General features: G+C 54.6%; 57 protein-coding genes and 1 tRNA gene (1 of these 58 only partly in view). 36 read left to right on the top strand and 22 right to left on the bottom strand.

Translation table 11 applies throughout. The features are described 5' to 3' along the window. Window positions 1-102 precede the first annotated feature (102 nt). Window positions 103-837 carry a class I SAM-dependent methyltransferase gene (locus tag AC222A_RS01350; protein ID WP_372749986.1) on the top strand — a complete coding sequence of 245 codons (735 nt, stop codon included), beginning with the start codon at window positions 103-105 and terminating at the stop codon, window positions 835-837. Here the strand turns inward: AC222A_RS01350 and AC222A_RS01345 are convergent. Next, a complete protein-coding gene (locus AC222A_RS01345) occupies window positions 809-1834 on the bottom strand; it encodes an AraC family transcriptional regulator (RefSeq protein ID WP_372749987.1) in 1026 nt (341 codons plus the stop codon). The two genes, AC222A_RS01350 and AC222A_RS01345, sit on opposite strands and share 29 nt — an antisense overlap. Window positions 1835-2044: 210 nt before the next feature. Between AC222A_RS01345 and AC222A_RS01340 the strand changes: the two genes are divergently transcribed. From AC222A_RS01340 to AC222A_RS01325, 4 genes are all read left to right on the top strand, one after another. Further along, window positions 2045-2818: an SDR family NAD(P)-dependent oxidoreductase gene (locus tag AC222A_RS01340; RefSeq protein ID WP_372748559.1), complete on the top strand. Its 774-nt coding sequence runs from the start codon at window positions 2045-2047 to the stop codon at window positions 2816-2818. 197 nt (window positions 2819-3015) lie between these two features. After that, on the top strand, window positions 3016-3495 hold the full coding sequence (locus tag AC222A_RS01335) for a (2Fe-2S)-binding protein (RefSeq protein WP_372748558.1): 480 nt from the start codon (window positions 3016-3018) through the stop codon (window positions 3493-3495). Next, window positions 3492-5762, top strand: coding sequence for a xanthine dehydrogenase family protein molybdopterin-binding subunit (locus AC222A_RS01330; RefSeq protein ID WP_372748557.1), 2271 nt, complete (start codon window positions 3492-3494; stop codon window positions 5760-5762). The genes AC222A_RS01335 and AC222A_RS01330 overlap by 4 nt, the downstream gene beginning before the upstream one ends. 10 nt (window positions 5763-5772) lie before the next feature. Further along, window positions 5773-6318, top strand: a complete 546-nt coding sequence (locus AC222A_RS01325; RefSeq protein WP_372748556.1) for a hypothetical protein — start codon at window positions 5773-5775, stop codon at window positions 6316-6318. 27 nt (window positions 6319-6345) lie between these two features. Here the strand turns inward: AC222A_RS01325 and AC222A_RS01320 are convergent, their stop codons facing one another. From AC222A_RS01320 to dusA, 4 genes are all read right to left on the bottom strand, one after another. Then, window positions 6346-7521: a diguanylate cyclase domain-containing protein gene (locus AC222A_RS01320; protein ID WP_372748555.1), complete on the bottom strand. Its 1176-nt coding sequence runs from the start codon at window positions 7519-7521 to the stop codon at window positions 6346-6348. 177 nt (window positions 7522-7698) lie between these two features. Continuing rightward, entirely contained in the window at window positions 7699-8151 is a 453-nt protein-coding gene (locus tag AC222A_RS01315; protein ID WP_372748554.1) for a tellurite resistance TerB family protein, read from the bottom strand. Beyond that, window positions 8151-9098, bottom strand: coding sequence for a transaldolase (gene tal / locus AC222A_RS01310; protein WP_372748553.1), 948 nt, complete (start codon window positions 9096-9098; stop codon window positions 8151-8153). The genes AC222A_RS01315 and tal overlap by 1 nt, the downstream gene beginning before the upstream one ends. A gap of 24 nt (window positions 9099-9122) precedes the next feature. Then, the gene (dusA, locus tag AC222A_RS01305) at window positions 9123-10127 is read right to left on the bottom strand and encodes a tRNA dihydrouridine(20/20a) synthase DusA (protein ID WP_372758136.1); all 1005 of its coding nucleotides are present in this window, start codon (window positions 10125-10127) and stop codon (window positions 9123-9125) included. Between the two features lie 80 nt (window positions 10128-10207). On the opposite strand from dusA, the gene gltX reads away from it, so the two are divergent. Together gltX and AC222A_RS01295 are read left to right on the top strand one after the other, a co-directional pair. Then, window positions 10208-11698: a glutamate--tRNA ligase gene (gene gltX, locus AC222A_RS01300; RefSeq protein WP_372758137.1), complete on the top strand. Its 1491-nt coding sequence runs from the start codon at window positions 10208-10210 to the stop codon at window positions 11696-11698. Between the two features lie 76 nt (window positions 11699-11774). Continuing rightward, window positions 11775-11850, top strand: a tRNA-Ala gene (locus tag AC222A_RS01295). 88 nt (window positions 11851-11938) lie between these two features. Here AC222A_RS01295 and AC222A_RS01290 read toward each other — a convergent pair. The 5 genes from AC222A_RS01290 to AC222A_RS01270 form a co-directional block, all read right to left on the bottom strand. Beyond that, on the bottom strand, window positions 11939-12703 hold the full coding sequence (locus AC222A_RS01290) for a pyridoxine 5'-phosphate synthase (protein ID WP_372758138.1): 765 nt from the start codon (window positions 12701-12703) through the stop codon (window positions 11939-11941). After that, window positions 12700-13263, bottom strand: coding sequence for a peptidylprolyl isomerase (locus AC222A_RS01285; protein ID WP_372758139.1), 564 nt, complete (start codon window positions 13261-13263; stop codon window positions 12700-12702). The genes AC222A_RS01290 and AC222A_RS01285 overlap by 4 nt, the downstream gene beginning before the upstream one ends. Next, window positions 13263-13952 (bottom strand): TIGR04211 family SH3 domain-containing protein, encoded by a 690-nt coding sequence (locus AC222A_RS01280; protein ID WP_372758140.1) that lies wholly within the window; start codon window positions 13950-13952, stop codon window positions 13263-13265. Before AC222A_RS01280 ends, AC222A_RS01285 begins: the two co-directional genes overlap by 1 nt. Window positions 13953-14022: 70 nt before the next feature. Beyond that, window positions 14023-14322: a YciI family protein gene (locus tag AC222A_RS01275; RefSeq protein WP_372758141.1), complete on the bottom strand. Its 300-nt coding sequence runs from the start codon at window positions 14320-14322 to the stop codon at window positions 14023-14025. Between the two features lie 31 nt (window positions 14323-14353). Then, window positions 14354-15061 (bottom strand): VC0807 family protein, encoded by a 708-nt coding sequence (locus AC222A_RS01270; protein ID WP_372758142.1) that lies wholly within the window; start codon window positions 15059-15061, stop codon window positions 14354-14356. 108 nt (window positions 15062-15169) lie between these two features. On the opposite strand from AC222A_RS01270, the gene AC222A_RS01265 reads away from it, so the two are divergent. The 5 genes from AC222A_RS01265 (at window position 15170) to rluB (ending at window position 19333) form a co-directional block, all read left to right on the top strand. After that, a complete protein-coding gene (locus tag AC222A_RS01265) occupies window positions 15170-15991 on the top strand; it encodes a PHP domain-containing protein (RefSeq protein ID WP_372797130.1) in 822 nt (273 codons plus the stop codon). A gap of 41 nt (window positions 15992-16032) precedes the next feature. Then, window positions 16033-16659, top strand: a complete 627-nt coding sequence (locus AC222A_RS01260; protein ID WP_372758144.1) for an L-threonylcarbamoyladenylate synthase — start codon at window positions 16033-16035, stop codon at window positions 16657-16659. Between the two features lie 195 nt (window positions 16660-16854). Then, on the top strand, window positions 16855-17676 hold the full coding sequence (locus tag AC222A_RS01255) for a segregation and condensation protein A (RefSeq protein ID WP_372748782.1): 822 nt from the start codon (window positions 16855-16857) through the stop codon (window positions 17674-17676). Window positions 17677-17678: 2 nt separating this feature from the next. Next, entirely contained in the window at window positions 17679-18503 is an 825-nt protein-coding gene (gene scpB, locus AC222A_RS01250) for an SMC-Scp complex subunit ScpB (RefSeq protein ID WP_372748781.1), read from the top strand. Further along, window positions 18500-19333, top strand: coding sequence for a 23S rRNA pseudouridine(2605) synthase RluB (gene rluB, locus AC222A_RS01245; RefSeq protein WP_372781628.1), 834 nt, complete (start codon window positions 18500-18502; stop codon window positions 19331-19333). Before scpB ends, rluB begins: the two co-directional genes overlap by 4 nt. Before the next feature lie 75 nt (window positions 19334-19408). On the opposite strand, the gene rmf is transcribed toward rluB, so the two are convergent. Next, window positions 19409-19612: a ribosome modulation factor gene (gene rmf / locus AC222A_RS01240; protein ID WP_372748779.1), complete on the bottom strand. Its 204-nt coding sequence runs from the start codon at window positions 19610-19612 to the stop codon at window positions 19409-19411. 287 nt (window positions 19613-19899) lie between these two features. On the opposite strand from rmf, the gene rlmKL reads away from it, so the two are divergent. Next, window positions 19900-22068: a bifunctional 23S rRNA (guanine(2069)-N(7))-methyltransferase RlmK/23S rRNA (guanine(2445)-N(2))-methyltransferase RlmL gene (rlmKL, locus tag AC222A_RS01235; RefSeq protein WP_486774573.1), complete on the top strand. Its 2169-nt coding sequence runs from the start codon at window positions 19900-19902 to the stop codon at window positions 22066-22068. A gap of 154 nt (window positions 22069-22222) precedes the next feature. On the opposite strand, the gene AC222A_RS01230 is transcribed toward rlmKL, so the two are convergent. Beyond that, a complete protein-coding gene (locus AC222A_RS01230) occupies window positions 22223-22429 on the bottom strand; it encodes a cold-shock protein (protein WP_372748777.1) in 207 nt (68 codons plus the stop codon). Window positions 22430-22629: 200 nt separating this feature from the next. Further along, window positions 22630-24759 carry a YgiQ family radical SAM protein gene (locus AC222A_RS01225; protein WP_372764169.1) on the bottom strand — a complete coding sequence of 710 codons (2130 nt, stop codon included), beginning with the start codon at window positions 24757-24759 and terminating at the stop codon, window positions 22630-22632. 135 nt (window positions 24760-24894) lie between these two features. Here AC222A_RS01225 and AC222A_RS01220 point away from each other — a divergent pair, with 135 nt between their 5' ends. The 9 genes from AC222A_RS01220 to phoU all read left to right on the top strand — a co-directional run bounded on the left by AC222A_RS01220 (window position 24895) and on the right by phoU (window position 35117). After that, window positions 24895-25353, top strand: coding sequence for an NfeD family protein (locus AC222A_RS01220; RefSeq protein WP_372749903.1), 459 nt, complete (start codon window positions 24895-24897; stop codon window positions 25351-25353). Between the two features lie 21 nt (window positions 25354-25374). Beyond that, window positions 25375-26220: an SPFH domain-containing protein gene (locus tag AC222A_RS01215; RefSeq protein ID WP_372749904.1), complete on the top strand. Its 846-nt coding sequence runs from the start codon at window positions 25375-25377 to the stop codon at window positions 26218-26220. Window positions 26221-26364: 144 nt separating this feature from the next. Further along, complete coding sequence (phoB, locus tag AC222A_RS01210; RefSeq protein ID WP_372749905.1) at window positions 26365-27069, top strand: phosphate regulon transcriptional regulator PhoB; 705 nt, start codon at window positions 26365-26367, stop codon at window positions 27067-27069. Window positions 27070-27071: 2 nt separating this feature from the next. Beyond that, window positions 27072-28373 carry a phosphate regulon sensor histidine kinase PhoR gene (gene phoR, locus AC222A_RS01205; protein ID WP_372797126.1) on the top strand — a complete coding sequence of 434 codons (1302 nt, stop codon included), beginning with the start codon at window positions 27072-27074 and terminating at the stop codon, window positions 28371-28373. A 102-nt stretch (window positions 28374-28475) separates the two neighbouring features. Beyond that, the gene (locus AC222A_RS01200; protein ID WP_372750047.1) at window positions 28476-29447 is read left to right on the top strand and encodes a PstS family phosphate ABC transporter substrate-binding protein; all 972 of its coding nucleotides are present in this window, start codon (window positions 28476-28478) and stop codon (window positions 29445-29447) included. 140 nt (window positions 29448-29587) lie between these two features. After that, window positions 29588-31813: an ABC transporter permease subunit gene (locus AC222A_RS01195; RefSeq protein WP_372763590.1), complete on the top strand. Its 2226-nt coding sequence runs from the start codon at window positions 29588-29590 to the stop codon at window positions 31811-31813. A gap of 11 nt (window positions 31814-31824) precedes the next feature. Next, window positions 31825-33519, top strand: coding sequence for a phosphate ABC transporter permease PstA (gene pstA, locus AC222A_RS01190; protein ID WP_372759438.1), 1695 nt, complete (start codon window positions 31825-31827; stop codon window positions 33517-33519). A gap of 26 nt (window positions 33520-33545) precedes the next feature. Beyond that, window positions 33546-34388 carry a phosphate ABC transporter ATP-binding protein PstB gene (pstB, locus tag AC222A_RS01185; RefSeq protein ID WP_372748123.1) on the top strand — a complete coding sequence of 281 codons (843 nt, stop codon included), beginning with the start codon at window positions 33546-33548 and terminating at the stop codon, window positions 34386-34388. Between the two features lie 12 nt (window positions 34389-34400). After that, window positions 34401-35117, top strand: coding sequence for a phosphate signaling complex protein PhoU (phoU, locus tag AC222A_RS01180; RefSeq protein WP_372748122.1), 717 nt, complete (start codon window positions 34401-34403; stop codon window positions 35115-35117). Between the two features lie 64 nt (window positions 35118-35181). Here the strand turns inward: phoU and AC222A_RS01175 are convergent, their stop codons facing one another. After that, the gene (locus AC222A_RS01175) at window positions 35182-36687 is read right to left on the bottom strand and encodes an AbgT family transporter (protein WP_372760205.1); all 1506 of its coding nucleotides are present in this window, start codon (window positions 36685-36687) and stop codon (window positions 35182-35184) included. A 143-nt stretch (window positions 36688-36830) separates the two neighbouring features. On the opposite strand from AC222A_RS01175, the gene AC222A_RS01170 reads away from it, so the two are divergent. The 6 genes from AC222A_RS01170 to AC222A_RS01145 all read left to right on the top strand — a co-directional run bounded on the left by AC222A_RS01170 (window position 36831) and on the right by AC222A_RS01145 (window position 42144). Continuing rightward, window positions 36831-38096, top strand: a complete 1266-nt coding sequence (locus AC222A_RS01170) for an MFS transporter (RefSeq protein WP_372763591.1) — start codon at window positions 36831-36833, stop codon at window positions 38094-38096. 292 nt (window positions 38097-38388) lie between these two features. Beyond that, window positions 38389-39087: a pseudouridine synthase gene (locus tag AC222A_RS01165; RefSeq protein WP_372748119.1), complete on the top strand. Its 699-nt coding sequence runs from the start codon at window positions 38389-38391 to the stop codon at window positions 39085-39087. Further along, a complete protein-coding gene (locus tag AC222A_RS01160) occupies window positions 39084-39389 on the top strand; it encodes a DUF2288 domain-containing protein (protein WP_372748118.1) in 306 nt (101 codons plus the stop codon). The genes AC222A_RS01165 and AC222A_RS01160 overlap by 4 nt, the downstream gene beginning before the upstream one ends. Window positions 39390-39394: 5 nt before the next feature. Continuing rightward, a complete protein-coding gene (locus tag AC222A_RS01155) occupies window positions 39395-39682 on the top strand; it encodes a hypothetical protein (RefSeq protein WP_372748117.1) in 288 nt (95 codons plus the stop codon). Beyond that, the gene (locus tag AC222A_RS01150) at window positions 39676-41733 is read left to right on the top strand and encodes a tRNA(Met) cytidine acetyltransferase TmcA (RefSeq protein ID WP_486774561.1); all 2058 of its coding nucleotides are present in this window, start codon (window positions 39676-39678) and stop codon (window positions 41731-41733) included. Before AC222A_RS01155 ends, AC222A_RS01150 begins: the two co-directional genes overlap by 7 nt. Window positions 41734-41739: 6 nt before the next feature. Continuing rightward, window positions 41740-42144 (top strand): HIT family protein, encoded by a 405-nt coding sequence (locus tag AC222A_RS01145; protein WP_372748115.1) that lies wholly within the window; start codon window positions 41740-41742, stop codon window positions 42142-42144. A gap of 15 nt (window positions 42145-42159) precedes the next feature. On the opposite strand, the gene AC222A_RS01140 is transcribed toward AC222A_RS01145, so the two are convergent. After that, window positions 42160-44010, bottom strand: coding sequence for a B12-binding domain-containing radical SAM protein (locus AC222A_RS01140; RefSeq protein ID WP_372758267.1), 1851 nt, complete (start codon window positions 44008-44010; stop codon window positions 42160-42162). A gap of 200 nt (window positions 44011-44210) precedes the next feature. Here AC222A_RS01140 and AC222A_RS01135 point away from each other — a divergent pair, with 200 nt between their 5' ends. After that, complete coding sequence (locus AC222A_RS01135; RefSeq protein WP_372797806.1) at window positions 44211-44636, top strand: SRPBCC family protein; 426 nt, start codon at window positions 44211-44213, stop codon at window positions 44634-44636. Here the strand turns inward: AC222A_RS01135 and AC222A_RS01130 are convergent. Next, window positions 44624-45904 (bottom strand): CinA family nicotinamide mononucleotide deamidase-related protein, encoded by a 1281-nt coding sequence (locus tag AC222A_RS01130; protein ID WP_372748654.1) that lies wholly within the window; start codon window positions 45902-45904, stop codon window positions 44624-44626. The two genes, AC222A_RS01135 and AC222A_RS01130, sit on opposite strands and share 13 nt — an antisense overlap. 107 nt (window positions 45905-46011) lie before the next feature. Here AC222A_RS01130 and AC222A_RS01125 point away from each other — a divergent pair, with 107 nt between their 5' ends. Then, entirely contained in the window at window positions 46012-46353 is a 342-nt protein-coding gene (locus AC222A_RS01125) for an FtsB family cell division protein (protein ID WP_372758269.1), read from the top strand. A gap of 15 nt (window positions 46354-46368) precedes the next feature. Continuing rightward, the gene (locus AC222A_RS01120) at window positions 46369-46575 is read left to right on the top strand and encodes a type II citrate synthase (protein WP_372748652.1); all 207 of its coding nucleotides are present in this window, start codon (window positions 46369-46371) and stop codon (window positions 46573-46575) included. 71 nt (window positions 46576-46646) lie between these two features. On the opposite strand, the gene AC222A_RS01115 is transcribed toward AC222A_RS01120, so the two are convergent. Then, on the bottom strand, window positions 46647-47420 hold the full coding sequence (locus AC222A_RS01115) for a glucose 1-dehydrogenase (protein WP_372748651.1): 774 nt from the start codon (window positions 47418-47420) through the stop codon (window positions 46647-46649). A gap of 154 nt (window positions 47421-47574) precedes the next feature. Between AC222A_RS01115 and AC222A_RS01110 the strand changes: the two genes are divergently transcribed. Next, on the top strand, window positions 47575-48042 hold the full coding sequence (locus AC222A_RS01110) for a hypothetical protein (RefSeq protein WP_372748650.1): 468 nt from the start codon (window positions 47575-47577) through the stop codon (window positions 48040-48042). Here AC222A_RS01110 and AC222A_RS01105 read toward each other — a convergent pair. Continuing rightward, window positions 48035-49012, bottom strand: a complete 978-nt coding sequence (locus tag AC222A_RS01105; RefSeq protein WP_372748649.1) for a D-2-hydroxyacid dehydrogenase — start codon at window positions 49010-49012, stop codon at window positions 48035-48037. The two genes, AC222A_RS01110 and AC222A_RS01105, sit on opposite strands and share 8 nt — an antisense overlap. Before the next feature lie 464 nt (window positions 49013-49476). On the opposite strand from AC222A_RS01105, the gene AC222A_RS01100 reads away from it, so the two are divergent. The 3 genes from AC222A_RS01100 to AC222A_RS01090 all read left to right on the top strand — a co-directional run bounded on the left by AC222A_RS01100 (window position 49477) and on the right by AC222A_RS01090 (window position 52843). Further along, complete coding sequence (locus AC222A_RS01100) at window positions 49477-50064, top strand: hypothetical protein (protein WP_486774560.1); 588 nt, start codon at window positions 49477-49479, stop codon at window positions 50062-50064. A gap of 327 nt (window positions 50065-50391) precedes the next feature. Next, complete coding sequence (locus AC222A_RS01095) at window positions 50392-51138, top strand: OmpA family protein (protein ID WP_372748647.1); 747 nt, start codon at window positions 50392-50394, stop codon at window positions 51136-51138. 52 nt (window positions 51139-51190) lie between these two features. Then, window positions 51191-52843 carry a ShlB/FhaC/HecB family hemolysin secretion/activation protein gene (locus AC222A_RS01090; RefSeq protein WP_486774559.1) on the top strand — a complete coding sequence of 551 codons (1653 nt, stop codon included), beginning with the start codon at window positions 51191-51193 and terminating at the stop codon, window positions 52841-52843. Window positions 52844-52852: 9 nt separating this feature from the next. On the opposite strand, the gene AC222A_RS01085 is transcribed toward AC222A_RS01090, so the two are convergent. From AC222A_RS01085 to AC222A_RS01070, 4 genes are read right to left on the bottom strand one after another with little or no spacing between them, the layout of a single operon-like run. After that, a complete protein-coding gene (locus AC222A_RS01085; protein ID WP_372747814.1) occupies window positions 52853-54205 on the bottom strand; it encodes an ATP-binding protein in 1353 nt (450 codons plus the stop codon). Then, window positions 54202-54885, bottom strand: coding sequence for a response regulator transcription factor (locus tag AC222A_RS01080; protein ID WP_372747813.1), 684 nt, complete (start codon window positions 54883-54885; stop codon window positions 54202-54204). The genes AC222A_RS01085 and AC222A_RS01080 overlap by 4 nt, the downstream gene beginning before the upstream one ends. Before the next feature lie 27 nt (window positions 54886-54912). Beyond that, entirely contained in the window at window positions 54913-55227 is a 315-nt protein-coding gene (locus AC222A_RS01075) for a PepSY domain-containing protein (protein ID WP_372747812.1), read from the bottom strand. A gap of 3 nt (window positions 55228-55230) precedes the next feature. Beyond that, the gene (locus AC222A_RS01070; protein ID WP_372747811.1) at window positions 55231-55737 is read right to left on the bottom strand and encodes a glycine zipper 2TM domain-containing protein; all 507 of its coding nucleotides are present in this window, start codon (window positions 55735-55737) and stop codon (window positions 55231-55233) included. 185 nt (window positions 55738-55922) lie between these two features. On the opposite strand from AC222A_RS01070, the gene AC222A_RS01065 reads away from it, so the two are divergent. Then, window positions 55923-56069: the start of a glutathione S-transferase family protein gene (locus AC222A_RS01065; protein WP_372747810.1), read on the top strand. 480 nt of this gene lie beyond the right edge of the window; 147 of the gene's 627 nt are visible here — the first part of the coding sequence; the start codon lies at window positions 55923-55925; its stop codon lies off the right edge, out of view.

The raw sequence follows: 56069 nt of genomic DNA, 5'->3' as shown, positions 1-56069 counted from the left end.
CGGAGGGCCTTTTTTGTGCCGGTGAATAGGTGCTATAAGCACAGTGGATAGCGGTGGCGGCCGTTCCTGAGTAGGCTCTATGTGAGCTCTAGGAGGTATCGCATGAAAGACCGTTTCTCCCTCGCGTCAGACAAGTATCAGCAATATCGGCCGGTATACCCAGCGGCGCTATTTACCAAGTTGGCCAGTTTGGCGCCCGGTGCAGACCTGCTGTGGGATTGTGGTTGTGGTACCGGGCAGGCATCGGTGCTGGCGGCCGAGCATTTTCGTCAAGTGATTGCCACCGATCTCAGCCTGCCGCAAGTGGCTCAGGCTCGCCCTTGCGCGAATGTCCAGTATCTGGCCGGCAGAGCGGAAGCAGCGCCGCTGCACTCGGCCAGCTGTGATGTGGTTCTGGTTGCCCAGGCGCTACACTGGTTCAACTTCGATCCCTTTTTTTCGGAGATTGAACGAGTGTTAAAGCCTGGCGGGCTGTTTGTCGCGCTCACCTATAACCTGTTGTCGATTGCGCCGGATATCGATGAGCTGATCCGGGACTTCTACTCAGAGGCGGTAGGGAAATTCTGGGACACAGAGCGTCGCCACGTTGAAAATGCCTATGTGGATATCCCCATTCCGTGGCAGGGGCCAGTGCTAGATGATTTTGCGATGCGTGCCCGTTGGACGCCGCAACACTTGTTAGGTTACTTGCGTACCTGGTCGGCGGTTAAGAATTGTCAGCGTGTTGAAGGCTATGACCCGGTTGCGTTGATCGAGGGCGATGTTATGCGCTTGTGGCCTGAAGGGGAGCGCGACGTGCGTTGGCCGCTCACGGTGATTGTACGCTATCGGCCTTGAATTGGGCGGCTTCCTGGCGTCGGTAGTGGTTGGGCGGCACGCCGGTCCAGTTTCGAAATGAGCGAATAAAGGCGCTGGGCTCGGAAAAGCCCAGCTGATAAGAAATTTCCTGCACGCTGGCGTCGCTTTGCTGCAACAAGTCAATGGCCATATCGCGCAGCAATTCATTGCGAATCTGTCGAAAATCGCAGCCTTCATCGCGCAGTCGGCGGCGCAGGGTTTGCGGTGTCAGCCCCAACGATTCCGAGATCTGCTCGTAGCTTGGGCTGTTAGGCAGGGATTTGCGGATATATCGGCGAATCTGGTCGGTATAGTTCTTCTGGTGGCTGGGCATAAACAACAGGTTGTAGGGCATCTGACGCACCAGTGCTTCGAGATCGTCGTGGGATTTTACAACCGGCAAATCCAGTAACCGCGATTCAAACACCAATTCGCTCTGCGCTTGTTCAAAACGCATCGGGCTGAAAAATAGAAAGTGGTATTCGTCGCGATGGGGTGGCGCAGGATAATGGCATCCCACATAGCTAAGGGGGATGGGGGTGCCCACCAGCCAGCTCATAAAGCGGTGGGTGAGCATCAGGTGCTGCTCCACCACCCAGGGACTAACCGTGCAGCCGGCCTCGGGTTGTATTTGATAATGCGCGTTGCGGCCCGCTTCCTTGAAGTGTGGTTGATAGCCGGTTTCGAGGATGTCGATAAACTGAATATTGCGAGCTATGGCAGAACGAAGGTCTTTTGCCTCCGACACAAACTGGGCCAATAAGCGGTAGGTGCCCAGCTTGAGCTTGCCCGGATAGTGGCCGCAGGCTTCATCACCACTAACTTTCATAGCCGAGCGGCTGAGCTGGGCAAACTGGGCGGGCGATATTCGCGCTTTGTCCTGCTGAATAATATCAGGCGCAAGACCAGCCCGACGAAACAGTTCCGCACGCTGATGCTCCGGGCAATGTGACAGCATTGATCGGACAAAACAGATGGAGATGGTACGGCTGTTCACAGTGGGCAGCGCTCCGAGCCTGATGATTTCACTAAAGTACAGCATCGCCACTTGTAAGAAAATGTCAATATGATGTCAGGGTCTATCATTGTTTGTTTTTGCTGTCAGAGCGACGCTAAGGCCGCAATTTAGAGGCGGCGCCGTGCGCTCGACGGGCGGCTGACCAAGCCTCACTCTATTGTCAAAACTAACTGATTTCAGGAGATATTTATGGATATTCAAGGCAAGGTGGCAATTGTTACCGGGGGCGCATCTGGGCTAGGCGAGGCAACCGTTCGGGCCTATGTGGCGAAAGGGGCCAAGGTGGCAATCTTCGATCTGAATGAAGACCGCGGCCAGTCCATTATTGCTGAATTGGGGAGCGAAAACGTCAGTTTCTACAAGGTCAATGTATCGGATGAGGACTCTGTGCAGGCCGCGATAGACGGTGTAATGAGCACCTATGGCGCGCTTCATATATGTAACAACTACGCCGGTATCGGCAATGCCATCAAAACCCTCAGTAAAAAAGGAGCTTTTCCGCTGGATGCCTACAAGCAGGTGATTGATGTGAATCTGGTGGGTACCTTCAATGTGGCGCGCCTAGCAGCCGAACAGATGGCAAAAAATGACCCATACGATGATGCCAATGCGCGCGGCGTGATTATCAATACCGCCTCGGTGGCAGCCTACGAGGGCCAGATAGGGCAGGTGGCTTACAGTGCTTCCAAGGGCGGTGTGGTGGGTATGACCGTACCGATGGCGCGTGATTTGGCGTCCTACGGCATTCGGGTAAATACCATTGTGCCGGGGCTGATTCACACGCCATTGTTTGAAATGTTGCCGGAAGAAGCTTATAAATCGCTGGAGGCGGCGGTGGTCAATCCCAAGCGACTGGGGCGCCCTGAGGAGATCGCCCATCTGTCGGTCATGATCGCCGAAAATGAATATATGAATGCCGAATGCATCCGTCTTGACGGCGGTATCCGAATGCAGCCTCGCTAACGCAACTAGTTGTTTAAAAATAAAAAAACCGGCGCTAATCAGTGCCGGTTTTTTTTCATCTAACGAGCAGATTTTTCCGTAGAGTGAGATGTGTTTACTGGCAACATGCTATGTGAACCGCTAGCATATGGCGCAGTTTTAATGTGGCTAACCGGGGCGCAGCACCGGGTCATAGTGAAAGCAGGTGTGGAGTGGGCATGGCCGAACAAAAGAAAACGATCGCCTTGACGGTGAATGGGCGGGCCGAGCAGCCGGTCGTCGAACCCGATAAGCCCCTTTTGTGGGTGTTGCGTGACGAGCTGGACCTTACTGGCTCCAAATACGGTTGTGGCAGGGCGCTGTGTGGTGCCTGTACCGTGCATGTAGATGGCCAGCCTACGCGCGCCTGCGTCACCCCGGTAGAGGCCGTCGCCGGAAAATCCGTGACCACCATTGAAGCGCTTGACGAAACCGCTCTGGGTGTCCGCGTGCAGCGTGCCTGGAAAAGCCTGAATGTACCGCAGTGTGGTTACTGTCAATCGGGGCAGATTATGGCAGTGGTGGCCTTGCTCAAGGCGATACCCCGGCCGAGCGATCAGGATATCGACGAGGCCTTGTCCGGGAATATCTGCCGTTGCGGAATGTATCCGCGTATTCGCAAGGCAGTGCACGAACTGGCGGCGGGAGGGTTCGCATGAAACAGAGCAGACTGCCGCGACGCGATTTTCTTCGAGCGACAGCGATAGCTGGTGGTGGCTTGCTGGTAGCCTGCAAATGGGATTCTGGGAGCAGCCGGTCGCGTGATTCGGGCAACAATCCGGGGCGCGGTGGTGGTTCGGAACGCGAACCCGAGCCTCAGCCGGACCCCAATGCTGAGCGTTGGACACCAAACGCCTTTATTCGTATCAGCGCCGACAACTTTGTCACGATCATTGTCGGTGCAGCCGAGATCGGACAGGGCACGATGACGGCCGTCCCGATGATAGTTGCTGAAGAACTGGATGCAGACTGGACTCGGGTGAGTTGGGAGCAATCGCCAGCCTCCGCTATTACCTACGGCAATCCCTTTTGGCAGGCTGAAGGTGGCTTGGGGGACCTGGATCAGGCTGGTTTGCAGATCACTGCGGCCAGCACCACGGTACGCGGTTACTACGATTCGCAGCGGCGCGCAGGCGCGGCCGTTCGGGCGATGCTGATGGAGGCCGCTGCGGATCAACTGAATGTGCCTGTCAGTAGTCTGCGCACCGAAGACAGCTTTGTTATTCACGACGCCTCGGGGCGGCGTTTGAGTTACGGCGAACTGGCGGCAGCAGCTGCCGACAAAACACCGCCGTCGTCTCCCGTGCTGAAAGATCCTGCGTCTTTCAAAATCATCGGCCAATCCAAGGAGCGTCTTGACGCAAAGCAGAAGTCAGACGGTTCTCTGGATTACGGATTCGATTTCAAAATTCCCGGCATGGTTACCGTGATGGTGATGCGCTCGCCTGTGTTTGGTGCGCCGTTGCTTGATTGGGACGATAGCGCTGCTTACAGCGTTAGTGGCTTTATCGGCAGCCACCGGGTGCCGTCAGGTATCGCTGTGGTCGCCGAAAATTTCTGGGCGGCAGAGCAGGCGCGCAAGGTTATTACAGCCAATTGGCTGACCAGTGCCGGCGAAACCCTGTCGACCGATGACCTGGTTGCTGAGTTTGACAACCGCAATAGCCTGCCCGGCTTACCCGTGCGCAATGATCAGTTGGGAGAACTCGGGCACTTGGGCGCAGCCCAGACACTGGAAGCGGATTTTCACTTTCCCTACCTGACGCATGCGCCGATGGAACCGCTGAATGTGACCATTGATTATCGGGGCGATAGTTGTGAAATCTGGTGTGGTAGCCAATGGCCCGATATGGATCAATTGGTTGCTGCAACCATACTTGGTTTGACGCCAGATCGAGTGCAGTTTAACAACCTGCTGTCCGGTGGTGGTTTTGGGCGCCGCGCTTGCCTCAACTTTGACTATATCCAGGAAGCGGCCCATGTTGCAAAAGCCGTAAACAGGCCGCTGAAAGTGGTTTGGACCAGGGAAGATGATATTCGTGGTGGTTATTATCGTCCTTACACAGCCTGCAAGCTGAAGGCGTCACTGGACGCGCAGGGGAATGTGCAGGCCTGGTCGCACCGGGTAGCGAGCCAGACCTTGTTGATAAGCCCTCTGGTAGAGGCGGTAACTGGTCTGGTGACCGAGGAGGTTCAGACCAGTCAGGGGGCGACGGAAATGCCCTACGACATTCCAAATGTCTATGTCGATACCCATGCGGTGCTTAACCGGGTGCCAGTGTTGTGGGTGCGCTCGGTCGCAAACGCAACCAATGTGTACGCTGTGGAAACATTTTTTGACCATGCGATGCGTGCTGCCGGCAAGGACCCGCTAGCGCAGCGCCGCAGCATGTTGCAGAGCAAGCCACGCCATTTGGCGGTGCTCAATGCCGTTGCAGACATGGCGGGCTGGGAGAGTGCTCCTGCCGCGAATGTTCACCGCGGCATTGCCGTCTTTGCTTCTTATGCCAGTGTGATAGCGCAGGTTGTTGAGGTAGAGGTTGTCACCGAGGCGCAGCGCGACCGGGTAACCTTGAAACGTATTTTCAGTGCCGTGGATTGTGGCACGGCGGTCAATCCGGATCTTGTGGAAGCGCAGATTGAATCCGGTATTGTGTTCGCGCTTTCTACAGCTCTGTTTGGTGAAATAACGCTTGATAATGGTGAAGTGAAACAGAGTAACTTTCACGATTATCAGGTTTTGCGCATGTACCAGACACCGCAAATAGAAACTCGTATTCTGCCGTCAACTGAGCACCCCGGTGGTGTCGGAGAGTTGGGTGTGCCCTGTGTGGCGCCGGCTCTGGCCAATGCGATTTCCAGCGCCACCGGAGAGCTTTATCCGGTGTTACCTCTGTCGCGCCATGCGCGGTTGGCATTTGATTAAGGAGGTCGTAGTGCGAAATCTGTTTTCTGCTGCTGTACTGAGCGCTCTGTATTTCACCATCGTGCCCGGCTCTGTGTTGGCTCAGGGGGCGTCTACGCACGCATTTGGACCGATAGCCGAGGTTTTGCGGCATCCGCGCTGTATGAATTGTCACACGGTTACCAACTTTCCCCGGCAGACCGACCAGCGTTTGCGTCATGCCCAGCTCGTGGTTAGGGGTAAGGATGGGCACGGCGCGCCAACACTACAATGCAACGCCTGTCACCAAGATCGCAATGTAGCGGACGGCAAGGTGCCTGGCGCACCGCACTGGCATCTGGCACCGCTGAGTATGGGGTGGGAAAATCTTGATGATACTCAGCTGTGTGAAGCGTTGTTGGATCGCAGTAAAAACGGCAATCGCAGTGTCTCGGATTTGGTGCATCACATGACAGTGGATGCTTTGGTGTTATGGGGCTGGTCACCGGGCGGTGACCGCACGCTACCACCATACCCGCATGCGGAATTTGTGTCCTACCTCGAGGACTGGGCCGATGCCGGGGCGCCCTGCCCATGAGCGAAGTATTTCACCTGAGTGGCTAAGTCAAGCTTGTGCCGGCACAGCGATCTCATCGTAAAAGCAGTAGGTGTTGTTTTTCTTTTTGGCTCGATATAACGCGATATCAGCGTTGCGGCACAATTCATCGACACTATCGCCGTCGCCCGGAAACAGGGCGACGCCGATACTCGCTGTCACGCGGTGCGTTTGTTCATCCGCTACGATGGGCTTGGCCAAAACCTCATTGATACGTTTCAGCACGGTATCGCCCGCCGAGCGGTCGGTAATGTCCGGGAGCAGCAGTGTAAATTCGTCACCACCAAAACGGGCGACCATATCCTCACCCCGAATAACATCGTTCAGACGCTGGGCGATGGTTTCCAGAATAACGTCACCAGTGTGGTGTCCAAAGTTGTCATTGATGGGTTTGAAGCCATCGAGATCGATATAGCCCAACGCAAAACTCTGTTTATGGCGGCGGGCGCGAGCCAGGGTGCGTTCAAAATATTCAAAGAACTGAAAGCGGTTGGGCAGGCCGGTGAGCATGTCGTGGCTGGCCTGATAGACGTAGCTGTCGCGTTCTTCCTTTAGTTTGTTTTGTAAGTCGCGGTACATCCATTCGTAGAACACCAGGCCCGTGGTCCCCATAAAGATCAGCACAAAAAAACAGATGATCTCCAGTGTCTGCCGTGTCTGCTGCTCAGGGATGAATTGGTACGAGAGCAAGCCATAGTGGCTGAGCACAAGAGAGATCAGGCACAGCAAAACGGTAATGGCCAGCCAGACAATACCGCGCTTCATGCCAAATAGCACAAAGGCAAATATGGGGGTGAAAAGTGTGAGTTGCGGCACCGGTGATTCTATAAACCCTCCGCTGAGCTGAGTGGCGAGCATGTTTACCGCCAGTAGCACGCCAAAGGTAATGTGTGCTGAAAGTGCGAAATTCCCTCGCTTTATTAATATATATAGGGCCAGCAAGTAGCCTGCCAGGCAGATAATGTCTACTGCCATCGCGATGGGAAGCAGCACGCTGTTAAAGCCGATCAGTATCAGGTAGACCGGGATCGTCAAAAAACAAAAGGTTATATTCAGCAACAGCAGTGCGAGTAGTAGATGGCCCCTGAGGTAGTACTCGCCACTGCGACTGATGGATGGCGGCAACAGGCGCTCGGCTATGCTTGATAGGCGCTGTGCCATGGGTGATGTAGACGGTACTTCCAAGTCAGGATCCTTCCCAGCATATTATTGTCGTCGCGTATTATTTGTGCAGTTTACCCTAAAGTGTGATGTTTGAAATCTAACGGTTGGTTTTGTTGTCGACATCGTGTCGCTAATTTTTGGTAACGTCGTTAAAACTGTGGTTAGTGTGACACTTTTGTTGCAGAGGTCGGAGATGTATTACGTTGATTTTTCGGTGATTTTAAGTTTTGTTTGGATAAAGTCCCGGTGCGGAACATAAATCAGATCGGCAATCTTGCGGATGAGGTGATCCTCGTATTTTGATACTTCGCCATCCGCCATGGCCACTTGCCAGAGGGTTTCCAGCAGCTGGCATTTCTGTTCGGGGCTATAGTGCTCGTTAATGAGCGCTGTATAGGGGTGGTAGGCATTATCTTCCTGGAACTGCTGCTCGGCGAGCTGCATCAGCTCGTCGATCTCCTGCTCGCTGATATCGTGCTCGCGACGCAGCAGGGCACGAATGGCCTCGAGTTCTTCCGGATTTTGCTCAAAATCGGCCTTTGATAACTCGATAAGCAGTGCCGCGCTGGTCAGACGAAGGCGGTGGTCGCGGTCGTCACCTGACGTAGGGCTAAGCTTGTCTCGGAAAAAGTCACTGAGCTGCTTGAGCATCAGGACATCTCCATGAGCAGCTTCTGCAGTTTGCGCTGATCAGCCGCAAACAGGCGAATACCTTCTGCCAGCTTCTCGGTGGCCATGGCATCGTCGTTGAGGCGGAAGCGAAATGCAACTTCGTCTACCGCGCAGCGCTCATCGTCGCTTTTCGCATTGTCGGCGAACAATCGCTGATAGAGCGGGTTTTCGTTCAAGCTGAGTTCTTCCAGTAGGGCAGGGCTGATGGTCAGCCGGTCACAGCCCGCAAGTGCTTCAATCTGTCCGGTATTACGAAAGCTCGCGCCCATCACAATCGTTTTATAGTTGTAGGCTTTGAAGTAATTGAAGATACGTTTGACCGACTGTACGCCGCGGTCTTCATCGGGATTGGTTTGGGCTTCGCCGCGCGCCTTATACCAATCATAGATACGGCCAACAAAGGGTGATATCAAGGTGGCGCCGGCGTCGGCACAGGCGCGCGCCTGATCAAAGCTGAACAGCAGCGTCAGATTGCAGTTGATTCCCTGCTTTTCAAGGTGCTCCGCAGCCTTGATGCCTTCCCAAGTGGATGCAATTTTGATCAGCACTTTTTCCCTGCCGATGCCGCGTTCGGCGTAGAGATTCATAATCTCATTGGCCTGGGCAATGGTCGCTTGTGTGTCGAAGGACAGGTGGGCGTCAATCTCGGTGGATACGCGGCCCGGCACAATGGCGGCTATTTCACTGCCTATTGCCACGGCCAGACGGTTTACAGTGCTGCGCATATCCTCGGTGGAACTGCCGGGTTGTAGCGCTGCTGCATGCTCGCGAATCAGTGGCTGGTAGTCGTCCAGTGAAGCGGCCTTGAGCAACAGTGAGGGGTTGGTAGTCGCATCGAGGGGTTCGAATCGCTTGATGGCAACGATATCCCCCGTGTCGGCAACTACATCGCTGAATTGTCGTAATTGATCGAGCTTGTTACTCATAATCTTCCATTATTTATCAGGCGGTTACCCCGAGTGTACCCGCAAATGTGGTGGTTTGTTGAGACAATTGACGGCATCTTTTAACACCTCAAGACCTGCGCCGGGCTTGTGTGCATTCTGCGACAGGTGGCGTCGGAACTGGCGTGCTCCGGGCTGACCGTTAAACAGCCCAAGCACGTGTCGCGTCATATGGTTGAGGCGAGTGCCATTAGCCAATTGTGCTGCCACGTAGGGATAAAACGCGTCGATAGCCTGTTCTGGGCTCGGCTGCTGCGCTGTGCAGCCATAAAATTCTCGGTCTACTGAGCATAGCACGGCGGGGTTTTGGTAGGCGGCTCGCCCCATCATTACGCCGTCGACATGGTTGAGGTGTTGTTTTGCCTCTTCGGTTGTGTGGATGCCGCCATTGATAATGATTTCCAGTGCCGGGAAATCTTGTTTGAGCTGATAGACCTTGTCGTATTCCAGTGGGGGTATTTCCCGGTTCTGTTTGGGGCTCAGGCCGCTGAGCCAGGCTTTGCGCGCGTGCACAATAAAGACCGAACAGCCGGCGTCGGCCACTGTGCCCACAAAGTCGCAGAGAAAGGCATAGGAATCGAGATCATCAATACCGGTGCGGTGTTTTACGGTAACGGGAATATCGCAGTTGTCGCGCATGGCTTTTACCCCTTCAGCGACGGTATTGGCCTCGCCCATCAAACAGGCGCCAAAGCTGCCGTTTTGTACGCGGTCAGAAGGGCAGCCGCAATTGAGGTTAACTTCGTCGTAGCCCCATTGTTGAGCCATTTGTGCACATTTCCCGAGTGCGCTTGGGTCGCTGCCTCCCAATTGTAGTGCCACCGGGTGCTCGCAATCGTCGTAGTCCAGAAACCGTGCTGGCTCCGCGTGAAGCAGGGCACCGGTGGTGACCATTTCGGTATACAGGACAGCCTGCTCGGTCAGCTGGCGCCAGAACACCCGACAATGACGGTCGGACCAGTCCATCATGGGGGCTACGCAGAAACGACGATCTATTTCAGGGGATGACACAAGCAGTTACCGGATGAGTTGCGAGAGGTGAACACGTATAATCGCCGCCTATTGTATGTAATTCGGCAACAGGAATCATTATGACCGCAGTACGCACCCGAGTAGCGCCATCTCCCACAGGCGATCCGCACGTCGGAACCGCTTATATCGCTCTGTTTAACTACTGTTTCGCCAAGGCGCATGGCGGTGAATTTCTGTTGCGGGTGGAAGACACAGATCAGCAGCGCTCAACTCCGGAGTCCGAGCAGGCGATTCTGGATTCCCTGCGTTGGCTAGGCTTGGATTGGGATGAGGGCCCGGATGTGGGGGGCGAGGCAGGGCCTTATCGTCAGAGTGAGCGCAGCGACATCTACCAGCAACATGTGAATGAATTGCTGGCAAAGGGTCATGCCTTCAAATGCTATCGAACTGCTGAGGAACTTGATGCCCTGCGTGAGTCCCGCCGCGAGGCCGGCCAGCACAGTGCGTTGAAGCCCAGCGACCTAAAGTTGCCCGAGGACGAGGTTGCACGACGCGAGGCTAACGGCGATCCCTATGTCGTTCGTATGGTTGTGCCAGAGGAGGAGGGGCGTTGCGTTATCAATGATATGTTGCGCGGTGACGTGGAGCTGGACTGGGGACAGGTAGATGCCCAGGTGCTGCTGAAATCTGATGGGCTGCCCACCTATCATCTGGCTAATGTGGTGGACGATCACCTGATGGGGATTACCCATGTGATCCGTGGCGAAGAGTGGATTAACTCCGCGCCAAAGCACAAGTTACTCTACCAGTATTTTGAGTGGGATATGCCCCAACTCTGCCACTTGCCGCTGCTGCGTAATCCGGACAAAAGCAAGTTGAGCAAGCGTAAGAATCCGACCAGTATCCTTTACTACCAGAAGATGGGTTTTCTGCCTGAAGCCCTGCTGAACTACCTTGGGCGGATGGGCTGGTCGATGCCCGATGAGCGTGAAAAATTCACCCTCAGCGATATGATTGCCGCGTTCGATATTCAGCGCGTGAGCCTTGGCGGTCCCATCTTTGATGTGGAGAAACTGTCCTGGCTAAACGGCCTGTGGATTCGCGAAGAGTTGAGTCTTGAGCAGTTGGCTGACCGGCTTCACGACTGGGCGTTTAATCGCGATAGGCTGCTGGAGATTTTGCCTCACGCGCAAGCGAGAATGGAAACGTTTAGTGATCTCGCGCCACTAGCCGCTTTTTTCTTTTCGGGAAAGCTGCCGCTATCCGCTGCCAGCTTTGACGGTTTAGCGGTGAAAGAGGATCAGTTGCTGGAGCTGCTACAGTTTTGCGTATGGCAACTGGACAATCTTCGCCAATGGAATCGCGATGAGATCTTTGCTTCATTGAAAACGGTGGCTGATGCGATGGAGCTTAAGATGAAAGATTTTGTCGCGCCGTTGTTTATTGCGGTGGCCGGTACCACGGCGTCGATCTCTGTGTTCGATTCGATGGTGGTTCTGGGGCCGGATATGAGCCGTGCACGCTTGCGCAACGCGCTGGATCTGTTAGGCGGTGTAGGTAAGAAAAAGCTGAAAAAGCTGGAAAAACGCTACGAGGAAATCAGTCGCTGAAAAAATTGCGGGTGAGGGGCGTATTCGAGTTGACAGGCAAAGGCAGTCTGCTTATGATGCGCACCTTCTCGCGTGGGGGGCTATAGCTCAGCTGGGAGAGCGCTTGCATGGCATGCAAGAGGTCGGCGGTTCGATCCCGCCTAGCTCCACCAAATCTTCTGATTGTATCTGAAGTTTTTCTCTGCACGTTCCGTGCAAGTCTGAAATAATGCAGTTACCCACTGGCCCGCATTCGTTAGCTTATTTACCCAAGCATTGCTGATAAGCCGCAATACAATTCTTTAGCCCCAGCTCAATCGCATCCACGGTAAAGGCATGCCCAATCGAAACTTCCTGTAGATCCGGCAGAGCTTGTCGAAAGACGCTTAGGTTTTTCAGGTTGAGATCGTGGCCAGCATTGACCCCAAGACCAATAGAAGCCGCGAACGACGAGGCTTGCGCAAATTGCTGTAGGCTTGCGCTGTGGTCACCCTGCTCGTGGGCGTGCGCATAGGGGCCGGTGTAGAGCTCTATGCGGTCGGCCCCAACTTCTTTGGCTAGCGCTATCTGCGCTGTGTCTGGATCCATGAACAGGCTTACCCGGCACCCCAGTGCTTTTAATTCGGCAATGATGGGTCGCAGCTCATCGGAAGAACGCACCAAATCAAATCCATGGTCCGAGGTGAGCTGACTGTTGCTGTCGGGTACTAGGGTGCATTGGGCGGGTCGAGTGCGGCGAACGATTTCCAGAAAGCCGGGGTAGTCGCTGACGCCTGCGCGATCCGATTTCATGGGTGCGGCGAATGGGTTGCCTTCTATATTGAACTCAACGCTGAGCATGTTGGCGAGTTCGTAGCAATCGTCGGCGCGGATATGGCGCTGGTCGGGTCGCGGATGCACTGTGATGCCGTCAGCGCCAGCATCGATACACATCTGGGCGTGTTGGGTAACGCTGGGATATTCGGTGTCTCGCGAGTTTCGGATCAGGGCAATCTTATTGAGGTTGATACTCAGAGCAACACTCATGATGTCGGCCCGGCCTCGCTGACAGTAACGCGTTCGACCACAACCCTTTCTTTGGGTACGTCGCGCATGAAGCCCACGGTGTGGGTCGGCAGGTTGTTGATTTCCCGCACGACTTCGCGTCCCTCGGTAACTTTGCCGAAGACGGCATAGCCATCCTTGCCGCCACGACGATCCAGGCTCAGGTTAAGGCCAGTATTAATGAAAAACTGCGAGGTTGCACTGTCCGGGTCGCTGGTGCGGGCCATGGAGACTGTCCAGCGATCATTAGTCAGACCGTTGTCGGCTTCGTTTTTGATGGGGTCGCGGGTTGGCTTTTCTTCGAGGTCTTTGGTGAAGCCGCCGCCCTGGATGACGAACCGGCGGATGCTGCGGTGAAAGATTGTGCCGTCAAAAAAGCCACTTTTGGCGTAACTCAGAAAATTGTCGACGGTGATGGGCGCTTTATCCGGATAAAGCTCAATCACGATGTCACCTTTGGTGGTGTGCAGGGTGACCAATGGGTTCTGTGCGTTGGCAATCGCAGAGACAAACAACAAAACAGCAAAAAGGGCAGTGCGCATCAGATCCACTCCGAACGTCTTTTGGGCTTCAGGCGGGGAATGATTATGGCGGCAAGTATGCCCAGAATCACTGCGAAGGCACCATTGAGAAAGGCCTCGTTTTCGTGATTTTCCCGCAGGCGGCTGTTTTCGGTTTCGAGAACGTCGACTTTATCTCTCAGCATCTGTTTGGCTTCAGACAGCTGCTGGTACTCGCGATCCAGTTTGATGGCGTTGGCGGAAACCCGTTTGATTTCCTCCAGCTCCTTTTGCAACTCGAGGTTTTGCTGCTCCAGCTCCGCAACGATTTCTTTGGCTTCTTTAGAATTGCCGGCGGCGTTGGTGAACGCCCTTTTTAGTTTGCTGTTTTCTTCTTCCAGCGCTTTCAGGCGTGCGGTGGCTTCAGCCAGCTTGAGTTCTGCAACCGGTTCTCTGTCGAGATAACGCGACAGCATCCAGCCCTCCAGCCCGCGACGGGTGCGGATCAGGCTGTAGCCGGCTTCGTCGTCGGTTTCCAGCACGCTAACTTCGGTGCCGCTGGGCAAGCCCTTGTGCAAGATGCGGTGGCTCTGGCTTTTGCCGCTGCGCAACGGAACATAGAGTCGGTCGGTAACGTAGCGGACCTCTTCCTGTGCCGTGGCGGTCAGTGGTACTGAGAGCCCGGCGCAGAGTAGGGCGATGGACAATAAGGGTGCTGCAAACTTGTTCACTCGATGTTCCAGTTATCAGTTTGTTTAGGGTGGGCTAAATCTACCGCAATGGGTCAAGAGATTAAACCGCTCAGGGGAGCACCTGTTTGAACGGCTTCACAGTTACCTGCGCGTAAACCCCGGCTTCGATGTAGGGGTCCTGGTCTGCCCACGCTTGGGCGTCCGCCAGAGAGTCAAAATCGGCAACGACCAGGCTGCCGGTAAAGCCAGCTTCACCGGGGTCGTTGCTTTCAACTGCAGGATAGGGGCCGGCCAACACCAGTCGCCCTTCCTGCTTTAAGGCTTCGAGCCTGGCCAGATGTGACGGGCGCGCTTGTTTGCGCAGTGCCAGGCTGTTTGGAACGTCCTGACTGTTGATGGCAAATAACACTGAAACCTCCTGTAGTATCCGCGTTGAGCGTTTAATGCTGCTGGAGAATGTCTTCCAGCGTCAGCTCGGTGAATTTTTCAATACCCTTAAAAAGGTAAATCATGGAAATAGTCATGACGATCATGCTGGGTACGGCAATCACCGGAAAGCTCAACGCAGTCATCTTGCCCAGCTCTTCGGTATAGGCGGTGGTGCCCGGCGGGCTGACCAGCACCCATTTGGCGAGTAGGTAGTTCAGCACCGACGACAGGAAGAAGGAACAGGCTACTAGCACGGTGGCCATTTTCAGGCGCTGTTCCAATAGGGCTTCGGTGCCCTTTTGACGGGCGGCCTGGGTGATTTTCTCCACCTGCATGATCTGCTCGTTAAAAAGAAAGGTTCGCACCAGAGGGAAGCGCGTATACTGCGATATCAGTGTGGCCAGTCCGAGAGCCCCGGGAATGGCGGCTTCCTTGATGGCGATATACTTTGGGTCGAGCTGCAGCAGGCTAATGCCACCGGTTAGGGCGATGCTGACTACCCCGATAATAGAAAAGATGTTGGCCTCGCGGGTTTTGCTGAAATCGCGCAGTCCGTAAGCTATTGGAAATGCCAGTGCCACGACAATAGCCCAGCTTGGCCCCAAATACTCTTCCTTGCCCAGCTTGGTCAGGATCAGTGTGGGGATGATAAGATTGAACAGCAGGTTGGCGAGAAGGCCTCCATGTTGCTGTTTTGCGGGTTTGGCAGTTTGCGACATCTAGCTGGAATCTGACCGGAATTTTGAGAGCCGTCACTATACTGGCTTTAGCCGGGCGGGCCAACTCAGGCGCGTTTGTTGGTGAATTTTACGAAAGGATAGAGTTACTTGCGGGTCGATTTTCATACGCACACCACCTTGTCTGACGGTAGTCTTAGTCCTGCCGAATTAATCGCGCGTGCGGTAGAGCAGGGGGTGGAGGTGCTGTCATTGACAGATCACGATACGCTTGCCGCCTATCAGCATCTGCCTGAGGATATTCCGCTTACCCTGATTCCCGGCATTGAGCTGTCGTGTGTCTGGTCTGGCGTGACCGTGCATGTACTGGGTTTGAATGTTGATCTGGCAAGTGTTGATCTACAGTGCGCCGTTGCTGGGCAGGATCAGGCGCGAGAATTGCGCGCTCAAAAAATAGGCGAGCGCTTGGCAAAGCAGGGCGTGCCAGGTGTATATGAAACAGCGCGTGCAGCGGTGGGCGAAGGTCGTGCCCTGGGGCGACCGGATTTTGCCCGCGTGTTGATCGAGCGCGGTGCAGTCAGCAGTTTCAATCAGGCCTTTGACCGCTTTCTCGGCGCTGGCAAAGTGGGTGACGTTAAAATGCATTGGCCCGAGCTGGGCACCGTGATTCAGTGGATCGTCGCCAGTGGTGGCGTCGCGGTGTTGGCCCATCCGCTGCATTACAAACTTACCCGAACCAAGTTGCGCCGTCTGCTGGTGGACTTCATGGAGGCCGGCGGACGCGGTATCGAAGTGGCGAATGGCCGGCAGTGGAGCGATGCGGATATTGATTTTTTGCGTAGTCTTTGCAAAAGCTTTGGTCTGATGGCCTCTGTTGGCAGCGATTTTCATGCGCAAACCCCCTGGAGTGAAGTGGGCTGCGATGCCAGTCTGGTTAGTAATTGTGTGCCGGTATGGTCAGCCTGGCAGTGAGTCTTGGTGCCAGTACCCACAACCATCGTAAGGAGTTTTGTTTGAGTCAATTTTTTCAGGTTCACCCGGAAACGCCGCAAAAGCGCTTGATCGGCCAGGCGGTGGATATTATTCGCCGCGGAGGCGTGGTGGCTTATCCTACCGATTCAGGTTACGCCTTGGGATGCCATCTCGGCGACAAGTCGGCCATGGAGAGGGTGCGGCGGATTCGGCGGCTTGATGCCAGCCACAATTTTACGCTGGTATGCCGGGATCTTTCGGAGCTGGGTACCTATGCGCGGGTCGACAACAGTGCTTTCCGGCTGTTGAAACTGCACACGCCCGGTCCATACACGTTTATTCTGCAGGCCACGGGCGAGGTGCCGCGTCGACTGCTTCAGGCCAAGCGCAAGACCATTGGCCTGCGCGTGCCCGCCAATGCGGTGGCGCTGGCGTTGTTGGAGGAATTGCGGGAACCGCTGATGAGTGTGTCGCTGATTCTGCCGGGAGAAGACATGCCCATGACCGACCCCTATGACATTCGCGATACCCTGCAACACGAGCTGGATCTCGTGATCGATGGCGGTTTTTGTGGCATGGAGCCGACGACAGTGATTGATCTGGTTGATGAGGTGCCGGTGCTGGTGCGCAAGGGGCAAGGTGACTGGTCGGCATTTGCGTCCGAATAAAGGGCTAGTCATAGTACCCGTGCCGGCATCTGCGTATAATGCGCCGATTACCTTGCCGCTGACGGCAACACACCCCCCGGGAATTACGCTTTGGTGGAAGACGATACAATAATTGCGGAAAACGACGCGACTGGAGCTCAGGAGGGCGTTGCCAGGCTGGAGCCTGCAAGCCCGAATCAGACCGGCGGTGCACCACTGACGCTGGAGGCCTTGCGCCGCAGTGCTCCTGACTCTCCCCAGCAAGGGGAGATGCCTTTCGCGGTCGTGCTGGGCAAGGCCGTCACCGAGCTGCCCAAAGACCTTTATATTCCGCCAGATGCTCTGGAAGTCTTTCTGGAGGCCTTTGAAGGCCCGCTCGACCTGCTGCTCTATCTGATCAAGCGTCAGAACCTCGATATTTTGGAGATCGATGTCTCCAAGATTACCGACCAGTACATGCAATACGTCAACATGATGAACGCAATGCAGTTTGAGCTGGCGGCAGAATACCTGCTGATGGCGGCCATGCTTGCGGAGATCAAGTCGCGTATGCTGTTGCCGCGCTCCTCCGAGGCCGAAGAGGAAGAGGACGATCCGCGCGCCCAGCTTATACGGCGTCTGCAGGAGTATGAGCGCTTTAAAAAGGCGGCGGAAGAGATCAATGAAATTCCGCGCATGGGGCGTGACCTATACCAGGCTACTGCAGAACCACCGGCGCGTGACAAAGCTCGCCCGGAGCCTGATGTAGAGATGCGTGAATTGATGCTGGCTCTCAGTGAAGTGCTGCGTCGCGCAGACCTGTTTGAAAGCCATCAGATTCAACGCGAAAAGCTGTCCACACGAGAGCGAATGTCTGAGGTGCTGGCGCGGCTGTCTACTGAGCGTTTTACGCCTTTCGTTACCCTCTTTGCCCCGGAAGAAGGGCGGGTTGGGATCGTGGTGACATTCCTGGCAGTCATGGAGCTGATCAAGGAATCGCTGATCGAGATTGTACAAACCGAAGCCTTCGGGCCCATTCACGTTAAAGCCAAGTCCTGAGCATGGAAACAGAACAGCTGATTCGTATTATAGAGGGCGCTTTGCTTGCTGCTGGTAAGCCCTTGACCATCCAACAATTGGGTGACCTATTTGAAGAGGGCGAGCGCCCTGAGAACGAGCAGCTTCGTGAAGCCTTGCAAACCCTTACCGCGCAGTGCGAGGGGCGGGGTTTTGAGTTGAAACAGGTGGCCAGCGGCTACCGGTTTCAAGTGCGCGAAGCTGTGGCTCCCTGGGTCGGAAGACTTTGGGAAGAAAAGCCACAACGCTATTCTCGGGCCCTGCTGGAAACCCTGGCACTGATTGCTTATCGGCAGCCCATCACGCGCGGCGATATTGAAGATATTCGCGGTGTGGCGGTGAGCTCCCAGATTATCAAAACCCTGCTGGAGCGTGAGTGGGTACGAGTGGTTGGACACAAAGATGTTCCCGGCCGACCGGCAATGTACGCTACAACCCGCAAGTTTCTGGACTATTTCAATCTGCGCAACCTGGATGACCTGCCAGCGCTGGCCGATATCAAGGATCTCGACAACCTCTCAGGTGAGTTGAGCTTTGACGAGGCCGACGGTAATGGCGGTGAATCTGGTGAGGAAGCCGGCGATGGAGCAGAGACGTCGGCAAATGGAGTAACCCACGATGAAACGCCGGATGCGTCAACACCTGATGATATCGGCAGTGGGCTGGAGAGTGATGAGAGAGCTGAAGACGACCTGGAACAAAACTATACCGGTGACCAACAACTGGCCCTGGAGTCGTCAGACGATGAGCCCGAGCCCGACGATGCCGGGGATTCGGATGCGGAATCAGAATCGGAATTCCGCGCATGAGTGATGAAAAGCTACAAAAAGTGCTCGCCAGAGCGGGACTTGGGTCGCGTCGCGAAATGGAGCGGGCCATTGCTGATGGTCGGATTACCGTCAATGGCAAGCCCGCCAGCCTGGGCGACAGGGTGGATAGCGACGCCCGGATTACACTAGATGGCAGGCCGATCAAGCTCACGACGCCCGATAGCGTGCGTGGCCGTGTTCTGATCTACAACAAACCGGACAACGAAATCTGCAGTCGCAAGGATCCGGAAGGCCGGCGCTCAGTGTTCGACAGCCTGCCGCGTACCCGTGGCGAGCGGTGGATTTCGGTTGGGCGGCTGGATTTTACTACCAGCGGGTTGTTGCTGTTTACCACAGATGGCGAGCTGGCCAACAAGCTGATGCACCCATCGTCAGTCATTGAGCGCGAGTACCTGTGTCGGGTGATGGGCCAGATCACCGAAGATCGGCTGCAGGCGATGATAGACGGTGTAATGCTGGACGATGGGGTTGCCCGCTTTACCGACATTGTTGACGGTGGTGGCGAGGGCATCAATCACTGGTTTTATGTGGTGATCATGGAAGGGCGTAACCGCGAAGTACGCCGCCTGTGGGAATCGCAGGGCCTGCAGGTGAACCGCCTAAAGCGCGTGCGCTATGGCAATACTTTTTTGCCACCCAAGCTCAAGGCCGGGCAGTGGATGGAGTTACCTGTAGATGAGGTGACAAAGGTTTATGAAATGGCTGGCATGGCGGCACCCGGCAAGAACAAATCCGTGCCCAGACCCGATGGCAAGGTGCATGGCAAACCGGCGCGCAATCGGGGCCGGCGCAACACACGCAAGGCCTGAACATACTGTTGGGCATAAAAAAACCCGCCTGAGGCGGGTTAAACAGCTTCTGCTGGTACGTGGAGACTGATTGCGCTAATGAGCGTAGTTTTTTTGCAGAGCTTCGACTTGAGAATAGCCCTCCCAAGCGTCTTGGCGGCCTTCGCGCCAGCCGGTTAACCAGTTGTGTCTCAATGCTTCCTGCTGGTGGGGGCAAAGATCCTTGTGTTTGCCGGTAAAGCCAGCCTGATAGCCTTTGTGGAAGGCACGGTCTGACATATCGCGTTTCTGTCTTCTCATAGAGGTCGGATCTCCCTGATCTTGCATTCAGTTTGGACTGAGGAAGTGCTGCAGGAGGCGTGTATCACAGCTTCCCTGACTGTATGGACACTCAATGGGAGTGCTAAAATTGCGCCCTGCAGACCTTTGATATAAGCAGATTTCAGCTGTGCTTTCGAAGATCGATTACTTATATGCTTGGTGCTGTTTAGGCGCTAAGTTTATAAGCCCCGGCTGGCGGGTGTTTCAGCCATTTTTCTAATTCCTAAACGGCGGATACTGTGTCACAAACAGCGCAACAAACTTCGATGCTGGGTTTTCGGGCCACTTGCCCCAAATCTCTGGAAAACCTCCTCGCCGATGAATTGAGGGCGCTGGGCGCGGTCTCGGTACGCGAGAGTGTGGGGTCGGTGACCTTCGAGGGCGACCTGGAGCTCGGCTATCGGGCCTGCCTTTGGTCGCGGCTGGCGAACCGCATTTTGTTGGTACTGAGTGAATTTGAGGCCCCGGATGGCGACAGCCTTTACGCTGGCGTCAAAGCGATCGACTGGGGCGAGCATCTTGCGGCCAGTGGGACCTTGGCGATTGATTTTGGTGGCAAGGCCGGCTGGCTGAAAAACAGTCAGTTCGGGGTATATCGCTGCAAGGACGCCATTGTTGACTATTTTCAGGAGCGCGGCGACGTGCGTCCCTCGATAGAGAAGCGTCAACCGGACCTGAGGATCAGTGCGCGACTGAAGAAAGGGCAGGCACAAATCGCGCTGGATCTCTCTGGCGACAGCCTGCACCGGCGTGGCTACCGACTCAAAGGGGGATTGGCTCCACTGAAGGAAAACCTAGCAGCGGCGATTCTGTTGCGCGCCGATTGGCCGGGTATGGCCTCGCGAGGTGGCGCGCTGCTCGACCCCATGTGTGGTTCCGGAACCTTGTTAATTGAAGGCGCCTGGATGGCGATGGATATTGCGCCGGGACTGATGCGGCGACACTGGGGCTTTGATGGCTGGCAGGGGCATGTGCCGGCGTTGTGGCAGCGCCTACGCGAAGACGCGTTGGCGCGTCGGCGCAAGGGGTTTGATCGTCAGTGGCCGGAAATTCGAGGCTACGATGCCAGTGGCGCAGCCATTGCGTCAGCGGAAGAAAATATTGAACGCGCGGGTCTCAAGGGGCGGGTGCGTGTGGTGCGCAAGGAGCTGGCTGACTTTGTGAAGCCAACCCACGTTGCGTTGGATACTGGTTTAATTATTACCAATCCCCCCTATGGTGAGCGGCTGGGTGATGAAAATTCGTTGGTTCACCTCTATCGCTATCTGGGCGAAGCCTTTAGGCGGGAGTTTACCGGTTGGCAGGCCGGGGTGTTTACGGGCAACCCCAATTTGGGCAAGGCGATGGCCTGGCATAGCCACCAGCAATACCGTTTTCTGAATGGTTCCATTGAGTCCCGTCTGCTGTTATTCGAACTGCAGCCGGAGCGACAGATTGCCTCCAGGCAACAGCACAATCCGGATGGGCCGGTATCGGGTGGCTTGCCGCTGTCGGAAGGCGCGAAGATGTTCCGTAACCGGCTGCTGAAAAACAGCAAACGATTGGAGCGTTGGCTCAAGCGCGAAGGGTATACCTGCTACCGTCTATATGACGCAGATATGCCGGAATATGCGGTAGCTATCGACCGTTACGAAGATTGGCTGGTGGTAGCTGAATACGCGCCGCCGGCGACGGTACCGGAAGAAAAGGCGGAGGCACGTTTGCGTGAAATCCTCGCAGCGTTGCCATCGGCTACCGGCATTCCTCCCGAGCGCACTGTACTCAAGCAGCGACGCCGACAGCGCGGCAATGATCAGTACCGACGAGAACGTCAGCGCAATGAGCGGTTGACTGTGCAGGAAGGTCAGGCCCGGTTGTTGGTCAACCTCCACGACTATCTTGATACCGGGCTATTTGTCGATCATCGGCGAGTGCGTCTGGATATTGCGGCGCGGGCCCGTGGCGCCTCGTTTCTCAATCTGTTCTGCTATACCGGTTCGGCTACGGTGCACGCAGCCGTCGCCGGCGCTAAATGGACGACCAGTGTTGATCTCTCGCCCAAGTACCTGCAATGGACGCGGGAGAACCTCTCGATAAACGGGTTGAGCGAGGCACGGCACCATACAGAGCAGGCCGATTGTATGCAGTGGTTGCGCGACAACACCAAGACATTTGATATGGTGCTGTTGGATCCGCCAACCTTTTCCAACTCGAAGCGCACCGAAACGGTGTTGGATACCCAGCGAGATCACGTTGAAATGATTGATCTAGCGGTGCGCGCGCTGAACCATGATGGGCTGCTGATTTTCTCAACCAATCGGCGCGATTTTCGTTTGGATCCGCAAGTCAGTGAAAAGTATCAGGTAGAAGATAGAACCGAGTGGTCGCTCGATCCGGATGTGAAACGCTCAGGAAAGCCGATCCACTATTGTTGGTACATTTCGCGCCGCAACTAATTCGTAGCTTGGCATAATGAATCATCGCTATGGCCAATGGCCGTATAGGAAACTCAGTACGTCGGTTTGCGATTTCGTTACCATGGATGCTAATGAGACAGGCACAAAAAAGGCCCTTCAATAAGGGCCTTTCGTCAGGCTTGCTATCGGTCGTCTAGACCGGTGTAACGTTCGCCGCCTGCAGGCCTTTTTGGCCCTGTTGTACTTCAAACTGTACATCCTGACCTTCGGCCAGTGTTTTAAATCCGTCAGATTGAATTGCCGAAAAGTGAACAAACACGTCCGGCCCCTGTTCCTGTTGAATAAAGCCAAACCCTTTGGTTTCGTTAAACCATTTTACTTTGCCAGTGGTTGTTGACATCACACACCTCGAGTCTATTTTGTTGAATTGTTATTGCTGAGCCGGGCAGGGGAGTTATGACAAACAGAACGAGGTAGTACCGCAACTTCGTATTGACTTGTTACATAAAACCTTGGCTGCTTAAATTGCCAGCATTTTCAATATACACACAGGATATGTAAGTTTAAAGTCGATTTTATTAAGCAATTGATCCAGATCAACTACCGCTGTTTTCGCGGCGGCAGCCCGGTGTGTTGGGTAAGTAGCTTCTTTTTACCTGCAGCAGGACGCCAGCCGGCGGGTTGGCGAGGCGGCACCAGATGCTTTTTGCTGAACCCAATCAGATCATTGCGGCCCATTTTTTTGAGTGTTTCGCGAAGCAGTGGCCAGTTTTCGGGGTCGTGATAGCGTAAAAAAGCCTTGTGTAGGCGGCGCTGTTTCAAGCCTTTGGCAGTGGTAACTACTTCACTTTGGCGCGAAACCTTCTTCAGGGGATTGCGTTCCGAGTGATACATGGCAGTCGCGTTGGCCATGGGTGAGGGATAAAAAGCCTGTACCTGGTCGGCGCGAAAGCCGTTGCTTTTCAGCCACAGGGCCAGGTTCATCATGTCCTTATCAGTCGTGCCGGGATGTGCAGCGATGAAATACGGAATCAGAAACTGTTCTTTGCCTGCTTCCTTGGAGTATTTCTCGAACATCTTTTTGAACGCGTCGTAGGTGCCTACGCCGGGTTTCATCATTTTCGACAGTGGGCCGTCTTCGGTGTGCTCGGGCGCAATTTTCAGGTAGCCGCCCACGTGGTGGGTGACCAGTTCCTTAACGTATTCGGGGGTTTCCACCGCCAGGTCGTAGCGCAGGCCGGATGCAATCAGCACTTTCTTGACGCCGTCCACAGAGCGAACATCCCGGTACAGGTCGACCAGCGGCATCTGGTCGGTGTCCAGGCTCTTGCAGATTCCCGGGTATATGCAGGATAAACGACGACAGTTCTGTTCTATTTCCTTGCTCTTGCAATTCAATCGCCACATATTTGCCGTGGGGCCGCCAAGATCGGAAATAACACCGGTAAAACCCGGTGTTTTGTCTCGAATGTCTTCCACTTCTCGAACAATCGAGTCGTGCGAGCGGCTTTGGATAATGCGCCCCTCGTGCTCGGTAATGGAGCAGAAAGTGCAGCCTCCAAAACATCCACGCATGATGTTTACCGAGAACCGGATCATCTCGTAGGCTGGAATCCGCGCACTGCCGTAGGTGGGGTGTGGTTTGCGCTGGTAAGGCAGCTCAAAAACCGTATCGAGTTCTTCCGTCGTCAACGGAATCGGCGGTGGATTCAGCCAAACCTCGCGGTCGCCGTGACGCTGAATCAGCGCCTTGGCATTGCCGGGGTTGGTTTCTAAGTGTAGTACCCGCGCTGCGTGAGCGTACATCACCGGGTCGCTTTTAACCGTTTCATAGTCCGGCAAACGGATGACGCAGTAATCCGGATCGAGTTTTTCCTTTCGTGCCGTCAGGGGGTCGATAACCCGCACCGTCTGCACCATTTCCTGGGCGGATTCATCCGGCGCTTGCTGTTTGGTCTTGCAATCGCTGGTTTCTGTTGTGTCCTGATAGGGATCAATCGGCGGGTCTATGGGCCCGGGCGTATCGATACTGGAAGAGTCAACCACAGTCCAGCCGTCGGGCACACGCTTACGGACAAACGCGGTGCCACGAATGTCTTTCATCTCGTTGATGGCTTCGCCGTTGGCACAGCGGTGTGCAATATCGACTATGGCGCGCTCGGCATTGCCATAAACCAGCAGATCAGCGCGTGAATCTAGCAAAATAGAGCGACGGATTTTATCGCTCCAGTAATCGTAGTGGGCGATACGACGCAGGCTGGCTTCTATGGAGCCGATCACGATGGGCGTGTTTTTGTAGGCTTCCCGGCAGCGCTGAGAATAAACGATGACGGCCCGATCTGGCCGTTTGCCACCCTCGTTGTTCGGGCTGTAGGCGTCGTCGTGACGCAGGCGCCGGTCGGCGGTATAGCGGTTGATCATGGAATCCATGTTGCCGGCGGCCACCCCGAAAAAGAGATTGGGTTCTCCCAGCGTTTTGAAACCTTCAGCGGATTGCCAGTCTGGTTGGGCGATGATGCCGACTCGAAAACCCTGAGCTTCCAGCACGCGGCCAACGACGGCCATACCAAAACTGGGGTGGTCTACGTAGGCATCGCCGGTGACCAGAATGATGTCGCAACTGTCCCACCCCAGCGCATCCATCTCGTCGCGAGACATGGGCAGGTAGGGGGCGGGGCCAAAGCATTCGGCCCAGTATTTGCGATAACTGAAGAGGTGTTTCGGGGCCATATAAGGGTGCTGCTGGGTGTGGTTGTGGCGAAAGCGCGCAGTATACGTGAATCGACGCCAAAAATCCTTGCTTGCGCGGGTGCTCCACGGCTAAATAGAACGCTTATAACAAAATCCACACTGGGGAAGGCTGTTATGGAGTGGCTGGATTCGACGATAGCCTACTGGCACTGGCTGGTGTTGGGGCTGATTCTGATTGCGCTGGAAATTTTTACGGCGGGTTTTGTGCTGCTCTGGCTGGGGATCAGTGCACTTGTGGTCGGTGTTCTAGCCTATTTCCTCAACCTGAGTGTGTCGACGGAATTGTTGATCTGGACGGCGCTGTCGGTAGCTGAGCTGTTTATCTGGTTTCGTTTCATTCAGCCGCGCTTTCGGGACAAGACCCTGTCGGGGATGTCCAAAGAAGCGGTGGTTGGGCAGGTTGGGCTGGTGATTCAGGCCAATGTCGGCGAGCGTGGCCGCCTGCGATTTTCCATGCCTTTGCTCGGTAGCGATGAGTGGCCCTTTATCTGCACTGAAACCTTGAGTGTGGGCGACCGGGTGAGTGTTACCGATGTGTCGGGCAACACCTTGGTGGTAGCCCGCCAAGGCTGAGTTTATAACAGGAGACGTTCTATGGAAGGTTTGACGGTAGTAGTCACTCTGGCGATTGTCGCGGTGGTGGTGCTGAGCAAAACAGTCAAAATTGTGCCACAGGGTTCCAAGCACATTGTGCAGCGGCTGGGTAAATACCATGCCACCCTGAACCCCGGTCTTAACTGGGTGGTGCCGTTCATCGACAACGTTGCGTTCAAGGTGACAACCAAGGATATCGTGCTGGACATTCCCTCTCAGGAGGTAATCACTCAGGACAACGCTGTGATCATTGCCAATGCGGTGGCGTATATCAATATTGTATCGCCCGAAAAAGCCGTTTACGGCGTTGAGAATTACACCATTGCTATTCAGAATTTGGTGCAAACTGCGTTGCGCTCCATTGTGGGTGAGATGGCGCTTGATGATGCACTTTCTTCTCGAGACCAGATCAAAGCCAAGTTGAAAAGCGGTATTTCGGATGATATTGCCGACTGGGGTATCACCATGAAAACGGTGGAAATCCAGGATATCAACCCATCGCCTACCATGCAGCAGGCCATGGAAGAGCAGGCTGCGGCAGAGCGCCAGCGCCGCGCCGTGGTTACCCGGGCAGAAGGGGAGAAACAGGCTGCCATTCTAGAGGCCGATGGCCGACTTGAGGCTTCGCGCCGGGATGCACAGGCCGAAGTCGTACTGGCCAAGGCCAGCGCTGCGGCAATCGAAGTGGTCACGGGTGCCATCAAGGACGAAGAGCTGCCAGTGATCTATCTGCTGGGTGAAAAGTATATTCAGTCGCTGCAGAATCTTTCGTCTTCTGCAAATGCAAAAACTGTGGTGTTTCCAGCAGACCTTCCGGAAGCTATTCGCGGCATTCTCAACCGTTAAGCGATAATAGGTGGAAATGGGCGGCAATAGCCGCCGACGTTTATAGCCAAACTGTCATCGTGATGGTGAACTGTTGTAACATTCCTGTCACAAAAAAGTCTTTTAATGCGTAGCTGTGATTAATAAACGATGACCGGACTAACAATGGCAAATCGCAGCATACTGATTGTTGATGATGAGAGTGCAATCAGGGAAATGATACGCATCGGCCTGGAAATGGCCGGGTTCACCTGCATGGAAGCCGCTGATGCGCAGGAAGCTTATGGCAAAATACTGGATCAGCGGCCGGATCTGATTCTCCTGGATTGGATGATGCCGAATACCTCAGGGTTGGAGCTTCTGCGCCGCCTGCGGCGCGACGAGGTCAGTCGCAGTATTCCGGTGATCATGTTGACCGCCAAGGATGATGAAGACAATCGCATTCAGGGGCTGGATGTGGGGGCAGATGACTATGTCACTAAACCCTTCTCATCCCGTGAACTTCTGGCTCGGATCAAGGCCGTGCTGCGGCGTAGCGTTGACCCGGAAGAAGGTGATTCCGTTGAGGTTAATGGTCTGGTGCTTGACCCGTTGAGCCATCGGGTGTTCGCCGATGAAAAACCGGTGGATATGGGCCCCACGGAGTACAAGTTGCTGAAATTTTTCATGACCCACCAGGAGCGCGCCTATAGCCGCGGTCAGCTGCTAGACCAAGTGTGGGGCAGCAATGTGTATGTCGAAGAGCGCACGGTTGATGTACATATCCGTCGCTTGCGCAAAGCCCTGCTCACGGATTCTCGGGATTTTGGCAGCTTGATCCAGACGGTTCGCGGCACGGGCTATCGCTTCTCTGCGGCGGGACTGGAGTAGGAATGCCGCTGCAAGGCTGGAAGACTGAGCTTGCGCGGTTCGGGTTGTTATTGGGCATCGCCGCCTTCTTTGGGCTTATCCTCGATTTTCTACTTTGGTTTCTGTTTGGCACTGCACTTGCCTATGCTCTGTGGTCTTTAAACCAACTGCGCCAACTCAATCGCTGGCTGTATCGGGGGGCAGGGCGAGACGAACCGCCTGAGGCGGCCGGCCTGTGGGGACAGGTGTTCGATACGCTGTCGCAAATCCAGCGTGAAACCCAGAAGGTCAATGCCCGCTTGCAGGCAGATATTGAACATCTTCGGGCGTCTTTCGCTTCAATGGCCGATGCTGTGGTGATGTTAAGCCCCGATGGTTCCATCGAGTGGGCTAATCGCGCCGCGCATACGCTGCTCGGTTTGCGTCACCCCGATGACAATGGGCGCTTGCTCGTCAATCTTCTGCGAGCTCCCGACTTTATTGCCTACTTTGAATCCTGGGATTACGGCGAACGCTTTCAGATGGCGTCGCCGGTGAATGGTCAGGTGCGCCTGAGTGTATCGGTCTCTGTTTTTGGGCGGGATAATCGTCTGTTATTTGCCCGCGATATCACCCGCACGGTTCAGCTGGAACAGATGCGTAAGGATTTTGTTGCCAACGTATCGCATGAGCTGCGGACACCGCTAACGGTGATAAACGGGTATGTGGAAATGTTGGCTGACCAAGCGGAGGCTGACACGCCGGCGGCTCGGGCATTTGAACAGATGACCTCCCAGAGCCGGCGGATGCAAAATCTCATTAACGACCTGATGACCCTGTCGCGGTTGGAATCGCTACCTTCGGGCAGGCAGGACGACCTCGTAGCGGTTAATGGGTTAATGGAAGGTCTACGTGAGGAGATTGCTGCGGCGGCAACTGGCGAGCGCACGGTCGAGGTACATTGCGATGAAACGCTTCGCCTGATGGGTGATAGTAAGGAGATCCAGAGCGCCTTTTCCAATCTGGCGGTCAATGCCGCCCGCTATACGCGCGATGGAGATACGATTACGCTGCGCTGGTATGCGGATCGAGATCATGCCTATTTTGAGGTGGAGGACACCGGTATCGGTATCGAACCGCAGCATCTGCCACGCCTCACCGAGCGTTTTTACCGGGTAGATCAGAGCCGCGCCACAACCACCGGCGGTACCGGCTTGGGGTTGGCCATCGTCAAACATATTCTTATTCGTCATCACGGTGAGTTGCGAATACGCAGTAATCCGGGCAAAGGTAGCCGCTTCACCTGTATTTTCCCCATTTCAGCGACTCAGCGCCGGGATGTGTGAAAGAAATATTGCGGTAAATGCGGTTTGTCATTTTAGTGTCACAAATCTGTATTAATGTGGTCGGGTGACCAAAAAGCCACGACCGACGATCAGGAGACGGTAATGAAATTGAAGACATGGTTAGGCAAGGCTGCAATTGCCGGCGCCGCACTGACAATCAACCTGGTATCTGCCAGCACGGTTGATCAGGATCTGGCGACCTATGAAAAAGCGTCCGGTGTATCGGGCAACCTGTCTAGCGTGGGCTCTGATACGCTGGCCAACCTAATGACGCTCTGGGGCGAAGAGTTCAAGCGTCTTTACCCCAATGTGAACATCCAGATTCAGGCAGCGGGCTCGTCCACTGCGCCTCCGGCTCTGACCGAAGGCACCTCCAACATGGGGCCTATGAGCCGCAAGATGAAGGATAAAGAGATTGAAGCCTTCGAAAGCAAGTTTGGCTACAAGCCTACCGCCGTGCCGGTTGCAATTGATGCCCTGGCTGTTTTCGTGCATAAAGATAACCCGATCCAAGGGCTGACAATCAAGCAGGTAGATGCCATATTCTCCAGTACTCGCAAGTGTGGTGCCCCCAGTAGCATTGACACCTGGGGCGGCATTGGCATGACCGGTGCCTGGAGTAACCGCGATGTGCAGCTGTTTGGCCGCAACTCGGTGTCCGGTACTTATGGTTATTTTAAAGAGAAAGCCCTGTGTAAAGGCGACTTCAAAAATACCGTAAACGAGCAGCCTGGCTCAGCCTCCGTAGTGCAGTCTGTTGCTACTTCCATTAATGGCGTTGGCTACTCGGGCATTGGTTATAAAACATCCAGCGTTCGGGCAGTGCCGATCAGCAAGTCAGGCAAAGAATTCGTTGCTGCAACCAAAGACAACGCGGTCGCTGGCAGCTATCCATTGGCGCGCTTCCTCTATGTTTACATCAATAAGGCGCCCAACAAGCCGCTGAGCCCGCTGGAGCGTGAGTTCATTAAGATGGTGATGTCAAAACAGGGGCAGGAAGTTGTGGTAAAAGACGGCTATATACCGCTGCCTTCAAAGGTCACTGAGAAGACCTTAAAAGCCCTCGGCATATAATATGCCCGACGGCCGAGCGGCCACGCCGACAGGCGTGGCCGTTTTGCTTTAGAGGCGATGACGCATTGAGTCGCCTTTGTAACAATACTGTAACAAAATAGACATATCATGAGCCGCGACATGGACCTGTGGAGCCAGCAGTGAGCGAATCAGTATTCTCGGGAGACAACACCCGCTTTGCGCGCTGGCGCAAATTCAAAGACAAGGCTGCGGCTGTCGGGATCAGCGTTGGAGGCTCCAGTGTGCTGGTCGCCATTTTGCTGATCTTCTTTTATCTGCTGTATGAAATCCTGCCACTGTTTCAACCTGCCAGTATGCAGCAGGAACACCAGTTTGCCCGGGTAGGCAGTGCTGCCCCTACGCTCCATCTGGCGATAGAGGAACAGGCCGAGGTGGCTTTCCGTCTGGCTGAAGATGGCCAGTACAGTTTCTTCAGGCTCGCTGATGGCAGCGTGGTCAACGATGGTTTTCTGCCCCTGCCGGAAGGCACCAGTGTGACCAGCTTTGCCGTTGAATCGGAAACCAGTCGGGTGTTCAGCGTTGGTTTGTCGGACGGTAGTGTGCTGATCGCTAAACACCACTACAAAATCAGCTACCCGAACGACCAGCGGTTGATAACGCCGGTCATGCGCTACCCCTTCGGTGAAGCTCCGATTCGGCTGGCGGATCAGCCACTGCTCAAACTGGCCGTGAGAGACAACGACGAAGCTCTGGTGGCAATTGCCTACACCGCAGGCGGCAAGCTGGAGGGACGACGCTGGGTCAAGGAAGAGGATTTCCTGACCGAGGAAGTCACCCTGGTTGAAGAGCAGCTGTCACTGCCGGATCTGGATATCAAACCCCAGGCCATTCTACTGGGGCCCAGTCAGGACTGGCTCTATGCCCTGTCGCCGAAAGGGCAGTATCGGCTTATTGACGTAAGTGCTGAAGAAATCGTTGATGCCGGTGTACTGTTTGATAACGCGATGTTAACTGACGCGCGCTTTCTTCTCGGCGGCGTTTCGCTATTGATCTCCAACAGCAACGGTGAGACGACGCAGTGGTTCAACGTCAATAGCGACGGTGTAGTTCACTTGCATAAGATTCGCCGCTTCGCCGATAGTAAAAAGGGTATTGTGACAGTTAGCCCGGAGCATCGGCGCAAGGGATTTGTCGCGATCAATACTGCAGGTGAAGCGAATCTTTACTACAGCACCTCGCAGCGCCACCTAGCAAGCAAATCGCTTGGCGCTTCGATCGTGCAAAGCGCGATCTCGCCACGGGCTGAAACCCTGCTAGCAGAGACCAGCGATGGGCAATTCCTGGTGTGGGCGGTTGAGAACGAGCATCCGGAAGTGTCCTGGTCGGTTCTGTGGGAAGAAGTCTGGTATGAGAGTTACCCCGAGCCTGACTATATCTGGCAGTCTTCAGCGTCCAATAATGATTTCGAGCCCAAATACAGTTTTGCTCCGCTCGCATTTGGCACCCTGAAAGCAGCATTTTACGCGATGGTCATAGCGGCACCGCTGGCTATCTGCGGCGCGATCTATACTGCCTACTTTATGGCGCCGGCGATGCGGCGCAAGGTCAAGCCGCTGATCGAACTGATGGAAGCCTTGCCGACTGTAATTCTGGGTTTTCTTGCGGGTTTGTGGCTAGCCCCTTTTATAGAAAAGCATCTGCCGGCGGTATTCAGTATTTTCATTTTCCTGCCGGTGGGCGTGCTCGCTTTTGCCTGGTTTTGGAATTACATTCCGATGCGTTGGCGCAAGCACGTGCCCGATGGTTGGCATCCGGTATTACTGCTGCCAGTGATCATAGGTGTGGTCGCGCTGTGTGTCTGGATGAGCGCGCCGGTGGAACGCTGGTTTTTTGACGGCGATATGCGCGCCTGGCTTACTGCTGACCTGGGTATTTCCTTTGATCAGCGCAACTCGCTGGTGGTGGGTGTAGCCATGGGGTTTGCGGTCATTCCCACAATATTCTCCATCGCCGAAGACGCTATTTTTTCTGTACCCAAGCATCTCAGCTATGGTTCGTTGGCACTGGGCGCAACGCCTTGGCAGACCTTGGTAGGCGTGGTAATGCCAACGGCCAGCCCCGGCATATTCTCGGCTCTGATGATCGGTATGGGACGTGCCGTGGGCGAAACCATGATTGTGCTTATGGCCACCGGCAATACCCCGGTGATGGACATGAACATCTTTGAGGGTATGCGCACCCTGGCGGCGAATATCGCTGTGGAAATCGGTGAGACGGAAGTGGACAGCAGTCACTACCGTGTCCTTTTTCTCGCGGCTTTCGTGCTGTTCCTTTTCACCTTTGTGGTTAACACGATGGCAGAAATTGTCCGCCAGCGATTGCGTAACCGCTACGGCAACCTGTAGGAAGTATTTCAATGCCTCTGGAAAGTAAAAAACGTCATTCTTTCTACGAGTGGTGTCGGCGTGGTGAGCCACTGATCTGGATAAATGCGGCCGCCGTCAGCCTCAGTGCCATTGCGGTTGTCGGCCTGCTGGTATTGCTGATGGTGCGCGGTTTCGGCCACTTCTGGCCCGCAGACGTCATGCAGGCGCAGTATCAGCCCCATGGCGACAGCGCGACGCGTCTGATCGGAGAACAAGTACAAGTAGAATCTGTGCCAATAGAGCAATTGCGCAGTGCGGGATTCACGATCGACACGAACGAGGTGTTCCTCGATCGCCAGTTAATCAAAAAGGGTAACCGCGATGTGACCGGTGCGGATTTTGGCTGGGTGCTTAGCCTTTATCTGTCGGATATCAGCTACCCCGACGATATTATGGTGCTGGAACGTCGTGAGTGGGGCAATTTCTACGGCTTTCTGCGAGAGGTGAAGGAAGCGGGTAGCGTTGTTGCCAGCGGCGACTCAGCGTGGGCGGAGTTCGAGTCCCGCCTTGAACGGGCGCAGTTACTGTTCGAGCAGATTGAGAAAATTGAAAAGAAAGATATTGGCGCGATTAACTACAAGATAGAGAAGTTGCGTCTTCGTGAGCGCGGCCTCGAACTTGATGAGGATATGAGTCCGGCCAGACGTGCCGAAAAAGAGGCAGTAATTGCCGCCGAGCGAGCGGAGCTGGACAACGAATACAGGGCATACCAACAGCAGCTGATCGAGCTCTACGGGCAGATAAATCGCGACAGTATTGTCGCTGAAGTGGCCTCAGGCCAGCAGGTTGAGCTGCCGCTGGCGAAGATTGTGCATGCCTATAAGCCCAATGCGATGGGGATAGGCGGCAAGATCCTGTTTTATATCGCCAAGTTTTGGGAATTTCTCAGCGATGAGCCGCGCGAAGCCAATACCGAGGGGGGCATTTTCCCAGCCATCTTCGGCACCGTGGTGATGGTTATCATCATGTCCATCATTGTTACCCCGTTCGGCGTCGTTGCGGCGGTGTATTTGCGTGAGTATGCGCGCCAAGGCCTCATGACCCGAATCATCCGTATCGCTGTAAACAATCTGGCTGGCGTGCCGTCGATTGTTTACGGCGTGTTCGGGCTGGGCTTTTTTATCTATTTCCTAGGCTCCGAAATTGATCAGGTGTTTTTCCCGGAGGCCTTGCCTGCGCCCACGTTCGGCACCCCGGGTCTGCTGTGGGCGTCGCTGACATTGGCGCTGCTAACCCTGCCTGTGGTAATTGTTGCCACAGAAGAAGGGTTGTCGCGGATACCGAAAGCGCTGCGTGAAGGCAGCCTTGCTCTGGGGGCAACCAAGGCGGAAACCTTGTGGCGGGTGGTGCTGCCGATGACCAGCCCGGCCATGATGACGGGCCTGATTCTGGCGGTGGCTCGTGCGGCCGGTGAGGTAGCGCCGTTGATGCTGGTAGGGGTGGTTAAACTGGCGCCGACGCTGCCGGTGAACGGCAATTTTCCCTACTTTCATCTCGACCAGAAGTTCATGCATCTTGGCTTTCATATTTACGACGTGGGTTTTCAAAGCCCCAACGTTGAGGCAGCTCGACCACTGGTATACGCGACCGCGCTGTTGCTGGTAGTGATTATTGCCCTACTGAACCTGAGCGCAGTTGCGCTGCGAAATCATCTGCGCGAGAAGTACAAGGCGCTGGAAATTTAACAGAATTATTTTGACACGGTGACATCATGAGCACGGATTCAACCAAAGCCCGTACCCACGCGATCAGAATGGATTCCCTGGGGCGCAGTGCCGGCACTAAAAAACTCGCCGATGAGGATATCGCGCTGACGGTAGAAGACCTGAACCTTTTCTATGGTGAAAAACAGGCCCTATATAACGTCGACATGCAGATTCCCCGCAAGCGCGTTACGGCGTTTATCGGCCCTAGCGGTTGCGGTAAATCGACACTGCTGCGCTGTTTTAACCGAATGAACGATCTGGTGGATGGCTGCCGAATCAACGGGAAGATCAAGCTCGACAGCCATAATATCTATGACAAGTCGGTTGATGCCGCTGCTCTGCGCCGCAATGTTGGTATGGTATTTCAGAAGCCGAATCCCTTTCCGAAGTCAATCTATGAAAACGTTGCCTATGGTCTTCGTATTCAGGGCATTAATAAAAAGCGCGTGCTTGACGAAGCCGTTGAGCGTTCTTTGCGTGGGGCAGCCCTGTGGGACGAAGTGAAAGATCGTTTGCAGGATAACGCGCTGGGCATGTCGGGCGGTCAGCAGCAGCGCTTGGTGATTGCGCGCACGATTGCGGTGGAACCTGAGGTGCTGTTGCTGGATGAACCAGCCTCGGCGCTCGATCCGATTTCAACGCTTAAAATCGAAGAGTTAATCTACGAACTCAAATCGAAATACACGATAGTAATTGTTACCCACAATATGCAGCAGGCAGCGCGTGTTTCGGACTATACTGCGTTTATGTACATGGGTAAGCTGATAGAGTTTGGCGACACTGATACGCTGTTTACCAACCCCGCGCAGAAGCAGACTGAAGATTACATTACCGGTCGTTACGGATAAGTCCAGGATCTCATGATGGAAAAAGATTTGCACTCACACCACATTTCGCAGCAATTCAACGCCGAGTTGGACGACGCGAAAACACGCATGCTGGAAATGGGCGGACTGGTTGAAAAACAGGTGCGCGATGCAATTTCCGCTTTTATGAATCTCGATAGCGGCATGGCGGAAGAAGTTGCCCAGCGGGATAACAAGGTAAACGACCTTGAAGTAGAGATAGATGAAGAATGTACCCTGATTCTGGCGCGACGACAGCCCGCTGCAAGCGACCTGCGAATGGTACTGGCCATCAGCAAAGCCTTGAATGATCTTGAGCGCATGGGGGATGAGGCAACCAAAATTGCGAAGCACTCCATCGCATTGGCGAACGAGGGCGGTGTGTCACGCAGCTACCTCGAGATACGTCATATCGGCGATCACGTAGGCGCAATGGTGCGTGATGCGCTGGACGCGTTTGCTCGCTTTGATAGCAAATTGGCGTTGACGGTTGCTCAGGAAGACAAATCGGTCGATATGGAATACGGCACCGCGATGCGTAGTTTGGTCACTTATATGATCGAGGATCCGCGCAGTATAGGCAGCGTGCTGAATATCATGTGGTCACTGCGCTCTCTGGAGCGGATTGGCGATCATGCGCGCAATATTGCGGAACATGTTATCTACCTGGTGGAAGGTAAAGACGTGCGCCATGTCGGACTGAAAGAAATGGAAGCTGAAGTTAAAGGCTGATTGCCAGACACCCATACCGCACATTGAATAACTGCGCCGGAACCCACTAGTCCGGCGCAGGTTTTCAGAATCCGGCTCCCCCCGGCCCAATGGGCCAATCCAACCACATCCACGCTAGCAGCATAATCGACCAGCCTCCCAGAAACAGCAGGGAATAGGGCAGCATCAGAGCCATCATTGTGCCGATGCCTAAATTTTTGTCGTAGCGTTGAGCGAACGCGACAACCACCCCGAAGTAAGGCATCAAGGGCGTAATGATATTCGTTGAACTGTCGCCGATGCGGTAAGCAAGCTGGGTGGCTTCCGGCGAGATTCCGAGCAGGTACAGCATAGGCACAAACACAGGTGCCAGCAGAGCCCATTTGGCAGAAGCGCTGCCAATCAGCAGGTTGATAACAGCGCACAGCAGGATAAATACAATCAGTAGCGGTGCTGAAGGAATAGCCAGTGTGGCCAGCAGGTTGGCCCCCTTAACTGCGGCTATGGCTCCCATGCCGGACCAGGCAAAATAGTTGACGAATTGAGCAGCAAAAAACATAAGCACGAGATAGGACGCCATACTGGCCATGCTTTTTTCCATGCCCTCAATCCAGTCTGTGGCGCGCCGATAGCGTTTGTTTTCGAAGCCAAAGGCGATACTGGCGCTGGCAATAGATAAAGCGATCAGCGTAACGATGCCGGAGAGGAACGCAGAGCCTATCAGGCTTCCGGTATTGGGGTTACGCAATATGCCATCGCTCGGCACCGTCGCCGCCAGCAGTGCGATAGCCCAGCTCAGGCTGACAATGAGTGTCCAGCGGTAAGAGACCGGATCGCTTGCCTTGTCAGCAAAAGCTTCTGTGGGTTCTGCTGACGCATAGTGTCCGAGCCTGGGCTCAACCCAGCGTTGGGTGGCCAAGGTGCCGAGCGCGGTGATTAACGCGGTGGAGGCGATCATGAAATAGTAGTTATCGCTGGCGGCAACGCCGGCGTCTGCTACTAGTTTGACCGCTTCCGTGGACAGTCCGGCCAGAATTGCGTCGAGTGGCCCAATGGCTAGGTTGGCACTATAACCGCCGGAGACCCCGGCAAAGGCAGCCGCAATACCCGCCAGCGGATGTCGGCCCGCACTGGCAAAGGCGAATCCCGCCAGAGGTACCAGTACCACATAGCCTGAATCTGCTCCGAGCGATGACAGTACTCCCGCGAACACAATGCCTGCAGTGAGCAGGTTGCCGCGGGTACGAGCCACGAGTGCGCGCAGCAGTGCGCCCAATAAGCCCGAGTGCTCAGCTAGGCCAATGCCGAGAATGGCAACCAAAACGGTGCCGACGGGGGCAAAGCTGACAAAGTTTTTGACGGTATGAGTCACCATCCAGCGCAGACCATCAGCGCTCAGTAATGAACGCACTATCAGTGTTTCGTCGGTGGCCGGGTGGGTCGCCTGCACCCCAAGCCACGTCAATAGGGCCGACAGCACAGCGACCAGGGCGCAGAGATAGACAAACAGCAGGGTCGGGTGGGGTAGTTGATTGCCGGTGCGTTCCAGCCAGTTCAGTAAACGGATAAAAATTGGGTTCTGGTTTGTCAAATTAGCACCAATGATTTCTAGTCCTTATGGTCGGTAGTGTACCATTAGCTTCTGTGAATACCGCAGGGGCAAAGCCTTCGGTGGCGCCACATTTCCCGTTCTTCCGATTGCCTGGTGCAGGCATTCATGCTCAGGATTCTCTTGTGACCAAACATGCACAGGCAGCCGACAGGAAGCCAAATTTGACCATGCTTTATTTCGCCATGATGGCGATTGGTATGGGGCAGACGGTGGTCTTTGCCGTTTTGCCCATGCTGGGGCGCGAGCTGCAGCTGGATCAAATTATTTTTCCAGTGCCATTTACAGACATGACCTTTGCTCCTAGGGAAATGGCCATTACGTCACTCTCAGCGTTAACAGCTTTGATCTTTTCAATGGTGTCGCCCTTTTGGGGGCGCATGAGTGACCGCTTTGGTCGCAAGCCCATCATTATTTTCGGACTGGTTGGCTACAGTATTGGCACCGTCACGTTCAATACTGCGGCTTCGGTGGGGTTGGCCGGGCTGCTCGGCGGCGTTGCGCTCTATGGGTTGCTGCTGGCGACAAGGGTGTTGCACGCGGTCATCATGTCCGCAGCCAATCCAGCGGCCTCCGCTTATGTGGTTGACGTGACAACTCTCCCCGACCGCGTCAAAGGCATTGGCAAGTTAAGCGCGTTTAATCAGGTGGGTTCGATGGTGGGGCCGGCGCTGGCCTGGTTTGTATCCATCAGCTTTCTCGCGCCAATGTATTTGCAAGCATGCATAACATTGATCGCCGCAGTGCTGGTTATGCGCTATCTTCCCCCGACGGAGTCGCATAAAAGCCGCCCTAAAAATGAGAAAAAACTGCGGGCCTTTGATCCGCGATTTCGAGCGTTTGTCTTGATCGGGTTTGCCATTTTCAGCATGTTGGGCATGGTTCAACAAACCTTGGGTTTTTATTATCAGGATATATTGCAGCTCGACGGGGTGCATGCTGCGCAGATGTTTTCTATGGCGATGGTCATTTCGTCGGCATCGATGCTCGTGGCACAGTTTGGCATCGTCCAGCGTTACAATGGCGTTCCGATTAACCTGGTGCGATTCGGTTTGCCGTTCAGTTTTGTCGGCTATCTTATGATTGCCAATGCATCGAATCTGCCAATGTTGTTGGGTGCCATGGTGTTTTTCGGGTTGGGAATGGGTATGGCGGGCCCGGGCTATACCGCGAGTGCAACGATGGTTGTTGACGCGCACGAGCAAGGCGCGTTGGCAGGATTGTTGGGTTCTGCTGCGGGCATGGGCTTTGTGGTTGGGCCGATTGCAGGGGGGATGCTGTACCGGAGCGAAGCCTCATTACCTTACTGGTTTGCCAGCGCAGTGATGTTGGGTGTTATCGGTGCGGTTTTTCATCTTAGCAAGCGTATGCAGCTTGATCGTCCTGATTAAAAAATAGACAGTTTTGCGAGGGCTGCATCGCTTCGCCGTTTGCGCTCTTTTGCCCAGAGTTATCCACAGGGTTGTTCACTGAATCTGGGGAAAACTTTTTTCCAGCCCAGCGTAAACAGCAATATTTTTATAACATTTTTGTCTTTTTAGGCTTGAGAAACGTACTGAATCTGTTAGAGCGTCGCAATATATGATTTTTTCATGTCGACACTGTCACATCTTTGTAACTGTGTGAAAATGCGTGAAAAACGTGCAAATTACCCGAGCGATTTTATCCACAAGCCAGGACAGCGTGAAAATAATCATTGTTTCTGATACCGCAGACTACCTTTTGGTAGACAAACCCGCAGGCTTTTCGGTGCACCGCGACCAGCAGCTTGTATCCCTGCTCGACTTGCTGCGACAACAGACCGGTTACCCGTATCTCGCGCCAGTTCATCGACTGGATCAGGCGACATCGGGATTGTGGCTTCTGGCAAAAACCCCGGCTTCAGCTGCTGCGCTCAGCGCGCAATTTGAACAACGGCAGGTTGAAAAATATTATCTGGCGCTGTCCGATAAAAAGCCGTCAAAAAAACAGGGTAAAGTCGAAGGTGCCCTGGTGAAAGCCCGCGCTGGAAGTTATCGCTTGGCGCGCTCAGGCGAGCCGTGGTCCGTGACGCAATTCTTCAGTTATGGATTGGGGGACGGGTGTCGGTTGTTTTTGTTAAAACCGTTAACGGGCCGCACTCATCAGCTCAGGGTGGTGATGCGCAGTCTCGGTGCGCCGATCCTGGGCGATACCCGCTATGGCAGTTCGCAGAGCCAACCCGATCGGTGTTACCTCCATGCGTATTCGCTGGCGTTCTCCGTGGGCAGCGAGCTAATCCGCTATACTTTGCCTCCAGCGCAGGGGACGGCATTTCTCGCCGAGCCCTGCCAACAGCGATTGGCTGAATTGAGCGCCCCCTGGCAGCTTTCTTGGCCACAGATTGAAAAAGGAAAATTGTGAATCATTTTAAGGACCCGATGCTGGATCTCGAAACCCGTCTGAATGGGCAGACTGGGCGCATTGGCTGGCATGAACTGCAGCGCTATTTTGCTCGCGGTGTGGTGAGAGAGGTAGCTCAGGGCATAGACCTGATTGATGCCGGTAAGGCCATTATCGATAACGACACATCAACGGTGGAGGCATGGATTGCGCAAGATAAGCTTCGGGTGCCAGACGACACCCAAGCGCAGCAGTGGTTCGACGAGAACGCCGAGGTCTGGGCGCTTGTCATTGCGCCCTGGGTGTTGATCCAGCTACCGTAACAACCATGATGACCTCCGATACGCCAGAAGATACGATACGCGACGCACTGGACGCCTATTTTCGAGCTTTTGCCGAGGGCAGTGATGTGCCGCCTGCGCAGCGTTTTTATCTGGAGGGATATATGCAGGCTTGTGTAGATGGTGGGTTGCTCAACCTGGCCCAGATATCGCAGATGATTGTGGAAAGCTGCGGTCGGCACCTTGGTGATGAAGTGGCAAGCATATATCAGTGTGCGGATGCGCTGGTGTTGCACAGCCATATGAAACGGGCTCCGGTGTATCCGTCGTGCTGAGCGCACTGTTGCAGAAACTCCAGCAAAGTGGCTGTCGTGGGTTGCTGTTTCTGAGCGGTGAGCGCGGTTGGGTAAACACTGCGGCGGCACAGGTGCTGGAATCGCTGTCTGGCGACGTGCTGCTAGTTGGTAGCCACACCGTCGCGGGCGTTGAGCCTACCGCAAAATCGACTCTTCTCGGCCAGGAGTGCGACCTGCTGTTATGGGACCTCTACGCGCGGCCAGACCTCAATACCCTTGCGGCGAGTGGCGGCTGCCTTGTCCGCAGCGGTCTATTGCTGGTGTTGGCACCGGCTCCGCAAGACTGGTACAGCTATTTTACCTGCGACGACGGTTCTCCCAGTCATTATTGGCAGCATGTGCTGCGCTGCATTGAGCAGTATCCTCAGCGCTATCACTACTCGCAAACCTCGGGCTGGACGGTGCCGGACGCGCCATTTCCTACCCTGGCTGCTGATGCGTCACTGCCTACGGCAGACCAGTTGGAGGTTATGGCGCTGGTACGCAGGGTGCTGCACGGGCATCGTCGCCGGCCGCTGGTGATTCGCGCTGACCGGGGGCGCGGTAAATCTGCGTTATTGGGCCTGTGTGCCGCCGAGTTTCTGCAAGAAGACACGGGCAACATCCTGATTACAGCACCGCGTCGCCAGTCGGTTGTTACGCTGTTCAATCATGCGACTGAGGCAGTGGGGCGCAGCGAGGATGCCAGCGCTAGCGCGCTGGTCGTTGGCGACAGCGAAATGGTGTATTACCCGCCAGATCAATTATTGAAGCACAGTCCGCCGGGGCGCATTCTGCTGGTAGATGAAGCTGCGGCGATCCCACCCGCTCTGCTTGAGGCAATGGTAAAACGCTATCCGCGGGTAGTGTTTGCCACCACAGTACATGGCTACGAGGGGTCGGGGCGCGGCTTTGATATTCGTTTCGCTGACTCCCTTGATCGAATAGCCCCGCAGTGGCACCTGGCTGAACTTCAGGAGCCTATTCGCTGGAGTGAGGGAGATCCACTCGAAGGCTTTTTGAACCGTTGTTTTCTGCTGGATGCAGAACCCGTATCCGCGCCTTCTAACACAGATGATAAGCTGCGCGTGGAGTGGGTTGATAAAATGGCCTTGCTTGCAGACGAAGACTTGTTAAGACAGATCTTCGGATTATTGGTTGCAGCGCATTATCAAACGTCACCTTCGGATTTGCAGCAGTTGATGGATTCACTGGCCACCAGCGTTTTTGTGCTGCGCAGCGAAAATGGGGCGGTACTGGGGGCCGCGCTGGTTATGGAGGAGGGTGGGCTGCCCGATACCTGGCTTGATCCGGTGCAACAGGGGCAGCGACGCCTGCAGGGGCATCTGTTGCCACAATCCCTCACTTACCATTTGGGTGTCGATGAGGGCCTGCGTATGCGCTGTGCACGTGTCAGTCGCATCGCGGTTCATCAATCTGTGCGCCGCCGCGGCCTCGGCCGATTATTACTGGGCGAAATAGAGAATTTTTCTCTGGCTGAGGGCTTGGATTACGTCGCCTCCAGTTTTGCTGCTGACAGTGATGTATTACCTTTCTGGTTGGGCGCTGACTATGTGCCGTTGCGTCTGGGCATTCGACGCGACCCCTGTAGTGGCAGCCGAGCGCTGTTGGTCGCGCGGCCATTGTCGGAATTAGCGGCGCGGGTTCTTACACCGGTCTGCGAGCGGTTTGCACAAGACTTTCCCCTGCAGTTGCGTGAAATATTTAGTGAGCTGGATTGGAAGGTGGCTCTTGGTCTACTCAACGCGCGCGATCTTACGATTCGGGTCAACGGTGCTGCAAGACGTGATGCCCAGAGATTTGCAGTAGGTGAAATAGCCTACGAGCATGCCTATGCGGGTTTGTATTCCTATTTGGCGAACTGTCCTGTTGGATTACCTGAAACCGAAGATGTCGCGATCGCTCTGAAAAAAGTATTGCAGGGTCATTCGTGGAAAAATCTTGCCGATGAATTTCAACTTGCTGGTCGTAAAGCACTGGAGCAGCGCTTGCGGCAGGCGTATCGATTTATTTTGTCACTGGAGGGATAAACGACAATGGCTACTATTTTCAGTCGAATCATTGCAGGTGAGCTGCCCGGGCATTTTATCTGGCGTGATGAACAGGCCGTCGCCATTATGACTATTGCCCCGATTTGTGCAGGGCATGTTCTGGTCATTCCGGTTGAGGAAATAGATCACTGGGACGATATGCCTCAAGCGCTGGCCAACCATTGTCTGTCTGTAGCGCGGGCAATCTCCAAGGCGCAGAAGGCGGTTTACGATTGTCAGCGCGTATCGCTGCAGATTGTCGGGCTGGAAGTGCCGCATACGCACCTGCATCTGGTGCCAATCAATCGTATGGAAGATGCCAATTTTGCTAATGCGGCACCCGCTGATGGGCAAGATCTGGCGCGGGAAGCAGAGCGGTTACGCGCCGAGCTGGGTACGCAGGGCCTTTGAAGCCCTGCGACTAATTCAGGCAGGCAGGCGATCCACAACGATGGCGCTGCGTTGAATATTACCTTTCAGCCAGCTACCACCGTCAGGGTCCTTTAGAATGTCGCCGACACCGCCGGGTGTTTCAATCAGCACGTCCTGCTGTTGATTCTGCAAGAGCTCCCACTCTGGCAATTCCATGGCGCTTAGACTTTTCAGTAGGCTTTGCGCATCAAATTCAAAGTGTTGCCAGGCGCTGTGCTTGCCGCCAATGCGGGGGCTCAGGGTTTTGTCCAGCGCCAACACGCAACGCAGTTGCTCGATAAACTCACCAGAGTGGCCCTGTTCGACAAGCCACTCGCACATTCTGGTTTCCAGCAGGCGATAGCTGCGCTGTGGCGACTGCAGCAGGGCCAGATAAATTTTCGCACGCTGTTCATACACGGCCATCCGGTCGCTGGCATCGAGACCTCCCAGTTCTTCCCGGTATTCTTCTAGACAGTCGCGCAACAGCGAGCGCAACAGGGTCGATATGCCGCTGCAGTTCGACAGCGCGAGGAAGCGGGTGGTGAGCGGCAGCAGGTGGCCGTGAACAAACAGGATATGTGAGCTGATCAGGAAATAGCCTTCAAAGCCCTCGTCGCGGCTGAAGGTATGGCAACCCACCACGTATTCGCCTTTGGCCTTGCCATAGCCCGCTACCGGTATGGTCTGAATCTGGTATTCATTGCGTTTTTCGTAGAATTCGGTGCCCGGCAACAGGGTATATCCGAATATATTGATGTTGGGGAAGGTGGCTAGCAACTGATCCAGATTGCTTTCGAAATCGCGCAGGTTGTCGCCGGGTAGCCCCCAGATGAGTTCTGCGGCGATGGGTACGCCCTGTTCTGCCATCTGTTTGGCGATCGGCTCATACTTGTTGGATGCCATATTCTGGCGATTGCTGAGTTCCAGTGCCAGTGGCGTTAGAGTCTGAAGCGCCAGCTGATAGTGGGGCAGCAGGCCATGCCGATTCAGCAGCAACACAATTTCCTGCACGCGCGGACTGTGTTTTTTAGACCAGGAAGTGGCAAAGGTGCTGGGATAGCCGGTTTCGCTTTTGAGTTCGCAGATCAATTCGGCTTTGGCAAGGTCGTCTTTCAGTGCGCCAAAGTTGGAGTCCGCCAACCAGATGTCCTTGATGCCGGAACCGACAATCTGGCGCCAGTCGCGTTCGATACGCTCCATCGAAAATTGGTACATCTTGGTGCCGATAGCACCGGTTCCCCATTCGCAAAACGCGCATTTGAAAGGACAGCCGCGGCTGGTTTCATAGGAAATTGAATCATACAGTGCTTTGCCTTCAGCGTCGGTGAGCGGCACGACCTCCAGCGCCGAGGGCAGGCTGTCAAGATCCATGCGCCGATTGCGCTCGCGGGTTTTTACCAGGGTGTCGCCGTCGAGGTAGGCCAAGCCATCAATGGCGGCCCAGTTGTCGCGTTCTGGATTGTCGATAATTTCCTGAAATGTTGTCTCTCCCTCACCCAGAACGATGAGGTCAAGGGGTTCATCAAAGAGGTAGTCTTCTGCCTGTTGCACGTGAGGCCCGCCGGCCACCAGCAGCGCTTCCGGGCATGCCTGCTTGATGTCGCGGGCAATGGCCAGAAATTCTGCGGCATTCCAGGTGTAAAAGCTAAAACCGATAATGGGGCGAATGCCTGCGGCGAGGGCGGCTTCAGCTGTTGCGAGGTGTTGCTTGCGCCAGGTTTCGGGCCAGGCCAGCGCCTGGTCTCCGTCGCGAAAATGCACCAGTGAAATGTCGGCCGCGTCAGGTTGGGCGCTGTAGCGCTGGAAATAGGCTTTCAGCCCGCCAGTGGTGGTCGGCGCGGCGTAAAACTGGTCTGAATCCATGCTGAGTAGCCAAACGGGCCGCTGGATATACGTGGCAGAGAGAGCGTGAGCAGGCATCGTAATATTATATTCGTGTTAGTTATGCAAAGTTAAAAGGCTAGCCTAACAGCCTTTGTGTGCAGGGGCATTAGCATTTTTTAAGCCGGTAGCGGCGTATCAGGCCAATAGTGGCGATATTTTGGTAAAGGGAGTAAAGGACAGTGACAGAGGTAGTGGTAAGCCGTGAATTTACGGTTCCAGCCGATCAGGTATGGGCAGTGCTGGCAAATTTTGGTGATATCAGTTGGGCGCCGGGTATGGACCGGGTTGAGCTTATTGGCGAGGGCGTAGGAATGACCCGCCGGATATTTATGCCGGAGATGGAGCCTATTGATGAGGTACTGCAATCCATTGATCATCAAGCTAGGGAGTTGCGTTATACCATTCCTCATGGCAACCCCATGCCCGTCACCGATTATCTGGCTGGCCCCCGAGTGACCGCAATTGATGACACCCGTTGTCGGGTTGATTGGTTCGGTGAGTTTGTGCCCGCCGGTGCCAGTGAGACCGAGTCAGCAGCAGCGGTTAAGGGGATTTACGTCATGATGCTGCAATGGCTTGATGAGCACCTGGCTCAGTCGGCCTGATCGACCAGATAGCGCTCCATGTAGCCAGGATGCAGACTGTAACCCAGCGCGCAGCGACGTATCAAATCCAGGCACAGTGCGCTCACCCAGGCTCTGAATAGGCTCCGTCCAAGGGGTATGTGAAGCGGGTAGCTGTAAACGTTGTCGCGTGTGGCGAGAGCGATCCAGACCGTGCCAACGGGCTTTTGTTCGGTGCCGCCATCAGGGCCGGCAATGCCGGTTACCGCCACGGCGATATCGGCTCCGCTGTGCCGCAGCGCGCCATTGGCCATGGCCTCGGCGACTGGCTTACTAACCGCGCCGTAGTGTTCCAGGGCCTCAGCCGGAACGCCCAATTGCGCCTGCTTCATCGCATTGGAATAGGTTACCCAACCTGCCTCAAACACCTGTGATGCGCCGGCTATGTCGGTAAGCTGGCTGGCAACCATGCCACCGGTGCAGGATTCGGCCGTGGCCACGTGCAACTGTTCTCGATACAGTGCGTCGACGGCTGCCTGCGCCAGACTGGAGGGCGCGTTGGCAATATAGGTATCCTGAAAAATATCGTCGATCAGGCGTTGCTGCCAGGTATCCAGCAAGCTCTGATTGGCAGAGCGTGTCGTCAGTTTGACTTCCAGTGCCGGCATGGAAGCGCGAAAGCCGAGCTCGATCTCGGCTGGCCAGTCGGGATACTGATTGGATATGAGTTCCTGTAAAGTGGATTCGCCGCGGCCAAAAACCAGCAGGCGTCGTGTTTCCACGGCTCCCGGCGCAAAGCGTTTGCACAGGCGCGGCAACACTTCGTGTTTAAACATGAGTCGCAGCTCGGAGGGTACGCCTGGAGTAGCAAAGATCAGGCAGTCGTTAATCGTGAGAAAAATACCTACAGCGCTGCCGGTTTCATTGGCAAGTATTTCGCAGCCTTTCGGCAGGATAGCTTGCTTGCGATTGGCTTCGTTGATGGCGTAGTTGCGTTTGCCACACCAGTGCTCCAGATGTGCCATGGCGTCAGGGTGTTCGGTCAGTGGTACATTGGCAGCCAGTGCCAGAGCCTTGGCGGTCAGGTCGTCTACCGTTGGCCCCAGCCCGCCATTGATGATCAGCACCTGGCTGCTGCGGGTTTGTGCTTTAATTTCGTCAACCAGTTCCGGTAGGTCATCGCCCAGTGTTACTTTGCGGGCAATACGCCAGCCATGCTGGCCCAGAAGATCTGCCATCATGGCTGAATTGGAGTCGACAATATCGCCAGACATGATTTCGTTGCCGGTGAGCAGCAGTTCAACTTTCATTCTAATTCTCAAATTATTAGCGGGTTTTCCCGAGGGAAATACTCTTGTGAAAAGAGTAGTGCGCTTGTAGGCTAAATACAATTATTACCGCTTGGTAGAAGGCCTTTATGAATCGTATTGGGTTGATAGTTGTTGCTGTGATTGCTGTATGTGCGTTGGGCTTGCAGGGGTATCAATATCAGCAGGGGCGGGAATATCAGCGCGACCTTGCGCGTGAGTTGAGTGCGCTGCGAGCGGAGTTGCAAACGGTCAAGGAAGACAATGAGCGACTGCGGCAGGAGCTCGCCGAACTTCAGGGTAACGACCTTGATACGCTTGTAGATGATGCCAGTGAAGCGTTGGTCACCGGCTGGAACAGCATGTTGACGGTATTGGAAAACGAATTGCGCAAGGCGGAGCAGGCCTTGCGTGATAAGCGTCAGCAGGATGAGTCACGTTCACCAAAATAACAGAGGGGGCTCGCGGTGGGTGAGGTCAAACGCAAGGTACAAACGGTCGAGGTCAACTACGTCTGCGACAAGTGCGATCACGGCATGGTCGAAAAATGTGGCGCCACTGATCAAAAAACAGGGGAAACACCCCATCAATGCATGATTTGCGGCCATCCGCACAGCTTCAAGTGGGTTTCCTACCCGCGAATTGATTACATCGGTGTCGATGAGGCTCTTTAAGTCGCTGGGGTTAATAGAGCAAAATCTTCGGTCAGACGGCGCCGCGCGGCACCGTCTTCATCACTTCTTAATCAGGATGTGGGCAGCAAATCCAACCGCATGCCGGCATTCCAGCCACCGTCAACGATAAATTCTGAGCCTGTCGAATAACTACTGTCGTCAGACGCGAGATACAGCGACATATTGGCTATTTCTATGGGCAGACCCACCCGTGGCAGGGGGTGATTGACATAAAAGGCATTGTCGTCGTCATTGGGCTCCGTTTTATCACCGGCGGCATGCATGGCCGTGAAGACTCCTCCAGGATGTACCGTGTTTACCCGAATGTTGTGGGGTCCATACTCCAGGGCGGCGGATTTGGTCAGCCCGCGTAGGGCCCATTTGGTCGAGGAGTAAGCGCTGAGTCCATTTTTTGACTGCAGGCCGTCGATGGACGAGATGTTGATGATTGACCCGCCACCGGCCGCTTTCATGGCGGCAAAAGATTCACGGATGCCTATGTAGGGGCCCAGTTGATTGACCCGGATAACCTTTAGATAATCGTCGGGAGTGGCCTCGGTGATCGCGGCGTAGTATAGAATAGCTGCATTGTTGACCAGTACATTGTAACTGCCCAGCGAGGACGCCAGGGCAACAGCTTTTTGCCAGTCAGCTTCACTGGTTACGTCGAGATGCAGATAATGAGCCTGCTCTCCGATGCTATCCGCAACCGCCTGGCCTTCCTTGTCGAGGACATCGCCAATAACCACTTGTGCACCCTCCTTGGCGAACAGTCGGGCCGTCGTCTCGCCCATGCCGCGCGCGGCGCCAGTAATAATGGCAACTTTACCATCTAGTCGTCCCATGGTATTTCCTCTTTGTTAGTGTGGCGCTATTTAATCCCGCCGAGATAGCCGGTTCAAGCGCGGCAACTAACCCATTCGGACGAACTCTTGTTGGGCGTGCTTGTCTTAGCGTTAAAGCGGCGGGTTTAAACCTGAATATTTATAGGGTGTTGTAATGAAAGGCACAGTGGTTTTGCAGTTGTGTATGGTTGTCTGTCTTGGTCTGCTGTTTACTGGCTGCGGTAAAATGGAGTCAACTGGCGGCGATGGGCATGGTGATACGGCAGTGACGGATGTCACCAGTATCACGGAGCTGGGGGCGCCGTCTTCCGGCACGGTTGCACCTGCCGATGAGGGAGGGGGTGACGGTCAAACTAGCCGCGAGAGCATTTCGGCTGATGCTGCAAATGCAGGTAAAGCGTTGGCTCAGCCTCTGGATTTGAATCTAGTGCTTCCTGCTGAGTCAGAACAGCAGTATCTGTTTTCTGAAAAAAGCCAGGCTCCCAACTTTTTCCAGAGCCAGGAACCAAAACCGGCGGTTAAATGGAAAGGTAAGCTTTATATGATAGAAGAGCCAGCCACCGAAAAGCGCATGGAAAACGTTGATGGCGGTGAAATTAGCGTAGTGGTGCCACTCAAGTAAGAGGACCATTGACGCAGTTTATGAGGTTTCCTGCCTGAAAGGCCTGAATAATCTCTGCCGATTGGGCAATCAGTGCCTGCCGGGATTCACGGCTACCCCAGGCATTGTGTGGTGTGATGATCAGGTTCGGATGTTTCAGGGATAACAGTGGGTTCCCGTTACGCGGGGGCTCTTCGGTCAGCACATCGGTGGCGGCGCCGCCAAGCTGGCCTTTGCTCAACGCGCGCGCCAGTGCGCGTTCATTGACAATGCCTCCGCGTGAGGTGTTGATCAATAAGGCACCACGTTTCATCAGTTGCAATTCTGCTTCATCGATCAGGTTGCGCGTCTGATCGCTCAGCGGGCAATGGATGGAAATGACATCGCTCGTAGCCAGCAAAGTGGTTAACCCCTCTCTAGGTAATGCCGCTTCCTGTTGCGTCTCGGCCGAAAAAGATTGCAATGCTGCTGTTTTCATCCCCATGGCGCGTGCGACTTTTGCTACGGCGCGGCCTGAATTGCCGGCGCCGATAATTCCCAGCTTTTTCCCCGCAAGGCCAATTAAAGGTTGGTCCAACAGGCAAAATTGCGTGCTGCGTTGCCAGACTCCCTGTTGCACCGTTTGCTGGTAGTAGGGTAGGTGGCGCGCCAACGCAAGCATGAGCGCCAGTGTGTGTTCTACCAGTGAGTTCGTGGCGTAATCGACGTTGTTGCACACAGCGATTTTCTGGCGGCGAGCAGCCTCCAGATCAATATTGTTAACCCCGGTGGCTAAGACCACAATCAATTTCAGGTGTGGTAAACGCGACAGCACATGCTGGTCGAGCGGAACCTTGTTGGTCAACGCTATATCCGTGTCGAGTAAGCGGCCCGGTAAGGTGTCGGGCGGTGAGTACTCAAAACTATCCAGTGTGGTCACGGCGTTTTGCAATGGACTGATGTTCAGGTCGGCCAGGTGCAGTGAGCCGGCGTCCAGTAGCGTGGCTTTCATGAGCGAATGTCTGTCAATGAACACGCAGTGCACCATAGCAGAGTCTGTGACGCAGGTAAGCTATCGCGACAGCTTTCAGAACGTTACATGTGTAACGTAGCGGTAGGCGAGGAAGCTGGATTTATGTCCATATCTTTTCAATCTAATTTGTAATTATTACCAATTGGCGGCGTTCGGGCGGCCTGTCTCAGAACCTGGTTATGAGGCCGTAGCGCCGCTAAAAATTGGCCTGATTATTTAAATTAAATAAAAACAATAAGTTGAAGTCTTTTTTGTGCTCGGTTGGCGAGGTTTGCTTGCGCTGGTTCACAGTCGGGGTCGCTGACCTACGGATAACTACGTATTGTGAGTAATCACACAATAAGCAGTTGAAAATGAATGTGTAATGGACTCAACGCTGAGCACTTATTGTGAAAACTGTCTCGTAGTATGTCTCAGCGGCGTTGAAGACAAGGAGATAACGCATGAAAAAATTTAAAAAACACGCACTGAAATCCGCCATCGCCGCAACGCTGGCTGCCGGTTTTTCCTCCGCAGCGTTCACGCAACCCGTCGCAGGGATAGTGTTACACGCACCGGGTATTGGTGATGTTCTGGCTGTTGGTTTGATAGGCGACGGTGGGCTGGTCGATGTTAACGTGGCTGGCAGTCGGTTTGCGCTGACCCCTGATGCAAATCCGGTGGCGGGTTTGCCCAGTATGCTTAGCGATCTGCAAAATGGCACCGGTTTGCCCTTGGCCGACCTCGCTGGCTTTGTGGGCGAGCTCCCTGCTGCGCCATTGCCTGGCCTGCCGAACGATCCCTCCGATCTGTTGAGCCTCCTGCCCACTGATGGTGGCATTCCAAGCCTCCCGGTTGATCCGGTCGCAACAGTCTTCAGTGTTGTTTCTGGTGGTGGCGCACCGTCGCTACCGGGTTTGCCGGTTGATCCGGTAGGTACGCTGACCGGTCTGACTCCATCGGGTGGAGCACCGTCGTTGCCGGGTTTGCCGGTTGACGTGGTTGGCACACTGACAGGTGCTTTACCTCTGGACGCGCTTCCGCTCCCCTAAGAAGGCCCCCTATAGGTCTTGACGTTTGCCTCCCGCTGGGAGGCTTTTTTTTGCGATTTGCTACCGCACTGCCGCGCTTTAGTCTGGCGGATCACCTTATTGCTAACTATTCTGTTTTGGCGTGTGACGTAGCACGCTGCGGCTTTCGCAAGCGATAAATTGCGAGTGAGGGGCTGGTAACGAAATGTTAAGCTGGGCGGGCGTTTCTCGAAACAACAGTTAGACACTAGCTAAGGGCTTGATACATTGAATCATTTGATCGCGGGGAAAGGTATCTGTTGGTGGCGCGCTTTATGGTTGATCGCGTATCTATTGATAGGTGCAAGTGTGCAGGCGCAAACCTTCGCAGATGGTGCATTACGATCGTTGGAGCGGGAGGGCGGCATACCCGTCTTGCCAGTGGTTACCCTTGGTGATGTCGATTCACTTTCCGGCAATAATACCGTTATTGATATGAATGCAATCCCTGCGGACGATCTAGACGGTATTGGCTTTTCCAGTTCGTCTGTCGGTGTTGCCAGCTTGCCGGAACCTGAGTCTGACACGATCCGCAAGCGGAAAAACACCGAAATCAGTTTGCCAAATTGTGACGACGATGATGGAGATGGTGTTTGTAATTCGCAAGACTATTGTGACGACACGCCGAACAACGCCATTGTATTGCCCAGCGGTTGTCATCTGACAAAAGGGGCTCCACTGGAGTTGGTGGGTGTGTTTTTTGATTTTAATGGCACAGTTTTGCGCCCCGAATCGTTTGAAATACTCGATCGTGTGGTGGCCGTCTTGCGACAGCAATTTCAGGTCGTGGTAGAAATCGGTGGGCACACGGATTCGCGTGGTAGTGAAGAGATCAATATCGAGGTTTCTGATGCGCGTGCCAAAGCGGTTTACGATTACCTGATAGCCCGTGGTATCGCTTCTTACAGGCTGCGTTATCGAGGCTATGGCTCGTCGCAACCAGTAGCGTCTAACAGTCTCGCGACGGGGGCAGACAATGCTGAGGGACGTGCGCGTAATCGGCGTGTTGATATGCGCGTAATTAGCGAGCTTACGCCGGAAACGGCGACAAAGTAGCCATCCTGGCCGGATGGTTAAATACATTGACGGATAGTAGGGACGATACTTTATGGCAATCGATCTGCCGCCGGTTATACCTCCGCAACTTTCTACTGCAGAACGTATTGAAGCTCAGTCGAGTATTAGTGCTGGAACTATTCAAACTCGTGTTGGCGAAACGCCGGTAAAAATCAGTGGCAATCGCTACCTGACCGAAGAGCAGATTTTGCGGTTGACGGGGGCTTCGAAAACTCCGTCACAGGCTATCCGAGCCTTGAATCAGGCCTATTATCGTTCGGGGCATTTGCTGGTCACAGTTTATTATGCGCAGCGCGGCGACACCGTTTACGTCCATGTTGTGAATGGTGAACTGGCAGCAATTGAAGGGCCGGACAGCGTAAAATCGCACTTTTCACCGCTCGTCGGTGATGATGATCTCACCGTAGATGAGTTTGAACGCCGGCGTGTGTTGGCTGAGTTGCAAGCCCAGCGTATGGGGCGCGAGTACGTTATAAAATACAAAACCGACGATGATCCTTCGAAGTTGAGTCTGGTGTTTACCCACGAAGAAGCATCAGACTATTCGCCGACAGAGTTTTCGTTGTCGATGGGTAATGAAGGAAACCGCTTCGTTGGTCGTTACTTTGGTGGCGCAGAAATCAGACACCATTTCTGGAACGGTACCGAGCTGAAGCTAGAATATGACGGTGCGCTGACAGATTGGGGTGAAAACAGTGGCGGCAAGAACTATCACGGTTTAAGCCTTAAACTCGGCAAACCAACACGGTTAGGGCTCTATGGTATGGAAGTGTCGGCGGTTGATTATGAGCGCGACGCTTTTCTGGTGAATTCGTCGCAACCAGACAATTCGCCTGTATGCCTTCTTCTTCCGGTATTGTGTCCTACGCCTGCAGCGTCGCGCACCGCTGTGGTGGTTGAGGGTGAAATTCAGTCTGCCGCACTGACCGGAGAGCAGATCCTGTTTGCTAATCGTCAGCACAGGCTCACCGTTAGTGAGCGGCTGGAATACACCGAGTCTGAAGTGTCGCTTGATAATGGGCAGGTACTGGAAGATGAGGCACATGGCGGGCTGGAAGTGGGGCTGAAGTATTTTCGTCAATCACGCGTGTTTGGTCAGCCGGTGCGTTGGAGTGCGCAGGGCTTTGTAGAAAACGGGCTTAGCGGAGATTCCGGTACGCTGGGAACGGAAGATTTTGCCGATGCCGTAAGCAGTGGTAAGCGCACGGCCGAATATTTGTTGTTTAAGCCCAAGCTAGGAATGAAAATCGGATTGGGCGGTAGCTTTTCATTTGATATCGATGTGCTGGGTCAGTACGCGGACGGCAAGCAAGTACCGCAGCAGAAGCAATTTGTTCTCGGGGGTATATCGACGTTGGCTGCCTACCTGCCAGGTGCCTTGATAGGGGATAGTGGCTATTACGTTAGAACTAAACTCGCTCAGGATAGTTGGACGGTCTTCGGTATGGAGCTTACCCCATCAATATTTATCGAGCACGGCGAAGCAGTCTATGAGGATGCCGGCGGCGAATTTGGACGTACGAGATCGTTAACAGACGCTGGCTTTCGAGTCGAGGGTGAGCTGGGACGCGGGTTTACTACCCAGTTTGTTACCGCATTTCCCATCAGTGAGCGCAACGTTAATGAAGATGTTGCGAAGGAAATGGAAGCGGACTTCTTCTGGCAATTGCGCAAAGTGTTCTAAGCGCAGCAATTAACGTGGCAGGGTGAGAGTCAGTAGGGCGCCTCCAAGGGATGAACGGCTAATGGTAATGCCACCTTTGTAGGCCTTGAGTATGTCGGTGGCCACCGATAAACCAAGGCCTTGCCCACTTCCGTACTGATCACCCCGGCTGCCTCGCTGTAGCAGGGTTTCAACCTTGTCGTCGGGGAAACCCGGTCCATCATCTTCAATCAATACTGTGGCCAGGCTTTCGTCATTGGGCATGATTGCGGTCACCGAAACGGTATGTCGCGCCGCTTTGCAGGCGTTGTCCAGAAGGTTGCCCATTAGCTCCATGAGGTCCTGTTCGTCAATCCCCAGGTGGTCGTGCTCGGCACAGTTCAGCGTAAAGCCGAGTGCTTTATCCCGGTAAACTTTATCCAGTGAATTGAGCAGGCGTTTCAGCAACGGTTTGATGGCTGTTTTGCTGCCAAGTTGATGCGGACCGGCACTGACCGCGCGTTGCAGCTGATAAGCGATGATATTGTTCATTTTATCGAGCTGTTCGTTAATCAACCCGTCCCGGTTTCTGTCGATGGCCGATCGCATCACGCTGAGCGGAGTCTTTAGGCTGTGCGCGAGGTCTCCCAGGGTGTTTCGGTAGCGTTCACGCTGCTGTTGTTCCTTGTCGAGCAAGCGGTTGAGATTACGCGTGATGCTGATAAGTTCCTGAGGATAGGCGCCACCCAGTCGATCCCGCTGGCCGGTCTCGAGCGCTCGTAGTTCTCGACTCAGTTTGCCCAGTGGATTTAAGCCCCAGCGCATGACAATGACCTGTATCAGGAGTAGCACAATACCAGCAAGCCCTAACCAGAGAGCGATGTTGCGGCGAAAACTCAGTACCTCTGCCTCAAACGTGTTTTGGTTTTGCAGGAGAGTAAATATCAGAGGGTAGTCGACGCCGTGTTCGTCCTCCCAGATGACGTGATAGCGGTAGCGAAAATAGTCTTCGCCGCGCACAGAAAATGTGTCAAAAACTTCTTCGCCAGGTGATACTGCCGAAAATCCAGACTGCAAATACTGCATGGAGTTGGCGGATGAAGACTGCCATTGTAGAACGCCATTGCGGCTGTGAATGAAAGCGTAGAGACCAGAGCGGAACTGCCAGAATCTAGGTTCGCGCAGACGTTCTACCGACAACGGTTGGGTGTTGCTCCATTCCATGACGCCTAGAATGCCGTAAAACTGAAGCTGTAATTGTGACTGCTGGGCCGCGATCAGGCTCCGTGAATGGGCCTGATCAATGGCGTAACCTGTGATGCCGAGAAAGAGCGGAAGCGTCAGCAGGCTGGCGAGTAGCAATCGCCGAATGATTGACCCCTTGCCCTGCGGTGCGGTGCTCATTCCTCGGGTTGGAGATCTAATCGATAGCCGCGGCCACGCACGGTGGTGATGGGTTTGATTGTGCCTTCTGGATCCAGCTTTTTACGCAGACGGGCAATAAATACTTCAATAACGTTGCTGTCGCGGTCAAAGTCCTGATCATATAAATGTTCAGTGAGCTCGGATTTGGAGACTGTCTGGCCACAGCGGTGAGCGAGGTATTCCAGTGCGTTGTATTCAAAGGTGGTGAGCTCTAGTGGAGTGTCGGCAATGCGAACGACCTTGGCGCGTGAATCAATCACAATGCCGCCATTAAAGCGAAGCTCAGGGCTTGCGTAACCAGCCGAGCGCCGAATCAATGCGTTGGCCCGAGCAAGAATCTCTTCAATCTGGAAAGGTTTAACTACGTAGTCATCTGCGCCGGCTTCCAGTCCGGCAACCTTATCCTGCCAGCGGCCTCGTGCTGTTAGTATCAATACGGGGAAGTTGCGATTGGCGGTGCGCCACCGGGAGACTACCTGAATGCCGTCTAGTTTCGGAAGGCCGATATCGACAATGGCCAGATCGTAGTTGTATTCCTCTCCCATAAAGAGAGCATCTTCGCCATCGCTGCTGGTGTCACAGGCAAAACCTTCGGCCTCGAACTGCGACGAAAGGTAGTCGAGAAGATCTGGCTCGTCTTCGACGATCAGTATGCGCATGGTTGGTTTTCCTGTTTGGCGCTGCGGTTAATCGGGTCTGACGGTCACAGTTTTGACTTTGCCATCATCCTGCAGAATGCGAACCCGATACACACCGTTACCGAGGTGGCGCGCGCCAACGGCACGACCGTTGTAGCGTTGTTCGGCTATTGCTACCGCACGCTCTGGCGATTCCTCTACCAGATTGCGACGCAGCGAGGGATCGGTTGCGGGCGGCCTCAGAGACGGAACTCTATCCAGATCGGGTAAGGCTTGCAGTGGCGCGGACACAGTGAGTCCGGCAGCGAGCAGGGCGCTGGCCAGTGAGACCTTCAAGTGATGTATGTGCTGCAAGTTTCTCATACGTCATTGGGCCGGTTGAACCGACACGGTTACCTTGAGTTTGTGCCCGGGATCATAAGGGAGCCGGGTCGTGTATTCATTGCCATGGTAGCGATATGTTACGTCGTAGCCAACTATCTCTCGTTGCCAGTGCACATCGCGTACCGTCTCACAGCGCCGTTCCACATGGTAGTGGCTGTTGTGTCGGGACGCCTGGCTGCCAACTGCGGCGCCGACACCCGCGCCAACGAAGGTTCCCACCGCCTTGTCGCGGTCGCCGTGCGCGATCTTGTTGCCGATGACGCCACCGATGATGGCTCCCAACAGGGGGGCTGCGCTGTTGCGTCGAGATTCATGGTAAACCGTTTCATCCCAGCAATGTTCACGTGGTCGCTCATGGGCAACCTCTTCGTAAATAGGCACGCTACTCACAACCTTTGCGTAGTGGGTATGCTGATGGTCAGCCAACACCTCGTTAGTTACAGCAGGCATGACACAGATAAAACTGATCAGTTTGACAACGGTTCGCATAGGCAAACCCCTTTTGGTCGTTACGGTAAAAAGGGTACAGCGCACAGCCTGAACGGCAGCTGAAGATTGGCCTGAAACGCAGTGGAAAACTGCGCCGGGGGTATGTGCAATGTGGTGCGGCTTGCGGCACTATACGGCTCTGTCGATTCACCTATTCATTCATAAACGCATAAATCAGGAAGGCTATGAAACTATATACGTTTGATATCGCGCCCAACCCGCGCCGGGTTGCGCTGTTCATGCAATACAAGGGCATCACGCTGGATACTCAGCAGATTGATCTTGGCAAGCTGGAGCAGTTCAGCGACAGCTATAAAGCGATCAATCCGGAC

The sequence above is a fragment of the Litorivivens sp. genome (genome assembly GCF_057445395.1).
Note: the sequence above shows the minus strand (reverse complement) of the source record. Positions and strands in the feature narration are given on the sequence as shown.

What these genes read in the sequence shown, in the direction of transcription:
- AC222A_RS01350 (WP_372749986.1), top strand. Translation starts at nt 103, where the DNA reads ATGAAAGACCGTTTCTCCCTCGCGTCAGACAAGTATCAGCAATATCGG.
- AC222A_RS01340 (WP_372748559.1), top strand. Translation starts at nt 2,045, where the DNA reads ATGGATATTCAAGGCAAGGTGGCAATTGTTACCGGGGGCGCATCTGGG.
- AC222A_RS01335 (WP_372748558.1), top strand. Translation starts at nt 3,016, where the DNA reads ATGGCCGAACAAAAGAAAACGATCGCCTTGACGGTGAATGGGCGGGCC.
- AC222A_RS01330 (WP_372748557.1), top strand. Translation starts at nt 3,492, where the DNA reads ATGAAACAGAGCAGACTGCCGCGACGCGATTTTCTTCGAGCGACAGCG.
- AC222A_RS01315 (WP_372748554.1), bottom strand. Translation starts at nt 8,151, where the DNA reads ATGCTCAAGCAGCTCAGTGACTTTTTCCGAGACAAGCTTAGCCCTACG.
- tal (WP_372748553.1), bottom strand. Translation starts at nt 9,098, where the DNA reads ATGAGTAACAAGCTCGATCAATTACGACAATTCAGCGATGTAGTTGCC.
- gltX (WP_372758137.1), top strand. Translation starts at nt 10,208, where the DNA reads ATGACCGCAGTACGCACCCGAGTAGCGCCATCTCCCACAGGCGATCCG.
- AC222A_RS01290 (WP_372758138.1), bottom strand. Translation starts at nt 12,703, where the DNA reads ATGAGTGTTGCTCTGAGTATCAACCTCAATAAGATTGCCCTGATCCGA.
- AC222A_RS01285 (WP_372758139.1), bottom strand. Translation starts at nt 13,263, where the DNA reads ATGCGCACTGCCCTTTTTGCTGTTTTGTTGTTTGTCTCTGCGATTGCC.
- AC222A_RS01270 (WP_372758142.1), bottom strand. Translation starts at nt 15,061, where the DNA reads ATGTCGCAAACTGCCAAACCCGCAAAACAGCAACATGGAGGCCTTCTC.
- scpB (WP_372748781.1), top strand. Translation starts at nt 17,679, where the DNA reads ATGGAAACAGAACAGCTGATTCGTATTATAGAGGGCGCTTTGCTTGCT.
- rluB (WP_372781628.1), top strand. Translation starts at nt 18,500, where the DNA reads ATGAGTGATGAAAAGCTACAAAAAGTGCTCGCCAGAGCGGGACTTGGG.
- rmf (WP_372748779.1), bottom strand. Translation starts at nt 19,612, where the DNA reads ATGAGAAGACAGAAACGCGATATGTCAGACCGTGCCTTCCACAAAGGC.
- rlmKL (WP_486774573.1), top strand. Translation starts at nt 19,900, where the DNA reads ATGCTGGGTTTTCGGGCCACTTGCCCCAAATCTCTGGAAAACCTCCTC.
- AC222A_RS01230 (WP_372748777.1), bottom strand. Translation starts at nt 22,429, where the DNA reads ATGTCAACAACCACTGGCAAAGTAAAATGGTTTAACGAAACCAAAGGG.
- AC222A_RS01225 (WP_372764169.1), bottom strand. Translation starts at nt 24,759, where the DNA reads ATGGCCCCGAAACACCTCTTCAGTTATCGCAAATACTGGGCCGAATGC.
- AC222A_RS01220 (WP_372749903.1), top strand. Translation starts at nt 24,895, where the DNA reads ATGGAGTGGCTGGATTCGACGATAGCCTACTGGCACTGGCTGGTGTTG.
- AC222A_RS01215 (WP_372749904.1), top strand. Translation starts at nt 25,375, where the DNA reads ATGGAAGGTTTGACGGTAGTAGTCACTCTGGCGATTGTCGCGGTGGTG.
- phoB (WP_372749905.1), top strand. Translation starts at nt 26,365, where the DNA reads ATGGCAAATCGCAGCATACTGATTGTTGATGATGAGAGTGCAATCAGG.
- phoR (WP_372797126.1), top strand. Translation starts at nt 27,072, where the DNA reads ATGCCGCTGCAAGGCTGGAAGACTGAGCTTGCGCGGTTCGGGTTGTTA.
- AC222A_RS01200 (WP_372750047.1), top strand. Translation starts at nt 28,476, where the DNA reads ATGAAATTGAAGACATGGTTAGGCAAGGCTGCAATTGCCGGCGCCGCA.
- pstA (WP_372759438.1), top strand. Translation starts at nt 31,825, where the DNA reads ATGCCTCTGGAAAGTAAAAAACGTCATTCTTTCTACGAGTGGTGTCGG.
- pstB (WP_372748123.1), top strand. Translation starts at nt 33,546, where the DNA reads ATGAGCACGGATTCAACCAAAGCCCGTACCCACGCGATCAGAATGGAT.
- phoU (WP_372748122.1), top strand. Translation starts at nt 34,401, where the DNA reads ATGATGGAAAAAGATTTGCACTCACACCACATTTCGCAGCAATTCAAC.
- AC222A_RS01155 (WP_372748117.1), top strand. Translation starts at nt 39,395, where the DNA reads ATGATGACCTCCGATACGCCAGAAGATACGATACGCGACGCACTGGAC.
- AC222A_RS01145 (WP_372748115.1), top strand. Translation starts at nt 41,740, where the DNA reads ATGGCTACTATTTTCAGTCGAATCATTGCAGGTGAGCTGCCCGGGCAT.
- AC222A_RS01140 (WP_372758267.1), bottom strand. Translation starts at nt 44,010, where the DNA reads ATGGATTCAGACCAGTTTTACGCCGCGCCGACCACCACTGGCGGGCTG.
- AC222A_RS01130 (WP_372748654.1), bottom strand. Translation starts at nt 45,904, where the DNA reads ATGAAAGTTGAACTGCTGCTCACCGGCAACGAAATCATGTCTGGCGAT.
- AC222A_RS01125 (WP_372758269.1), top strand. Translation starts at nt 46,012, where the DNA reads ATGAATCGTATTGGGTTGATAGTTGTTGCTGTGATTGCTGTATGTGCG.
- AC222A_RS01115 (WP_372748651.1), bottom strand. Translation starts at nt 47,420, where the DNA reads ATGGGACGACTAGATGGTAAAGTTGCCATTATTACTGGCGCCGCGCGC.
- AC222A_RS01110 (WP_372748650.1), top strand. Translation starts at nt 47,575, where the DNA reads ATGAAAGGCACAGTGGTTTTGCAGTTGTGTATGGTTGTCTGTCTTGGT.
- AC222A_RS01105 (WP_372748649.1), bottom strand. Translation starts at nt 49,012, where the DNA reads ATGAAAGCCACGCTACTGGACGCCGGCTCACTGCACCTGGCCGACCTG.
- AC222A_RS01100 (WP_486774560.1), top strand. Translation starts at nt 49,477, where the DNA reads ATGAAAAAATTTAAAAAACACGCACTGAAATCCGCCATCGCCGCAACG.
- AC222A_RS01090 (WP_486774559.1), top strand. Translation starts at nt 51,191, where the DNA reads ATGGCAATCGATCTGCCGCCGGTTATACCTCCGCAACTTTCTACTGCA.
- AC222A_RS01085 (WP_372747814.1), bottom strand. Translation starts at nt 54,205, where the DNA reads ATGAGCACCGCACCGCAGGGCAAGGGGTCAATCATTCGGCGATTGCTA.
- AC222A_RS01080 (WP_372747813.1), bottom strand. Translation starts at nt 54,885, where the DNA reads ATGCGCATACTGATCGTCGAAGACGAGCCAGATCTTCTCGACTACCTT.
- AC222A_RS01075 (WP_372747812.1), bottom strand. Translation starts at nt 55,227, where the DNA reads ATGAGAAACTTGCAGCACATACATCACTTGAAGGTCTCACTGGCCAGC.
- AC222A_RS01070 (WP_372747811.1), bottom strand. Translation starts at nt 55,737, where the DNA reads ATGCGAACCGTTGTCAAACTGATCAGTTTTATCTGTGTCATGCCTGCT.